General features: G+C 44.8%; 52 protein-coding genes, 6 tRNA genes and 1 riboswitch (1 of these 59 running past the window's edge). Of the genes, 22 read left to right on the plus strand and 36 right to left on the minus strand.

The features are described from left to right. Positions 1-3,516, minus strand: a 3,516-nt coding sequence (locus JQC93_RS18670; RefSeq protein ID WP_205159861.1) for a VCBS domain-containing protein, incomplete at its 3' end; no start/stop codon positions are given. A 265-nt stretch (positions 3,517-3,781) separates the two neighbouring features. Between JQC93_RS18670 and JQC93_RS18675 the strand changes: the two genes are divergently transcribed. Together JQC93_RS18675 and JQC93_RS18680 are read left to right on the plus strand one after the other, a co-directional pair. After that, a complete protein-coding gene (locus JQC93_RS18675; protein WP_236009674.1) occupies positions 3,782-5,083 on the plus strand; it encodes a TolC family outer membrane protein in 1,302 nt (433 codons plus the stop codon). 4 nt (positions 5,084-5,087) lie between these two features. Then, positions 5,088-5,681, plus strand: coding sequence for an OmpA family protein (locus JQC93_RS18680; protein WP_205159862.1), 594 nt, complete (start codon positions 5,088-5,090; stop codon positions 5,679-5,681). 57 nt (positions 5,682-5,738) lie between these two features. On the opposite strand, the gene queC is transcribed toward JQC93_RS18680, so the two are convergent. The 8 genes from queC to JQC93_RS18720 all read right to left on the minus strand — a co-directional run bounded on the left by queC (position 5,739) and on the right by JQC93_RS18720 (position 12,209). Then, a complete protein-coding gene (queC, locus tag JQC93_RS18685) occupies positions 5,739-6,413 on the minus strand; it encodes a 7-cyano-7-deazaguanine synthase QueC (protein WP_205159863.1) in 675 nt (224 codons plus the stop codon). Then, positions 6,406-7,830 carry a bifunctional NUDIX hydrolase/phosphatase PAP2 family protein gene (locus tag JQC93_RS18690; RefSeq protein WP_205159864.1) on the minus strand — a complete coding sequence of 475 codons (1,425 nt, stop codon included), beginning with the start codon at positions 7,828-7,830 and terminating at the stop codon, positions 6,406-6,408. The genes queC and JQC93_RS18690 overlap by 8 nt, the downstream gene beginning before the upstream one ends. Beyond that, positions 7,830-8,258 (minus strand): GNAT family N-acetyltransferase, encoded by a 429-nt coding sequence (locus JQC93_RS18695; RefSeq protein WP_205159940.1) that lies wholly within the window; start codon positions 8,256-8,258, stop codon positions 7,830-7,832. The genes JQC93_RS18690 and JQC93_RS18695 overlap by 1 nt, the downstream gene beginning before the upstream one ends. Before the next feature lie 240 nt (positions 8,259-8,498). After that, positions 8,499-9,230 (minus strand): hypothetical protein, encoded by a 732-nt coding sequence (locus JQC93_RS18700; RefSeq protein WP_205159865.1) that lies wholly within the window; start codon positions 9,228-9,230, stop codon positions 8,499-8,501. A 3-nt stretch (positions 9,231-9,233) separates the two neighbouring features. After that, positions 9,234-9,392: a hypothetical protein gene (locus JQC93_RS18705; RefSeq protein ID WP_205159866.1), complete on the minus strand. Its 159-nt coding sequence runs from the start codon at positions 9,390-9,392 to the stop codon at positions 9,234-9,236. Positions 9,393-9,418: 26 nt separating this feature from the next. Then, a complete protein-coding gene (locus JQC93_RS18710; protein ID WP_205159867.1) occupies positions 9,419-10,198 on the minus strand; it encodes an ABC transporter ATP-binding protein in 780 nt (259 codons plus the stop codon). Then, on the minus strand, positions 10,195-11,259 hold the full coding sequence (locus JQC93_RS18715) for a FecCD family ABC transporter permease (protein ID WP_205159868.1): 1,065 nt from the start codon (positions 11,257-11,259) through the stop codon (positions 10,195-10,197). The genes JQC93_RS18710 and JQC93_RS18715 overlap by 4 nt, the downstream gene beginning before the upstream one ends. Further along, positions 11,256-12,209 (minus strand): ABC transporter substrate-binding protein, encoded by a 954-nt coding sequence (locus JQC93_RS18720; protein WP_205159869.1) that lies wholly within the window; start codon positions 12,207-12,209, stop codon positions 11,256-11,258. The genes JQC93_RS18715 and JQC93_RS18720 overlap by 4 nt, the downstream gene beginning before the upstream one ends. A 15-nt stretch (positions 12,210-12,224) precedes the next feature. Continuing rightward, a riboswitch (cobalamin riboswitch) is annotated at positions 12,225-12,347 on the minus strand. 40 nt (positions 12,348-12,387) lie between these two features. On the opposite strand from JQC93_RS18720, the gene JQC93_RS18725 reads away from it, so the two are divergent. Beyond that, positions 12,388-12,936, plus strand: coding sequence for a cobalamin adenosyltransferase (locus tag JQC93_RS18725; RefSeq protein ID WP_205159870.1), 549 nt, complete (start codon positions 12,388-12,390; stop codon positions 12,934-12,936). Here JQC93_RS18725 and JQC93_RS18730 read toward each other — a convergent pair. Continuing rightward, the gene (locus JQC93_RS18730; RefSeq protein ID WP_205159871.1) at positions 12,914-13,552 is read right to left on the minus strand and encodes a LysE family translocator; all 639 of its coding nucleotides are present in this window, start codon (positions 13,550-13,552) and stop codon (positions 12,914-12,916) included. The genes JQC93_RS18725 and JQC93_RS18730 overlap by 23 nt on opposite strands. 462 nt (positions 13,553-14,014) lie before the next feature. Here JQC93_RS18730 and JQC93_RS18735 point away from each other — a divergent pair, with 462 nt between their 5' ends. Beyond that, positions 14,015-14,764, plus strand: coding sequence for a PEP-CTERM sorting domain-containing protein (locus JQC93_RS18735; protein WP_205159872.1), 750 nt, complete (start codon positions 14,015-14,017; stop codon positions 14,762-14,764). A gap of 117 nt (positions 14,765-14,881) precedes the next feature. After that, positions 14,882-16,366, plus strand: coding sequence for a carboxypeptidase M32 (locus JQC93_RS18740; protein ID WP_205159873.1), 1,485 nt, complete (start codon positions 14,882-14,884; stop codon positions 16,364-16,366). Positions 16,367-16,481: 115 nt separating this feature from the next. Here the strand turns inward: JQC93_RS18740 and serC are convergent, their stop codons facing one another. Together serC and JQC93_RS18750 are read right to left on the minus strand one after the other, a co-directional pair. Beyond that, positions 16,482-17,564 (minus strand): 3-phosphoserine/phosphohydroxythreonine transaminase, encoded by a 1,083-nt coding sequence (gene serC, locus JQC93_RS18745; protein WP_205159874.1) that lies wholly within the window; start codon positions 17,562-17,564, stop codon positions 16,482-16,484. 129 nt (positions 17,565-17,693) lie between these two features. Further along, the gene (locus tag JQC93_RS18750) at positions 17,694-18,947 is read right to left on the minus strand and encodes a DUF945 family protein (RefSeq protein WP_205159875.1); all 1,254 of its coding nucleotides are present in this window, start codon (positions 18,945-18,947) and stop codon (positions 17,694-17,696) included. Between the two features lie 265 nt (positions 18,948-19,212). On the opposite strand from JQC93_RS18750, the gene JQC93_RS18755 reads away from it, so the two are divergent. Further along, the gene (locus tag JQC93_RS18755) at positions 19,213-19,755 is read left to right on the plus strand and encodes a hypothetical protein (protein WP_205159876.1); all 543 of its coding nucleotides are present in this window, start codon (positions 19,213-19,215) and stop codon (positions 19,753-19,755) included. A gap of 14 nt (positions 19,756-19,769) precedes the next feature. Here the strand turns inward: JQC93_RS18755 and JQC93_RS18760 are convergent, their stop codons facing one another. Beyond that, a complete protein-coding gene (locus JQC93_RS18760; protein WP_205159877.1) occupies positions 19,770-20,396 on the minus strand; it encodes a TfoX/Sxy family DNA transformation protein in 627 nt (208 codons plus the stop codon). 265 nt (positions 20,397-20,661) lie between these two features. Here JQC93_RS18760 and JQC93_RS18765 point away from each other — a divergent pair, with 265 nt between their 5' ends. From JQC93_RS18765 to JQC93_RS18785, 5 genes are all read left to right on the plus strand, one after another. Next, a complete protein-coding gene (locus tag JQC93_RS18765) occupies positions 20,662-21,564 on the plus strand; it encodes a lysine exporter LysO family protein (RefSeq protein WP_205159878.1) in 903 nt (300 codons plus the stop codon). A 57-nt stretch (positions 21,565-21,621) separates the two neighbouring features. Beyond that, on the plus strand, positions 21,622-22,140 hold the full coding sequence (locus JQC93_RS18770; RefSeq protein WP_205159879.1) for a hypothetical protein: 519 nt from the start codon (positions 21,622-21,624) through the stop codon (positions 22,138-22,140). An 80-nt stretch (positions 22,141-22,220) separates the two neighbouring features. Beyond that, entirely contained in the window at positions 22,221-23,852 is a 1,632-nt protein-coding gene (gene panP, locus JQC93_RS18775; protein ID WP_205159880.1) for a pyridoxal-dependent aspartate 1-decarboxylase PanP, read from the plus strand. A 302-nt stretch (positions 23,853-24,154) separates the two neighbouring features. Beyond that, entirely contained in the window at positions 24,155-25,009 is an 855-nt protein-coding gene (locus JQC93_RS18780) for a MurR/RpiR family transcriptional regulator (protein ID WP_084885556.1), read from the plus strand. A gap of 99 nt (positions 25,010-25,108) precedes the next feature. Further along, a complete protein-coding gene (locus JQC93_RS18785; RefSeq protein ID WP_205159881.1) occupies positions 25,109-25,267 on the plus strand; it encodes a hypothetical protein in 159 nt (52 codons plus the stop codon). Positions 25,268-25,348: 81 nt separating this feature from the next. Here the strand turns inward: JQC93_RS18785 and JQC93_RS18790 are convergent, their stop codons facing one another. Next, positions 25,349-26,548 carry an iron-containing alcohol dehydrogenase gene (locus JQC93_RS18790; protein ID WP_205159882.1) on the minus strand — a complete coding sequence of 400 codons (1,200 nt, stop codon included), beginning with the start codon at positions 26,546-26,548 and terminating at the stop codon, positions 25,349-25,351. A 346-nt stretch (positions 26,549-26,894) separates the two neighbouring features. On the opposite strand from JQC93_RS18790, the gene JQC93_RS18795 reads away from it, so the two are divergent. Beyond that, positions 26,895-27,158, plus strand: a complete 264-nt coding sequence (locus JQC93_RS18795) for a GrxA family glutaredoxin (protein ID WP_084885559.1) — start codon at positions 26,895-26,897, stop codon at positions 27,156-27,158. Positions 27,159-27,229: 71 nt separating this feature from the next. Here JQC93_RS18795 and fabV read toward each other — a convergent pair whose 3' ends face one another. Beyond that, positions 27,230-28,432, minus strand: a complete 1,203-nt coding sequence (gene fabV / locus JQC93_RS18800) for an enoyl-ACP reductase FabV (protein ID WP_205159883.1) — start codon at positions 28,430-28,432, stop codon at positions 27,230-27,232. Positions 28,433-28,695: 263 nt separating this feature from the next. Here fabV and JQC93_RS18805 point away from each other — a divergent pair, with 263 nt between their 5' ends. Then, on the plus strand, positions 28,696-29,208 hold the full coding sequence (locus JQC93_RS18805; protein ID WP_205159884.1) for a glycine cleavage system protein R: 513 nt from the start codon (positions 28,696-28,698) through the stop codon (positions 29,206-29,208). Positions 29,209-29,294: 86 nt separating this feature from the next. Here JQC93_RS18805 and nspC read toward each other — a convergent pair whose 3' ends face one another. The 3 genes from nspC to JQC93_RS18820 all read right to left on the minus strand — a co-directional run bounded on the left by nspC (position 29,295) and on the right by JQC93_RS18820 (position 34,666). Then, positions 29,295-30,428 (minus strand): carboxynorspermidine decarboxylase, encoded by a 1,134-nt coding sequence (nspC, locus tag JQC93_RS18810; RefSeq protein WP_205159885.1) that lies wholly within the window; start codon positions 30,426-30,428, stop codon positions 29,295-29,297. A gap of 75 nt (positions 30,429-30,503) precedes the next feature. After that, positions 30,504-31,748, minus strand: coding sequence for a carboxynorspermidine synthase (locus tag JQC93_RS18815; protein WP_205159886.1), 1,245 nt, complete (start codon positions 31,746-31,748; stop codon positions 30,504-30,506). A 26-nt stretch (positions 31,749-31,774) separates the two neighbouring features. Continuing rightward, the gene (locus JQC93_RS18820; RefSeq protein WP_205159887.1) at positions 31,775-34,666 is read right to left on the minus strand and encodes a pyridoxal phosphate-dependent class III aminotransferase; all 2,892 of its coding nucleotides are present in this window, start codon (positions 34,664-34,666) and stop codon (positions 31,775-31,777) included. Between the two features lie 526 nt (positions 34,667-35,192). Between JQC93_RS18820 and JQC93_RS18825 the strand changes: the two genes are divergently transcribed. After that, on the plus strand, positions 35,193-36,191 hold the full coding sequence (locus JQC93_RS18825; RefSeq protein WP_205159888.1) for a transporter: 999 nt from the start codon (positions 35,193-35,195) through the stop codon (positions 36,189-36,191). A 97-nt stretch (positions 36,192-36,288) separates the two neighbouring features. Here the strand turns inward: JQC93_RS18825 and JQC93_RS18830 are convergent, their stop codons facing one another. From JQC93_RS18830 to JQC93_RS18850, 5 genes are read right to left on the minus strand one after another with little or no spacing between them, the layout of a single operon-like run. Continuing rightward, on the minus strand, positions 36,289-36,834 hold the full coding sequence (locus tag JQC93_RS18830; protein ID WP_205159889.1) for a hypothetical protein: 546 nt from the start codon (positions 36,832-36,834) through the stop codon (positions 36,289-36,291). A 9-nt stretch (positions 36,835-36,843) separates the two neighbouring features. Continuing rightward, the gene (locus tag JQC93_RS18835; RefSeq protein ID WP_205159890.1) at positions 36,844-37,533 is read right to left on the minus strand and encodes a C39 family peptidase; all 690 of its coding nucleotides are present in this window, start codon (positions 37,531-37,533) and stop codon (positions 36,844-36,846) included. Then, positions 37,533-37,877 (minus strand): carbon storage regulator, encoded by a 345-nt coding sequence (locus JQC93_RS18840; protein WP_205159891.1) that lies wholly within the window; start codon positions 37,875-37,877, stop codon positions 37,533-37,535. Before JQC93_RS18840 ends, JQC93_RS18835 begins: the two co-directional genes overlap by 1 nt. Positions 37,878-37,921: 44 nt before the next feature. Next, positions 37,922-38,884 (minus strand): hypothetical protein, encoded by a 963-nt coding sequence (locus tag JQC93_RS18845; RefSeq protein ID WP_205159892.1) that lies wholly within the window; start codon positions 38,882-38,884, stop codon positions 37,922-37,924. Positions 38,885-38,911: 27 nt separating this feature from the next. Then, positions 38,912-39,871 (minus strand): hypothetical protein, encoded by a 960-nt coding sequence (locus JQC93_RS18850; protein WP_205159893.1) that lies wholly within the window; start codon positions 39,869-39,871, stop codon positions 38,912-38,914. Between the two features lie 612 nt (positions 39,872-40,483). Between JQC93_RS18850 and JQC93_RS18855 the strand changes: the two genes are divergently transcribed. Continuing rightward, positions 40,484-41,125 carry a helix-turn-helix transcriptional regulator gene (locus tag JQC93_RS18855; RefSeq protein WP_205159894.1) on the plus strand — a complete coding sequence of 214 codons (642 nt, stop codon included), beginning with the start codon at positions 40,484-40,486 and terminating at the stop codon, positions 41,123-41,125. A 135-nt stretch (positions 41,126-41,260) separates the two neighbouring features. Here the strand turns inward: JQC93_RS18855 and JQC93_RS18860 are convergent. The 9 genes from JQC93_RS18860 to uvrY form a co-directional block, all read right to left on the minus strand. Then, positions 41,261-41,336: transfer RNA gene (locus JQC93_RS18860), tRNA-Gly, on the minus strand. A 19-nt stretch (positions 41,337-41,355) separates the two neighbouring features. After that, a tRNA-Cys gene (locus tag JQC93_RS18865) sits at positions 41,356-41,429 on the minus strand. Positions 41,430-41,518: 89 nt separating this feature from the next. After that, positions 41,519-41,594, minus strand: a tRNA-Gly gene (locus JQC93_RS18870). Between the two features lie 7 nt (positions 41,595-41,601). Next, positions 41,602-41,688: transfer RNA gene (locus JQC93_RS18875), tRNA-Leu, on the minus strand. Positions 41,689-41,796: 108 nt separating this feature from the next. Beyond that, positions 41,797-41,872: transfer RNA gene (locus tag JQC93_RS18880), tRNA-Gly, on the minus strand. Positions 41,873-41,890: 18 nt separating this feature from the next. Further along, positions 41,891-41,964, minus strand: a tRNA-Cys gene (locus tag JQC93_RS18885). A 244-nt stretch (positions 41,965-42,208) separates the two neighbouring features. Beyond that, the gene (pgsA, locus tag JQC93_RS18890) at positions 42,209-42,760 is read right to left on the minus strand and encodes a CDP-diacylglycerol--glycerol-3-phosphate 3-phosphatidyltransferase (RefSeq protein WP_205159895.1); all 552 of its coding nucleotides are present in this window, start codon (positions 42,758-42,760) and stop codon (positions 42,209-42,211) included. 46 nt (positions 42,761-42,806) lie between these two features. Further along, entirely contained in the window at positions 42,807-44,639 is a 1,833-nt protein-coding gene (gene uvrC, locus JQC93_RS18895; RefSeq protein ID WP_205159896.1) for an excinuclease ABC subunit UvrC, read from the minus strand. Positions 44,640-44,659: 20 nt separating this feature from the next. After that, the gene (uvrY, locus tag JQC93_RS18900; protein WP_084885571.1) at positions 44,660-45,304 is read right to left on the minus strand and encodes a UvrY/SirA/GacA family response regulator transcription factor; all 645 of its coding nucleotides are present in this window, start codon (positions 45,302-45,304) and stop codon (positions 44,660-44,662) included. 274 nt (positions 45,305-45,578) lie between these two features. On the opposite strand from uvrY, the gene JQC93_RS18905 reads away from it, so the two are divergent. Then, positions 45,579-47,930, plus strand: coding sequence for a DNA polymerase II (locus tag JQC93_RS18905; protein WP_205159897.1), 2,352 nt, complete (start codon positions 45,579-45,581; stop codon positions 47,928-47,930). Here the strand turns inward: JQC93_RS18905 and JQC93_RS18910 are convergent. After that, entirely contained in the window at positions 47,927-48,691 is a 765-nt protein-coding gene (locus tag JQC93_RS18910) for a nucleotidyltransferase domain-containing protein (protein ID WP_205159898.1), read from the minus strand. The two genes, JQC93_RS18905 and JQC93_RS18910, sit on opposite strands and share 4 nt — an antisense overlap. Positions 48,692-48,827: 136 nt before the next feature. Here JQC93_RS18910 and JQC93_RS18915 point away from each other — a divergent pair, with 136 nt between their 5' ends. Next, positions 48,828-49,145: an HI1450 family dsDNA-mimic protein gene (locus tag JQC93_RS18915; RefSeq protein ID WP_205159899.1), complete on the plus strand. Its 318-nt coding sequence runs from the start codon at positions 48,828-48,830 to the stop codon at positions 49,143-49,145. A 92-nt stretch (positions 49,146-49,237) separates the two neighbouring features. On the opposite strand, the gene rluB is transcribed toward JQC93_RS18915, so the two are convergent. The 3 genes from rluB to rnm form a co-directional block, all read right to left on the minus strand. Beyond that, a complete protein-coding gene (gene rluB / locus JQC93_RS18920; RefSeq protein ID WP_084885577.1) occupies positions 49,238-50,146 on the minus strand; it encodes a 23S rRNA pseudouridine(2605) synthase RluB in 909 nt (302 codons plus the stop codon). Between the two features lie 126 nt (positions 50,147-50,272). Continuing rightward, positions 50,273-50,893, minus strand: a complete 621-nt coding sequence (locus JQC93_RS18925) for an L-threonylcarbamoyladenylate synthase (protein WP_205159900.1) — start codon at positions 50,891-50,893, stop codon at positions 50,273-50,275. Positions 50,894-51,000: 107 nt separating this feature from the next. Beyond that, on the minus strand, positions 51,001-51,864 hold the full coding sequence (gene rnm / locus JQC93_RS18930; protein WP_205159901.1) for an RNase RNM: 864 nt from the start codon (positions 51,862-51,864) through the stop codon (positions 51,001-51,003). Between the two features lie 328 nt (positions 51,865-52,192). Here rnm and JQC93_RS18935 point away from each other — a divergent pair, with 328 nt between their 5' ends. The 5 genes in view from JQC93_RS18935 to trpB are tightly spaced (at most 10 nt apart) and all read left to right on the plus strand, a layout consistent with a single transcriptional unit that may run on beyond the window. Beyond that, positions 52,193-53,731 carry an anthranilate synthase component 1 gene (locus tag JQC93_RS18935; RefSeq protein WP_205159902.1) on the plus strand — a complete coding sequence of 513 codons (1,539 nt, stop codon included), beginning with the start codon at positions 52,193-52,195 and terminating at the stop codon, positions 53,729-53,731. 10 nt (positions 53,732-53,741) lie between these two features. Further along, on the plus strand, positions 53,742-54,356 hold the full coding sequence (locus tag JQC93_RS18940; protein ID WP_205159903.1) for an aminodeoxychorismate/anthranilate synthase component II: 615 nt from the start codon (positions 53,742-53,744) through the stop codon (positions 54,354-54,356). A gap of 9 nt (positions 54,357-54,365) precedes the next feature. After that, on the plus strand, positions 54,366-55,364 hold the full coding sequence (gene trpD / locus JQC93_RS18945; protein ID WP_205159904.1) for an anthranilate phosphoribosyltransferase: 999 nt from the start codon (positions 54,366-54,368) through the stop codon (positions 55,362-55,364). Between the two features lies 1 nt (position 55,365). Continuing rightward, positions 55,366-56,757, plus strand: a complete 1,392-nt coding sequence (gene trpCF, locus JQC93_RS18950; RefSeq protein WP_205159905.1) for a bifunctional indole-3-glycerol-phosphate synthase TrpC/phosphoribosylanthranilate isomerase TrpF — start codon at positions 55,366-55,368, stop codon at positions 56,755-56,757. Positions 56,758-56,767: 10 nt separating this feature from the next. Next, positions 56,768-57,671, plus strand: the 5' portion of a protein-coding gene (trpB, locus tag JQC93_RS18955) for a tryptophan synthase subunit beta (RefSeq protein ID WP_205159906.1). 287 nt of this gene lie beyond the right edge of the window; 904 of the gene's 1,191 nt are visible here — the first part of the coding sequence; it begins with the start codon at positions 56,768-56,770; the stop codon falls past the right edge of the window.

Raw genomic sequence — 57,671 nt, forward strand, 5'->3', positions numbered from 1 at the left:
GTTTTCCGCCGGCGTGAACACAAAGTTACCGTCACTGTCTGTGCTGATAGAGCCTTGAGTCGCATCCGCTAGCGTTGGCGTGGTCGACACAATGATGCCATCCACATCGCTCGCATCAAACGTTAGGACAACTGCAACGTCTTCGTCGGTGGTCTTATCGTTGGCGGTAATAACCGGTCCGTCGTTTACATCACCCACGGTAATGGTCGAGGTGGTGGTCGCTGTCGCGCCATCGTCGTCTTCGGTGGTCCAGTTAATTACCACATCGCCGTAGAAGTTCTCCGCTGGTGTGAATACGAAGTTGCCATCACTGTCTGTGCTGATCGAGCCTTGAGTCGCATCCGCTAGAGTCGGCGTGGTCGACACAATCGTGCCATCCACGTCACTTGCATCGAACGTCAGAACAACCGCAACGTCTTCGTCAGTGATCTTATCGTCTGCAGTAATAGCCGGACCGTCGTTCACATCGCCGACGGTAATGGTTGAGGTAGTGGTCGCTGTCGCGCCATCGTCGTCTTCGGTGGTCCAGTTAATTACGACCTCGCCGTAGAAGTTCTCGGCAGGTGTAAACACGAAGTTGCCATCGCTGTCTGTGCTGATCGATCCTTGAGTCACATCCGCTAGAGTGGGCGTGGTCGACACTATAGTGCCATCCACATCGCTCGCATCGAACGTCAAGACAACCGCGACATCCTCATTGGTCTGCTTATCGTCGGCAAAAATCGTAGGTATATCATTAGTACCAGTGATGGTTATGGTTACTGTAGTTTCACTACCATCGGACAAAGTTACAGTAAACTCCCGAATCTCTTGCTGCCCTAAAGTTAACCCATCTACCGTAGCGTTATCAGCAAGCGTAAATACCCAATTACCATTAACATCGACGACAAACTCACCATATGTATCAGTAATGGTATCTGGTACGAACTCTAAATCTGGATTGTCTGCGTCAATCGCGGTTAACGTGCCTGAAACAGGGATCACATCCCCCTCGCTAACTGCATCAATATCAGCAGAAATAACCGGTGCATCATCAGTACCAGTTATAGAAATAGTGACTGTAGTAGTACTTCCATCAGAAAGATTTACAGTAAATACTCTGTCGACGGCTTGACCTTCTGCTAGCGCATTGACCGTATCATTGTCTGCCAAAGTAAATGTCCAATTACCATCTACATCAACGTTGAATTCTCCGTAAAGATCAGTGACAGAGTCTGCTTCGAACGCCAAATCTGTATTGTCGGCATCAGTAGCGGTGAGAGTTCCTACAACTGGCGTTGAGTCCCCTTCAGTTGTAGCTCCTGTTCCTATTGAAACAACAGGTAGATCATCTGTACCAGTGATGGTGATGGTTACAGTAGTCGAGCTTCCGTCCGATAAAGTTACAACAAAATCTCTTACGGTGGTTTCACCTTCCGTCAATGCTGCAACGGTCGCACTGTTTGCCAACGTAAACGTCCAGTTTCCGTCAGCGTCCACAGTGAAGTCGCCGTAACTATCTGCAACGGTACTTTCAACAAAGGATAGATCTGGGTTGTCTGCATCGGTACCTATTAATGTTCCAACTACAGGAATCGAATCCCCTTCGGTAACAGCACCCTCTCCTGTTGAAATCACTGGAGCATCATCTGTACCTGTAATGGTAATAGTGACTGTAGTAACCGAGCCATCAGTTAGAGTTACTTCAAACTCGCGCTCTACAACCTCTCCCTCGGCAAGCGCATTGACGGTTGAATTGTCAGATAATACAAATGACCACTGCCCATTTGAGTCTACGGTAAAATCGCCGTATGCGTCATTGATGGCATTTGCTACAAAAAGTAAGTCTGGATTATCAACGTCTGTTGCCGTGAGCTCGCCAGTGACCGGCGTGACGTCACCTTCAATCGTGGAGCCTAAATCATCAGAAATTATCGGCGCATCGTCAACGGGTGCAACCTCAACGACGACTTGCGCTGTATCTGTTCCACCTTGTCCATCTGAAATTGTGTAACTTATTGATGCATCACCATTAAAGTCGGGTGCTGGTGTAAAAATAAGTTGATTATTGACGATCTCGATCGTGCCCTGAGACGCTGGTACAGTGGCATCAACAATTGTAATGTCATCGTTATCAATGTCAGTATCGTTTGCTAATACATCGATAGTTACGGCTGTGTCTTCATCCGTAGTAACAATATCGTCTTCAGCCACGGGCCCAGTATTTACTAACTCTGCGCTATCTTGGCCAGGCTCAGATACGTTGCCAACTTTGTCTTTTATAACGGCTTCAACTGTGACAGTTTCGCCTCTTTGAGGAACCGCAATCTCAAGTTCTATAGTGCCGCGATCTAGCACATCTTGAGTGACCTCATAATCAGTTCCATTTATTGTTACAGTGTCACCAACAGTGGCGCCTGTACCACTGATATCAACGATGACATTAATCTGGCCATCAATCTCATCAGCTGGGATTTGCCCGTCATTATTCAGGTCTTCAACAATAGTAACGACTGGTGCGCTTGGTGCAGTGGTGTCTATTGCTAAATCGGATTCGTCTTCTGCAGTGTTACCCTGGTTATCTTTACCAACAACCAGTATGTCATAATCACCGTCTTCCAAAGCGTCTTCTGGTGGTAACGTAAGCTCCCAATCACCATTGTCGTCGGGAACCACTTCGTATTCTTTGTCGTTAATAATAACGGTGAGCGGGCCGTCAGTGTTTTCTGAGCCACCAGTAAAGGTCGGCGTAGTATCGGAAGTGTCAGAAGGAGGATCGATACTAACAAGTGGTTTATCCATATCTAGGATAAAGGGTGTATCTGCAGTCGCCTCTTTCCCGGTTGGTGACTCTGCTGTTGCTTCTGCAACATACTCACCGTCGGCAAGGTCGAGTGGTGGTAACAATAGCTCCCAACTGCCGTCTGGATTTGGCGTTACAAGATGTTCTTCCCCACCAATGACAACCGTAATCGTCTCAGCATTTTCAGACTGACCAAATACTCTAACTTCTGAGGGATCGTTAAGATCTATAGAAATTGTAACCTGTGGCAAAGGGTCTGCCGTAGATTCGTTGGTTACAATATACTCAAATACACTAAGAACTTCTTTTTGCTGAGCAGGCGTTAATCCATCTGTGTTAAACACTGTTGCAGCTATAACTTCGGCATTATCACGAGTAATCGTTCCAGACGTAGACAATGATGAGCCCGTTGTCGACTCGCCTGCAGCGGTTTCAAACTCTTCACCTAAAAGTGTCGGATCTTGGCCTTCCTCTAAAGCTTCGAAAATGGCGGCAATATCATCGTCAAGCTTAACCTCTTGAGCTACCTCATCATTTTCTAGCTTCAAGAAACTAACACTTAGGTTTTCTAAGGTAAGTTCATCTACAGACATTGGCGAATCACCAACTTGAACAACCACCTCTCCAGGTTGCAGTTCATACTCTGTCGGTACCACTCTAGAGTTACCATTTACATCGATAATTATCTTGTTTCCCGCTCGAAAAACGTCAAGATTAATCGCTTGTTCTTCCATGATTTACATCCACTTGCAGTGTTTAGTCTCAAAGTTGTTACATGTGTAATTGAATTGAGAAAATTAAGTTTTCGCTCAGCGTAAACCTAACATTAAAATGTTGCCAACTCCACATTTTTGGCGTACGTCATACTACAAGTATTATAATTGAGACATAATGGTGTTTTAGTACTATTTAGTGAAAAACACTCTAGTGTATTTACTTAAATGATGACACCATACTGTAAAATTTTATCTGATAGCGGTAAGTTCTGAGGTACCTGTTTTGAAAAGGATTTCCATTTGTACAATAGCGCTGAGTGTATTGGTGGCGCAGCCAGTATTGGCTGAATCACTGGAACAAGCGATCTCTGCGACATTGGCAACAAACCCACAAGTTCGTAGTTCTTATAACGAATATATGTCATTCGTTAAAAGTTACGACTCAAGCCGAGGCGCTTATTTACCTTCGGTGGACCTTGAAGCGGGTATTGGTTACGAGCGAATTCGCGCCGACCAAAGTGGTGATTCGGATTTAACACGTAAAGATGCGGCTATCAGGCTAACACAGTTGCTGTGGGACGGTTCAGGTACCATTAATGATATCGACAGAACGGCAGCAGAAGCTAATTCGATGCGTTATCAATTGTTCGCAGATGCCGAAAACATCGCGCTGGAAGTCAGTAAGCTTTATTTGGATGCATTACGTGCTGAAGAGGTCCTGCTTCTCTCCGAAAGCAACCTTAAAGTGCACCGCAAGATCTATTCGGACATTTTAAAAAGAACAGAGTCTGGTATTGGTTCGACAGCGGACCTTTCACAAGTTGAGGCTCGTCTTGCTAAAGCGCACAGCAATCTATTAGCAGCTCAAAATAATTTGTATGACAGTCATGTGTCGTATCAACGCATCGTAGGTTCCACGCCAATTGGTCTGGTTAAACCCCATGTAGATGAAAATCAGCTACCGTTATCTGTTGAACTCGCGTTCGAAGACGCAAAAAAGAACCACCCTGTTCTGAAAATCGCTCAAGCCGATGTAGACGCTGCGCAATATCAATATAAGCAATCTCAAAGTGTTAACCTGCCAACCTTTACCATAGAAGCTGCGCACTCTTGGGAACAAGACGCCGGTGGCGTTGAAGGCGACGTCAATGAAACCTCTGCAATGCTACGCATGCGATATAACCTGTATAACGGTGGCAGCGACAGTGACAACATCGAACGTACCGCCTATCAATTGAGCAAATCTAAAGATTTTCGCGATCGTGCGTATCGCCAGGTAGAAGAAGGGTTACGTCTGTCGTGGAATGCGCTTGATCTTACCTTGCAGCAGCGAGAGTTTTTGATTGACCATGTCGATGCCGCGTCAAATACCGTAATTGCGTATGAAAAACAATACAAGATAGGTAAACGAACGCTGCTTGATCTTCTCAATACAGAAAACGAATTATTCGAAGCTCGAAAAGAATATGTTACAGCACAATATTCAGAGCTTTACGCAAAATTTAGAGTACTAAACGCATCAGGTGTTTTATTACCTTCACTACTAGTCGATACACCAGAAGCGTGGAACAACGAGGTAAATTAGTCCAATGAAATCCTATTTAGTCGTCTGCTTAATCCCACTATTATTAGTCGGGTGCATTTCTTCAGACGTTGATACCGAGTACCCTATTGCAGAACAAAGAGCGGATCTTCGAGACGAAGATAACGACGGCGTAATAAATGAACGAGATACCTGCACCACAACACCGGGTGGCGCAACGATTAGCAACGATGGTTGTGAATCTTTTTATCAAATTGATGAAAAAAAGCTGCTTAAAGTATTGTTTGAAAATGACTCAACTGACGTACCAGCAATATTCGTTTCACAAATTAATGAAATGGTGACGTTCTTAGCTGAGTACCCTGAAACCGAAATAGAACTACAAGGCTTTGCAAGTAAACCCGGCAATCATGAACATAACATGTGGCTATCGCAAGAAAGGGCAAAAGCGGTTCAAAAGATGATGATTGCGAAAGGTGTCGATGCCAAGCGGCTAACCATCGTTGGCTTCGGTGATTCTCAAGCCGAGCATGATGGTGAAGTTGACCAAGCACTCGACAGAAAAGTCGTAGCGACTGTTATAGGCTTTAAAGGTGACGTAGTTAAAGAGTGGCATATTTTCACTACTCGCGAAAAGTAAAAAGCCAATCCAAGCTTATTAATTTAGCAAAGCACGCTATATAGCGTGCTTTGTTTTTTAATTCGATTGACCGTTTAAATATTGCTGTAAGCCATTTTGCCTCAACTGGCAGGCGGGGCATTCTCCACACCCAGATCCAATTACACCATTATAGCAAGTTAGGGTTTTGTCTCGTATTAATTCTAACGCGCCAAGCTCATCAGCTAATGCCCAAGTCTGTGCTTTGTCTAACCACATGAGCGGAGTTTCAAGCGTAAGTGGCCTATCCATACCTTTTTCTAAAGCACTTTGCATCGCTTGCACAAAATCATTTCGGCAGTCCGGATACCCTGAAAAGTCAGTCTCGCAAACACCCGTGATCACAGTCGATGCTCCAACCTGATACGCGTAAATACCCGCAAGCGTTAAGAAAAGAATGTTCCGTCCTGGCACAAAGGTATTGGGTAACCCGCTACTATCAACCTCATTTGACACCTCAATGTCGTCACGAGTCAGTGCGCTTACCGCGAGTTCGTTAAGAAGCGTAACATCCATAACTTTGTGAGCGGTAACACGCAACTGTTTGGCAAGTTGTTGCGCGGCGTCTATTTCAAGTCTGTGTCGTTGCCCGTAATCGAAAGTAATCGCATGCACGCTGTCATAGCGTTTTAAAGCTTGAATAAGACAAGTAGTTGAATCTTGTCCTCCACTAAATACGACCACCGCGGTGGATTTGGTAGTTTGTTTACTCATAATTATTCTTTTGTTCAGTAAGTCGAGGTCGTTTTGGAAGCATTGCTACCAGTACAACAAAAAGACTAGGATAAAACAGCGAGTCATAGATTAACGAAAATAGGCTTTCACTCGCAATGGTCGCTTTTAGTATGTGTAAACACACAAATACCAAGGCAAGTGCCGTCGACATTTTTATAACTTCACTTAATGACAAGCCACTTACATCATCGGCAACCAGCCTAATACGAACCAACAATGCCATTGTCGTCACCATAACAAAGCTATCGACTAATACCGGTACTTGCCAGAGCCATAATCCACCAGCACATATTATCAACATCGCCAGCCATGATTGCCATGATGATATATAGCGCTGCAAATTGAGACCTTTGCGCTCTTCTAGAGAAACAAACACTGACCCGAACCCGTAACCAATCATCGCACCCACTAAGATATCCACCAAAAATGATTTACCTAGTAGTAATTCAGACCCGGATAGCACTGTAAGTAAAATAAGCAAAGCTGTTTTTCGTTGCCATTGCATTCGGTGTTTAAACAATGCGGCAACGGCAATCAGGCTAGCGACTTGGGCGTTAGGAAAGCTAAACCCATAAAAGTGCGAACTTCCCCAACTTGGTACGTATGCTAGCGGTAATGGTTGCGCAACTAAATATTGTACTATTGTGCAAAAAATGGATGTGGCGGATACCACAAACATAACTTCAAGTGCGAATGGTCTTCCATAACGCCAGTATATCCAAGGCAGTAACAGTAAAAAGGTTAACGGTGAAACAAAAACCTCTATTAAATTAGCTATTGGCAAAACTAGAGGATAAATAGCCGTGTCACTGATGATCGTAGAATAAAGTTTTAAGCTCCAGTGTTGCCAGATTCGACTTTCTTCGATGACTTCATCAACATACAGAGCAGGCGCATTCACGAGCGAAGGAAAGGCTGTTTTGATACTTTTTACGCGTCTCGGGTAACGATATTCGCTCTCAACCAATTTATCTATTGGGAGCAACATTGCTGATTTAGTTTCTACACCATAATGATCAGCAGCATGAATCGGAACAATGTTACCGCCAAATCGGTTTAAGGTATTAAAAGCCACAACGGGCTCTTGGGGAAGGCATTCATAAATAAAAGAATATTTATCACTAAACAACAGTAATCGTGTCACTGTTGCTTTGATTCCAGCTTCTTCATAGAGCTCTCTCAGTGCCGCTTGCTCCGGAAATTCATCTGAATCTAGTCGCCCTCCGGGGAGTGAGAGTTTTCCAGTGATTATTTCTGAGGTGACCAACAGTTTGTCGTCGATTTTAATTACACAAACTGCACCATTTGGTCGGACCCCTTCTAGAGTCGACGAATACGTGTTGAACGACATCAGTAAGACTATTAATGAAACGACTAACTTGGCAAAGTGAGCCATCATAACACCTTACGCAACCAATGAATGTGATGAGAAAAACCATACTCTTGGTACATTTTTACTGCATCTTTATTGGAGTGCCACACTTCAACAAACACCTGAGATGCGCCGTATTGTTTAAATACATGATTGAGGTGATCCATTAGCGCCCTGCCCAACCCTTTATGACGCCAGTCAGGTTTAACATACAGTTCGTCGACGCTACCCATCATTATTGGTTTTGATACTGTAGAGATAAGCTCACAAAAATGTCCACTGATAAATGCAACACAAGTCCGCTTAGACTGTTGTTTGTCAACCACCACATAAACCAAGCAATTCGGATCATCCAAATACGTTGCTATGTCTTTACTTTTTTCGACTTCATCAGGTTCTTTGAACAAATCAGGGTCACGCAGATGATGCTCTTCGTGTAACGCTCTCATCATATCGCGTAACTGCAATAAGTGTTTGCGAGTTGCAGGTTTAATTTCCGTGGAAGAAAGCAATAATTGAGTATCCAAACACTATCCTTGTTTGCTTTTTTAGCGAATCCGAAAGTCTAGTGACTTGCTGCATTCTACGATACGACACTTTGAGCACTTGTGCCACTATGTACACAATAGACACTGTCGCAAGTGAAAGCCCAAGTTTATTTGGACTAGACGACGATACTCGCAGCGACGCAGCTATAAACCAAGCTCTTCTGTAAGAGCTTCAATCTCTTTCAGATCCAACTGATGAATGGCAATCATCTGTTCGTTTTGTCCCATTTGAGCGTTAATTTCATCGTGTCGTTCACACACGTCTGAACGCGTTTCCCAGCTCTTGCCTTCCAAATATAAGTTACACTCTTTATTGAGCTTTTCCGCTTGCGGAGAAAGTTTCATCTGCTGGGCCAAAAGTTCCTCTAGTGACTGCTTAAGTTGCTCTTCTTTTTTAAATAACTCGCGCGCACGATCAAAGAGTGCTGTTTGTAAATCAAGCTTGCGCTGTATGTCTTCTATTTGTTCTTGTTTAGTAACTAACTGTTGGTTAAGACTCGCCAAGTCGCTTTGCAGCCCATCATTCACCTGTTCTAATTGCAGTGATTGTTTAGACAATTCACTAACGTGTTCAGCAGACTCTCTTTCAGCCTGTTCGGCAACTTGCAATTTGTACGCGTCGAGCGAACGCTGAGCTTCTTGTTTCTCCGTTTTTACTGATTCGATAAGCAACTGATACTCATCGTTAAGGTGGGCGGATTGTTCCTGATAGTGATGAATTACTGCTTGCCACTTGTTCTGAGCATAGATTGTTCCTAACAATGCACCTAATAAAAGCCCAGCGATAGCGGCAACACCAATGAATAGCCTTGCTCGAGCATCTTTTTGCTCAATTACCTCAACCACTTCTTCTGAGCTGTCATCGTATTTATTCATGCACTACCTTAAAAGCTCCATTATAAAAACAGAAATCACGTAAAAAAAGCCTACCCCAACCACCGACAGCACAACACCTTTTTGCACTTTTTCGTTGGTGCGGTAACGGATCAAGAGAACCACGAGTGAAACTAACACAGCGATAGCAATGAGTCTGGTCATACTGCATCCTCTAATGAATGACGGAATTAACGGATTTGGGCCTCAATACGTAACAGCCCTAACGAATCAATCTGAACGTCTACCCGATTGCCGTAAATGCGTCGCAAGTTTTCGACTGTAAACACCGAACTAGGTGAACCAAATCCGCAAAGTTTACCTTTTGAAATCAACGCTATCTTATCACACAACCTCGCTGCTGTGTTTAGATCATGGATCGCCAAAAGCGTTGAGTAATCGCGCTTTTTTAGTTGCTTAAGCAAGGTGAATAGGCGACTCTCATGGCTTAGGTCCAGACTCGAAGTGGGTTCATCTAGTAACATTATTGTACAATTTTGCGCGATGGTACGAGCCAAATGAACCAGTTGCTGCTCACCACCAGATAACTCGTTAATATTTCGATTTAACAATCCATCGATCTCGAGCGTCTCCAATGCGTAATTCACTTTTTGTTGCTGTTGGTCTTCAGATAAAGAATGATCGCCATAAAACGCCAACTTCAACACATCTTTCACTTTATATGGAAATGGCACATCACAGTGCTGTGGTAAGTAACTGATGCGTTTCGCTCGTTCTAAGGCACTTAAGCTGCCGACTTTTTCTCCACAAATCTGAATTCGACCCGAGTGAATCGCTTGAATCCCCGCTATCGAATTCAATAGCGTGGTTTTACCCGCACCATTGGGACCAACCACGCCGACAATTTCACCTTTTTGAACACTGAATGAGATTTTTGATAGCACGTTTGCTCGAGTCTGTCTCAATAGGCCTGGGCTTACTGTTAGCTCTTCAATGGACAAAACACTCATAAGCTAACACCTTTGCGCTGTATTCTTACGATTAAGTACAATAAATAGCTACTACCCAGCACAGAAGCGATGATGCCCGCTTTGATTTCGTAAGGTGCAATCGCCCATCGCCCAACTAAGTCTGCAAAGAGCAAAAACAGCGCGCCAATTATAAAGGAATAAATGATAAGTCGGCGATGAGAAGGGCCAATAATCAAGCGCAAAATATGGGGTATCATCAGCCCAATAAACGCTATTGGGCCTGCTATTGAGATAGACAATGCTGTCAGCAACGTAACCAACAGCAATATCCGTGCTTTGGAATGCTGGACATTTAGTCCCACACCATGGGCGGCCAAATCCCCTAAGCCCAAGACATCGAGCGCTTTAGCTTGCCTAATTGATAAGGCTACCAACAATAGAAGTGGTAACGCTGGCCACAAAACTTGCTCCCATACGCGGCCATCGAGGCCGCCCATTGTCCAAAATACAAACTGACTCAGCTGATACTCTTTTGCGAATAACAGCAGCCCCATTGTGAGGCCACCCAGCAAACTGCTCAATGCCAACCCACACAATATCAAATACAAAGAGCCATTTTGTCCCACTGAGCGTGCGATGGTGTAAATCAGCACGCTAACAGACAATGCCCCACCCATAGCAAAAATGGGTGTCATCAACGGATGCACTAACGACAGACCGGTTAAGATACTCACAACCGCGGCAAAACTGCTTCCAGCAGAAACACCCAGTATGTCTGGGCTGGCTAACTCATTTCTAAACAGCCCTTGCGACATCGCCCCAGCAACGGCAAGCGCTCCACCCGCCAAAATTGCGGCAAGTACTCTCGGCAATCTTATATGCAATACAATACTGTGAACCAATGGATAGAGTTCTCTGCTTTCGTCGCCTCCAAGAGTTATGGAAGTCCAGAACGCGCCCAATATCTGCGATGGTGAAATCCAAATGGTCCCTAGGCACAAGCAAGCAGTGACAAATGCCACTGCCGAAACTCCGAGGCATAAAGGAACAATACGATCTTTTAGAACGGCTGCCGTCATAGGGGTGCTATCGGTATTCATTTATCATTATGAGCCGATCCATAAGCGGCATGATTAATATAGAGAATGGTATCTACAATATAGTGACTGTACGTGCCACGAAGGCGCTCTGGCACTGCAACGACTTTATTTCTTTTCACTGCTTCTACATAGGAAAACGCAGGATCATTGCGAACTTGGTTCTCAAACTTTTCTGCCGCTTCAGCATCACCATAGATCCAACCTGGAATAAACATCATTTGCGGGTTTAGTTGGACCACCAACTCCTTAGACATTTTAGCTTGCCCATATTGGTCTGCCTCAAACTCAGCCACTAAGTTCGTTACCTTCGCCTCAGTCAATACGCTATGCCAGGTAGAGTTCTTAGTACTCGAAGCTCCCCAAGAGTTGTAGTCAATGGCTGTCACACGCTTTTCTGGAACAATTAGGTTGTCACGTAATTTGTTATTCATTCTGTCGACCAACGCCCTCGCTTTACTCGAGGCCCCCACAATCTGACCAACAGTGAGTATTTTTTGCTGAATGTCTTGCAGGGTAAACGGCGTTTGAATTAGATAAACTGAAATGCCAGCATCACGGAGTTGCTTTACTTTTCCTGCATCGGTCCAATTTGCAGCAAAAACCAAATCAGGCTGATTAGCAATCACTTGCTCAACATTCATATCCAATAAACTTACGCCGCTAGGCAGTGTGTCAGCTATATTGGAAAACGTTGGATCGCTAGACAACTGAGTCAAGCTAGACAATCGTTCAGTCTCAACAAGTTCAATAAGCAACTCATCCGTAAACAACATTTTAGAGCTGATTTTTGTTGGCGGCGCATCGATTATCAGTGTATTGCCAAGATCATCGTTTACCGTCAATGGGTATAAAGCTTCATCAGCAAAAGTGCTAGAAGAAAATACTAACGTTAACAAAATCAATATAATATTGCGTGTTGCCGACGTTAAATATGAGAATATAGAGTGCATACTGGTCCTTGTAAGTCGCGTACAATTTTAGGGCTTCGTGTCTGGCTCAGGATGTATCCTTTACAGTGGCGCGTCCGCTGCAGAGTTTCACTGCATTCCGAAGTTTGGGCATTGTCCATCAGTAAAACTCAAGCTGTCAATTAAGTTTTTCTTTTCACACAAATTTTAGGAGTTTCAAATGACACTAACGTTCACCAAAGACATTGATGAAATGTGTTATCCCTACATTTTTGAAGACTCACCCTTGTGTGATTTTGAGATTCTAACGGATGAACTGTGCACCTATATTGGCTTGGCTCTTTCGCAAATTGAGCAACAGCAGGTTAACGAAGCCCTTGGTTGGCTACAACCGAAAATCTTTGATCTAAATGGCTCGATTAGAGGGAAGTGCGCTATCGATGAGCAAGATATTGCGCAGTTAAAACATTACTATCATTTCTTTAAATCGAAAGTAACAGACAACAACAAACGCTTCGTTTTGCCCAGGGGAGTCGGGCCAACAGCGCTTCTTCATCAATGCCGAAGTTTAAGTAAAAAAGTCACTCGACAATTAGTGCTCATCGACAAAGCCAATATTGAGGTGCCGCAAACACTGCCAAGATTTACTAACCTGCTCGTAAACTTTTTATTTGCCGTAACACGGTTCTTAAATCAATTGCAGGGAATTGACGAACCTGAATACGTTTCCAATTGTTATCCCACCCCTAAACGCTACCAAAAGGGATAAAAATTGACGCACCAATAAAGACTAAACAAATACCGCAGCCGAACTCGATCCAACGCCCAACAGAACTAATGGGTGATGCAGAAGCACTTTTAACACTTATCCAAGCGATAAAACCTTGCCAAGTAAACGCAATAACAAAGTGCAGCGCTGCAATTGACATTGCTTGTGCCAATACCGGGCCTTGTGCATCAATAAACTGAGGCAAGAAAGCCAGATAAAACGCCAACGTTTTTGGGTTAAGCACGTTGGACAAAAAGCCTTCCCCAATCGCTCGACTCGGATTATAAGAGTGAGGCACAGTATTGTCAGACACATTCTCAGAGTTGTCAGAATACTTTACAGCGGCGTAAATGCTCTTAGCGCCTAAATACACTAAATAGCTCGCACCCGCTATTTTTAAAACCAAAAAAGCAATATCAGATTTCATGATAAGTGCACTAACACCTATACCAACAAGCAGAGCATGTATAAACAAGCCACTACAAATGCCAAGGCTCACGTACAAAGCAGCCCGTAAACCGTGACGAAACGCCTGCTTCAAAACCAACGCTGTATCTGCACCCGGTGCGAGTGTAAGTAGTACCAAGGCAACAAAAAGCCCGAGATCCAGTTCCATAATTACCGCAATTACCCCAATTCCCGTTTAACGCCCTACTATACCGCCACACACCAACAAAAATAACTGTTTGATGCAGTTTTCCTCAGCCAACAAAATCATCGACGCGTCAGCCTAGACAACGTTTAGCCAATTTGCCGCTTGGTAACTTTAGATAAATATGAACTACATCGCCTAGACTGCAAACTACTCTTCTTTGCATCAATTAGTTTGAGAACTCACTAAATAATTAACACCATCGATCTTCATCTTAAACCACCCAGCTTAATGAGTGTCGAAAAACTTTACAGATCGAAAGTTGTAGTTTTCATAAATCTCACAAAAACAAAGAGTTACATAGTGGCACGCAAAGTGCTACACAGAAGATAGCAATTTCGGGTGAGTCCGCTTCAAAGGTGGTCAGTCCCAAATTACTACAAACATAGAGAGAGCATTGTAAATGGATTCTTTAGGAGGAAGAACATGACACAATCGCGATTAAGTAAAACGTTATTGGGACTGACTCTGGCATGTGCCGGGTTTAGCGCGAACGCCTATCTTATCGATTTCACCACCAGTGATTGGTCTTTGGCAAACAATGAACAATCATACACAAAAGAGTTCACAGAGGGTGATATTACCTTTTACGTTCAGCTAGAAGCGTTTAACTCAAGTTATAACGATCTGTACCTGTCGACTTTTGAAGGTTACGACGGTGGCACCAACACCGACTACTGTCGCTCAGGCGGTCCTTTACGGTGTAATATCGACGGCGTCGGAGTTAAGCGTCTAAATAGCACAAGAGATGATGAAGTGAGCAATAATGAATTGCTTAAGGTTTCATTCTTAGATGCTAATAAAGAACTAGCCAGCGTAAACGTTGATTCCATCTTTTTGTTGGACTTGTTCCCAGCAACAGAATGTGGCGTGCAAGATGACTCTGCATACTTCTCCCTTGTTTTCGACGGCAACGAAACTTCTTCTGACTGTATTTATACAGATGAAAGAACCAGGGGCGGGTTTTACACCATCGATGAAAATTGGGGTTTAAGTGGCGTAGCGGATTCACTGCTTTTCTGGGGCGATGACTTTGCCTTGGCCGGTATTAACATTTCGGAAGATGTAGTCACAACGTTCGGTATGCCAATTCCTGTTTCAGAGCCAGAAACTATGGCGATGTTCGGACTTGGACTAATGGGGTTGGGCTTGGCTTCACGTAGGCGCAAAAAGTAATCCTCATTTAAATTACTAACTCTATCAAGGCACTGAATTAGTTCAGTGCTTTTTTTTGTTTGCTAATTAGCGATTTCTACTGTGGAATAGGCAGGTTATTAAGACAAAGGAATAGACATGTCTAGCTACTCGAAACTAAAAGCTCACTTTCAGAAGATTTATCACTTTAAACACCTATCGGCCATTGCCGGTTGGGATCAGGCAACCATGATGCCTAGTGGTGGAAATCAAGCACGTTCACAAGCACTCGCTGAGCTCTCTGTCCATATTCACAACATGACCACCGAGCCACAATTAGAAGAGTGGTTTTCCTCCGCTGAATCTGAGCCACTGTCCAGCCTCGAAAGCGCGTCGCTTCGCGAAATGAAACGTGAATGGCGCCAAGCTTCCGTATTGCCTGCCAAGCTAGTTCAAGCAAAAGCAATCGCTGGTTCTAAATGCGAACATGCGTGGCGTACTCAACGTGGTGAAAACGACTGGGTGGGGTTCGAAAAAAACTGGCAAAGTGTTGTTGCGCTGTCTCAAGAAGAAGCACAAATTCGAGGCCAATCTCAAGGGCTTTCCGCCTATGACGCAATGCTGGATATTTATGAGCCAGGTATAAACAGCGCTCAACTGGATACGCTATTCGGTGATACCAAGCAGTGGTTACCCGAACTCATCAATCAAATCATCGAACATCAACAAGCGCGACCAACGTTGAGAGTGAGTGACAAGCCATTTGCTATCGAGCAGCAAAAAGCGTTGGGTGTGGACGTCATGAAGTTACTGCAGTTCGATTTTGAACGCGGCCGACTCGACGTTAGCATGCACCCCTTTTGTGGTGGAACTGCGGAAGATTTGAGGCTAACAACTCGTTACGATCAAAACGACTTCACCCAATCGCTTATGGGGATCGTACACGAAACCGGTCATGCACGTTACGAGCAGAGTTTACCTCGAGACTTGCTTGGGCTCCCAGTCGCTGAAGCTCGCTCAATGGGCATACATGAATCACAATCGTTGTTCTTTGAAATGCAGCTAGGAAGAAGCGCTGACTTTATCCCACACCTAAGTACTTTGGCGAAAAAACACTTCACAGAGCACCCTAGTAACTTATTTGACGTGGACAACTTACTTAACGTCTATACACAAGTCGAAAAAGGTTACATTCGCGTTGATGCTGACGAAGCAACCTACCCTGCCCATGTCATTTTGCGCTACGAAATAGAAAAAGATCTCATCAACGGTGATATTAAGCACACCGACGTTCCTGAACTTTGGGATCTAAAAATGCAGCAGTACTTAGGTCTGTCTACCAACGGCAACTTTAAAAACGGCTGTATGCAGGATATTCACTGGACAGATGGCGCTTTTGGTTACTTCCCAAGTTACACCTTGGGTGCCATGTACGCGGCGCAATTCATGGCCAGTATGAAGCAAACTGTTAATGTCGATTCTGCCGTTCAAAGCGGTGACTTGTCGCCAGTTTTTGGTTGGTTGAATGACAATATCTGGAGCAAAGGAAGTACGCTAACGACGGACGAACTGGTTAAGCAAGCAACAGGAAGTGCGTTAAACGCGCAGTTCTTCCAAGACCACTTGAAGAGCCGATACCTATAACGTTATTTATTACGGCGAGTATGTTTGTTTATCTGCAGGTTTAGCTAAACTTAGACCGCAGCATAAATCAAAAAAAAGGTGCTCTATGAGCACCTTTTTCACTGTTTATTGCACGTTACGCATGTTGTTGCTCGAATTGGTGCATAAAATCTACCAATGCTTGAACACCTTCAAGGGTCATAGCATTGTAAATAGAAGCGCGCATACCGCCAACGGCACGATGCCCTTTTAGTGACACAAGACCTTTCGCAGTTGCTTGCTCAAGAAACAACCCATCGAGCTCAGGTTTTGCCAACTGGAACGGAACGTTCATTTTAGAACGGTTGTCGCTCGCAACATTGTTTACGTAAAACTCAGACGCATCAATTGCGTCATAAAGAAGCGCCGCTTTTTCAATATTCAACGCTTCCATCACTTCTAGCCCACCCATTTGCTTTAGCCATTTGAACACTAGGCCAGACAAGTACCACGCAAAGGTCGGTGGCGTGTTGAACATCGAGTCCTTTTCAGCAAGGGTTTTATAGCTCAATACAGACGGCGTTTTTACGTCACTTCGGTCTAGTAAGTCATCGCGCACAATCACTAAAGTAAGCCCTGAAGGTCCAATATTTTTCTGCGCACCGGCATAAATAACACCGTACTTCGATACATCTATGCGTCGTGACAAAATAGTCGAAGACATATCGGCGACGATTGGCAGATCTGTGACAGGAAGATCGTTAATTTCTACTCCATCAATTGTTTCATTTGGGCAAAAATGTAAATAGGCAAACTCGTTGGATGATTCCCATTTTTCCGCTGGGGTAATCGAGACTTTTCCATCCACTAGCTCCTTAGCATCCAGTACTACAGGCTCACAATACTTCTTTGCCTCTGCAATAGCACTTTGAGCCCAATACCCAGCGTCCACATAGAGTGCTTTCTTTTTGTCGCCAAGCAGGTTTAGAGGAACCGCTGCAAATTGGGCGCGTGCTCCACCTTGGCAAAATAAAACTTTATAGTTGTCAGGAACCGACAACAGCTCACGTAAGTCACGCTCAGCGTCCTCAGCGACTTTAATGAATTCAGCACTGCGGTGACTGATCTCCATTACTGATGTCCCTAACCCTTGCCAATCAATAAACTCGCTTTGCGCTTGTTGCATAACCGCTTTTGGAAGTGCCGCAGGGCCTGCACTAAAGTTATAAATCTCTTCCATGACCTCTCTACTCATTAAATTGCAAACTTATTCACCATAAATAGCATTTTTCCAAACTATAAAAAAGAAAAAAGTGAGGCGAAAACACCTCACTTTGTTAATCCGTTTGAATTTATCCACTCACGCTATTTAGGCATTACTTAAAACCGCCATCGCAAGCATAAGTAGTGGGATTTGTTGACCGTTTTCAAACATGACATTGCCATCTTTGATTACGCCTTGTAATTGATACCCTTGGCCATCATCGGTCATTATCTCCATGATCATCAGCTCATCAATAACTTGTTCAAGCATAGGAAACGACTCAACCAGTGGTTTGGTGACGTATGCACTAAAGCCACCATCTACCGCGATAAGCATCTCGTAGATATCTGTGCTCGATGCTTGCTCAGGCCAATTTAATTGCCATGTGGAGCTCACACTGCCACCACCAAGTTCAAAACTAAGCTGCTCTTGTTCCAGCGATAGACCGTTTGCAAGTAGCAAGACAAGAGTGTCGAACATTTCAGCGGTTTGTTGATCAGTTAATGCGTTACCGCTAGATAGTTCAGCAAGCCTATTCACGGCGTTCGAATCAAAGCCTCCAGCGTTCATAGCAACAACAATATTGTTTGCTTCAATGTCAATATTCTTCAACTGTTCGACATCGAGTTTGTATGCAGTACCATAAGTATTAGTTTCATCGTCAAAAGAGGTTGAAAAGTCATAATTAATGCCGCTAACCTGGGCATTGAAGCCAGACTCTGGTTCATTGAATGTTACGCTGCCAATCGTAAACTTTTGATTACCAAGCCAAAGTTGATTATCAAACACGCCGTCAGCGGTTACCTCAATGTCAGCAAACTCTAACTCTGCACCGAAATCGTCCTGTACTCTAATTGAAGGCGAGGCAATTTCGTATTGAATGGTCTGATTGGGCTCAACGCTCCCCTTCACCTGCCAAGATGGGATAGTCAGAACTGCACTGTCTTCTAGCATCACACTAAACGCATTTGAATAGGCTAAGTGAATATCGGTCGCACCATTTAATAGCGTCTTGGATTCAATGACGAGCGCATCGCTGTCCCAGTTTTGAATTGTCGAATCAGAAGTAACAGAAATGAGTCCATGCACAATATCGTGAGTGAGTAAAAATTCTGTAGGTAACCCTAAATCTTGAAGTTGCTGTTTCGCCAGCTCGGCTTCTACCACCACTTTTGTGGTCGCCTCTGATGACAAATAGCCTCTTTGATAATCAATTAGTTCTATAGAAACATTACTGTTATCAATGGAAGTCACTAAATCGTCAAAGGCTGTGTGGGCTATTTGCCCAACCGCGAGTGGCCAACAACCTAATAGTGCAATTCCACCGCCAACAGCGCCATAAAACTTAAGAGATTTCATTAACTTTCGCTTACTTCACAGAAAATAGTTGGCATTAGTGTAAGCAAAGCCGGCCCAAATTACACCTTAAAAATCATCTCTTTTAGCCCTATCGAGTCAGTCAGCCTTTAAATACTATGGACAGAAAGTCACCTTTTTACCGTCATTGTGGCGCTAAAAATGGTAGTACCAAAGGCAAGTTTCCTTTATAGTGCAGGGATAAAGCTGGCGAAGGTAAAAAATGGACCATCAGCCAAGGATATAACGAAAACGGGTTATACAAATTATGCGCAAAATTCTTATCGCAACTTTAGCCATTGGCACAGTATTTGGTACTTCTGCCTACGCTGCTGAAATGCCTACCACCATGAGCAACTTCAATTACGACTACTTCGATGCTCGTATCGGTATGGCACCTCTAACATTCGGTGCTGGTATCAGTAAGTCTATCCACCCCAACGCTCACTTTTTGGCTTCAATCGACTCTAAGCTAGACGATGATTTTAACTCTAAAGTTGGTCTTGGCTTTCACGCTCCAATTAATAACTGGGCGGATCTTACTGGCTTAATGGCACTTCGCGTTGCTGCTACTGAAACTCACACCACCGATACCGGTATGGAAATCAACTTAGGTGTGCGTCAATGGCTTGGTCCACAGTTTGAGGTTGGTGGTAACGTTGGTTACCTATCTATCTTCGACAAAGAAGATGTTATTGGTAGCGTGTACGGCCGCTTCCATGCTACTGAGTTATTTTCAATCGGTTTCCAAGGTATGATCAACGATATCTACGATAACCAATTCATGCTTACTACTCGCTTCAACTTTTAAGCATAGATAATGAATTAGTGATCAGCCGCGTTATTAGACGCGGCTTTTTTATGCGTGCGTGACAGCGAGACGCTCAATTCCTCTTTGCATTCATCGGACAACAACTGCCAGTGGACACCTTGAAGCGCACCAGCAAATTTGAACAAAAGAGCGTCATTAACTTGTTGCCCATAAATCGCTTCGACTCTGCGATACACTTCTACTGCACCTAACTCTCTAAAAGATTCAATGTCACTGACACCAGATTTAGTGACCATCCTCTCTAAAGTGAGTCGCATATTGGGCAGGTCACGTATGCGCTTTTCTTTGTGCTTAACGCCTACTTTGTCAACTCGAGATTGATGTTTGGCTAGTGCCTCTAACTGCATAAATAACGCCCGGTCTTTTTGAAAAATCTCCGTTACATCGTAATAATCAACCGCCACTCTCACGGTTTTTTTAACCTGCGTATAACGCACACATTGGTAACGCTCAAAGGATGCATTTAGAGCACCGCCACCTCTTAGATACACTCGATGTTCATCAATCAACACAAACATTGCTCGATGATAAAACAGTCCAATTCCACCAAACATTGCTTTAAATTTTATCGATTGTTGCGCCAAACAATGACATAGGTAATTGTCCAATTGCTTTTGCATACTGTCTCCAACTTGCCAAAAGGTTAAAGCTAACTCAGCGAGAACAATTCACTGGGTTAGAGTGTGAAGTTGGGACCTAATTGCCTATTTTCTTAATCGAGTTGTAAAACGTTGCACACCAAAGTAGCGCCCACTCCCAAATTCCTAAAAAGTTCTGTGAAAACGGGACCCTAACTCCTCTTGCCATCATCAATGTTCAGCGTTAATGTGTCGCTTCAAGCCGCACGCACTCTTTTTGATGGACGTTTTACTACAAGGATTTCACATGTTCTGGAGCATGTTGCTCATATTTTTGCCTCTTTTTATTGGTTTTTTCGTTCCCGTACCAAGAAGTTCGATACCCGTTGTCTCTAAAGCCACTCAGCGCATCATTTATCTTATTTTGGCGTTAATGGGTTTGTCGATTGCACAACTGGATAACCTTGCGCAAAATCTAGCGCAAATCGGTCATTTCTCATTCATATTCTTTGCCGTATTGTCAGTGAGTAACTTGGTTGCATTGCATTTTTTAAATCATCACATTGATATCGTTACACAAGCACAGCTCAAGCAACTGCCATTGGGGAAAATGGCGCTAGAATCACTTAAACTGATCGTTGTGGTTGGCGGTGGGTTCTTGCTTGGGCTTGCCATTCAACAGCCGATAACTTGGCTAGACAGTCTTAATGAAGTCATTTTGATGCTGCTGCTGTTCCTAATTGGAATCGAACTGGGCAACAGTGGAATGAGCTTAAAGCAGATATTTGTTAACCGTAACGGAATCTTAATCGCTGTGACTGTGGCATTAAGTTCATGGTTAGGCGGTATAGCCTGCAGTGTTGTTTTAGACATCCCCGTGCACAAGGCACTCGCATTGTCATCAGGGTTTGGATGGTATTCACTGGCAGGTATTTTAATGACCGACCATTTGGGCCCGGTATACGGTGGCGCATCCTTTATCATCGAGCTTGGCCGAGAGCTGGTTGCGCTGGTACTGATTCCGTTTTTTATGATCCGAAAACCTGCCACTGCAATCGGATACGCTGGTGCAACCGCAATGGACTTTACCTTGCCCGTGATCCAAGCAAGCGGAGGGATTCGTTGTGTCCCTGTCGCAATTGTCAGTGGATTCTTACTCAGCCTAGCAGTGCCCTTTTTTATGCTATTTTTTGTGAGTTTAGGAGGATAGGTTTAGTCTATGAACCAGAAATTTGATATGGTGAGCGCAAAACAAAAGGAACGTTGTATGAAAATTTCGTGGAAGCCCCTACTGCCCTTAATTGTTGCCTTCAGCTCGTCTTCATTTGCAGCTGATACGCAATGCCTAACCGACAAATATCAAGCTTACGTAAACGCCTCGATATCGTGGTACAAACAGCTGTCAGATCTGGCAACGGCACATGACCCTGATCTCGCAGAAGTGAGCCAATGGTATGTCGAAGAGCGTATTCATCACTTCGAATTGAATCAACTCGCCGTTGAATACTACTTGCAAAGCGGTTCAAGTAAAGTCAACACCGCGTTACCCGTTGAGTCATGGTTACAGTTATCACAACAAGATATTAAAGCACTCACAGAGCGCACCGATGCGCTCGGCGACGCTGCAAAATTAAGCTTTGAAGAGCGACAACGCACGCCTCATACGCAAAATTATGAGTTGCGCAGCGCATTCGCCGATATCCTCAGCGACCCTGCTGCTATCGCTGCGCCTTTGGATGCGTATAACAGTCAAGTCACTGCCGCAGCTGAAATTTCCTGCGACTAGGCAAAAAATGGCGAGACAAACTAGCACTTTTCCGCTAAATTGTTTCGCCTTGTTTCACTTCCAGCAAGTCTAAACGCTCTATGAATGCCACCCATCGTTCTGCTCTCGTTAACTTTGATAGTCTACTTAGGATATTCACTATTCCTGAGGGGCCAGATTCGACCCTAACTCAGATCGAAGAGAAACTCTCGGGCAACCTTAATGAGTTTCTAAAAGAGGCCATCGTTGCTGAAGAAAAACCGCTCAGTGAAATAGAACATCGATTCGCCAACGCGCACATTCCAGAAATGCCAGAGTTTGTTTCCGAACATACCGAGCACTTGATGGATAACCTGGTGGCGCATTCGGTTCATACAGCGGCGCCAAGCTTTATTGGGCACATGACATCGGCACTGCCTTATTACCTGATGCCTCTGTCAAAAATCATGATTGCACTCAATCAAAATCTGGTAAAGATCGAAACCAGTAAGGCATTCACTCCGTTAGAGCGTCAAGTGTTAGGTATGATGCACAATCTTGTTTATCAGCAAGACGAACCATTTTATCAGCGCTGGATGCACAGTGCTCAACACTCGTTAGGCGCATTTTGCTCCGGTGGCACCATTGCCAATATTACTGCTCTGTGGGTTGCGAGAAACAAACTGTTTGCCCCTTGTGAAGGATTCGGCGGTGTGACACAAGATGGGATGGTTGCAGCACTTCGACACTACGGTTTTGATGATACTGCGATATTGGTGTCTAGCCGTGGTCACTACTCTTTAAGTAAATCAGCTGACGTGCTTGGCATAGGTCGAAAAAATGTCATCGCAATAGACACCGACGAGCACAACAAACTCTCTATCCCAGCACTTAAACTGCAGCTTGAGGAGTTAAAACAAAATAACATTCGACCGCTGGCGGTTGTAGGTATCGCAGGTACCACAGAAACAGGTAATGTCGATCCTTTGGACGAAATTGCCGCCGTATGCCAGCAGCATCAGATCCATTTCCACGTCGATGCAGCATGGGGTGGCGCAACACTGATGTCTAATCAATACCGTCACCTACTAAAAGGGATTGAGCAAGCTGACTCCGTGACAATTGATGCTCACAAACAGCTGTACATCCCAATGGGTGCGGGTCTCGTGGTGTTTAAAAACCCCAACGATATGACCAGTGTCGAGCACCACGCTGCATATATTCTTCGTAAAGGCTCCAAAGATTTGGGCGCTCACACATTAGAGGGCTCTCGCTCCGGTATGGCTATGCTGCTTTATTCAAGCATGCACATCATCAGTCGACCAGGCTACGAGCTTTTGATCAATCAAAGTATCGAAAAAGCCCACTACTTTGCGAAACTCATCAAAGATCATCCAGATTTCGAATTGGTGACTGAGCCTGAATTGTGCCTGCTTACCTATCGCTTTGTCCCTGCATTCGTACAACAAAAATTGCGTGTAGCAAATTTACAAGAAAAGCAGCGCATAAACAGTTTGCTGAACGACTTCACCATTGCGCTTCAAAAGCGCCAGCGTGAGAATGGCCGCTCTTTTGTATCAAGAACGACGTTAAACCCGCATCAGTATCATCAACAATCTATTAATGTATTCAGGGTCGTACTGGCAAACCCACTTACAACAGAAGCGATTTTAGACAGCATCATTACTGAGCAACAAGAATTGGGTCAGGAGTTCGGCTATTTTATGGATAAGTTACGATGCCTCTGTAAATAATGCTGCTAAATGAAAAAAACAAACAGCTTACATTCAATACCTGAAATTTAATTTCCTTTATCGGTAAGTAACACGTCAAAACTGGGCAAGTTAAGCCGCTAAATGCTGAAAATTTAATCGAAGAATTTCCAAAACTGAAAGTTTTGTTTGAACTTAGTCATATTATAGGGAAATAGCCCCTTCATTATTTAGGTTTTATTACACCTCGCTGTGCTATTGGGTTTATACTCGAAAGATACACGTCAGCTTTATACGCCCTACCGTATTTGGTTGATATGCCCGAGACCAAGACCGATAGAGCTATGAATACATTAGAAAAAGTTCAAAAGAATCTCGAGAATTTCAGTAAGAGTGAACGTAAAGTTGCTGAAGTCATATTGGCTTCTCCGCAAACCGCAATCCACTCTAGTATTGCCACACTTGCAAAACTTGCTGATGTTAGTGAACCTACAGTAAACCGATTTTGTCGTCGCTTAGACACCAAAGGGTTTCCAGACTTTAAATTGCATCTGGCACAAAGTCTTGCAAACGGGACCCCTTATGTGAATCGAAATGTCGAAGAAGACGATGGCCCAGATGCCTATACACATAAGATCTTTGAATCAACTATGGCGTGCTTGGATGTGGCAAAAAACAGCCTTGATCCAATGCAAGTAAATCGCGCCGTTGATCTATTGACTCAGGCGAAGCGCATCTCCTTTTTTGGTCAAGGAGCATCATCATCGGTTGCTAAAGACGCTCAGAATAAGTTTATTCGTTTTAATATCCCGATTGCACGCTTCGACGATGTAGTTATGCAACGTATGAGCTGCATAAATTGCACCGATAATGATGTGGTTGTCTTGATTTCTCATACTGGCCGCACCAAGAGTACGGTAGAAATCGCCAATCTCGCGCGCGACAATGGCGCTACAGTTATCGCTATTACAGCGAAAGACTCACCACTCGATAAAGCCAGTTCACTATCAATCACATTGGAAATTCCAGAAGATACTGACGTTTACATGCCAATGGCAAGCCGCATCGTACAGATGACGGTCATTGACGTCCTAGCAACTGGGTTTACCCTGCGACGTGGTACTGGCTTTAGAGAAAATTTGAGACGCGTAAAAGACGCCTTGAAAGACTCGCGTTACGACAAAGACTCGCATTACTAGACAACAACTTAAAAAGGCGCAGCAGCGCCTTTTTTTATCTTTGCCCATTTATCCCTATACTGAACCATTCACAATGATTACAAGGAGCGTAATAAAGTGATGAAAATAGTATTAACTGTATTGGTGATAGTCGCCGTACTCGTTTTGATCGTTTTGAATAACGATAACGCGCTCGCGATGGTGTGTAGCACATTTGATGTAGTACAAGAGCAATATCCAGTAGAGTGCAGTAAAGCGAGAGTAATTTCCGCGTTCTAAACTCTCTTGTCGTAATATACAAAAAAGGAGCACTTCGCTCCTTTTTGATTTATCGCCTAGTCTAATTCTGTCCTGAATAACCTATTCTGACACTGCATCTTCAACATCACCTTTTACGGGTGACGTTTGATGACACTGGCACACCTGACTCAATATATATTCCAAGCGTTCTTGGGTGAGCGGGAGTGGATTCCCTTTAATCGCCACAGTTTTCATTGCGTCTTGGCTAACGGAGTTAAACGACGTATCACACAAGCCAAATTCGGTGAGCTCTGGGATATCGAGCTTGGCTAACATGGCTTTAACCCACTCGACCCCATCACTATGACTGGCATCTTCCCGACCCGTCAGTAATTTTGCGATAGTGCGGTAGCGAGTCAACAGATCGTTTCGTCCCGCAGACTTAGCCGCCTTGATGTTCTCTTGCATAACATATGGAGCAAGCCTTGAAGAGATCACACTATGTGGTGCAGCGATTTTCCCTCCTAAAGCGGACGCAAGTCCATGCGCGGCCCCCAACTTAGCATTGGTTATGGCCATTCCTCCAAGCATTGCTGCAAAGGAGAGATCCGAGCGAGCTCGTGGGTTGTCTTGTCGACACCCCGCCACAATGGATGCGGAAATCCGTCTTAAACCCTCTTCACATATCATATCGGTTAAAGGATTGGGCTCGCCACATACATAGGCTTCCATCAAGTGTGTAAATGCATCCAAGGCACCTCGAGCTGAGGTGTAAGCATCGGTTCCATAGGTCAACATTGGGTCGACAATTGCAACGTCCGCTAACATGTCTGGACTTCGCAGGCTCACTTTAACTTGATCTTGATTGGATTTGAGCACTGCGTTTTTCGTGACTTCCGACCCCGTACTAGCGGTGGTAGGAATAGCAATAAATGGCAGTGGTTTGGTTTTTAGAGGGACATTACGGCCAACGACTTCAACATAGTCGTATAAACTGCCACTGTTTGGTATAAGTGCTGCAAGCGCTTTACCCATATCGATAGCGCTACCGCCACCAATCGCTACCACCATGTCAGGTCTAAATTTACGCGCCAGTGTGGCTGTCTCTTCCACCATTGTAATTTGCGGTTCAGCAGAGATCGATATGTGCTGATAACGCATATTTTGAGAATGGATATAGTTGATGAGTGGCTGGGCTCGGTTCAGGTCTTTACCTGTGATCAGCAGCACCGAGTAACCAAACTGATTGAGAGTAGAAAGAGAGTTTTGGTACGCTCCTTCCCCAAAGATGATCCGTGTGGACGTCATGAACTGAAACATAGTACTCCCTTTTGTGCGAATGACACCAATATAGAGTGACGAGCTTTAGTTGATTAGGTATTGATCTAGTTCAATTATTGCACACTATTAGTGCCATGAAATTATAAACCAGTTAAGTAATACCCAGCAGCTGTAAAATGAGTTGATGACATACAATTTTTTTTATATATACCGTTGTAAACCAACTCACTTGCCCACATCATTAGAATAATCTCTTATATCGTGTGTAAGTACAGCCTGATTATAGATTGGTTTTGCCTATCACATCGATAGATTTAACAAGTTTTGCTATTGAATCGAGCATCGGTACAATGGGAATTAACACTCCACATAGGAAGGAAATTTAATGTTTGTTGTTATTTTTGGTCGCCCTGGTTGCCCATTTTGTGTTCGTGCTAAAGAGCACGCAGAAACGCTTAAAGAAAAGCGTGACGATTTTAACTTCCGCTATGTGGACATACATGCTGAAGGCATTTCTAAAGCTGACCTAGAAAAAACCGTTGGTAAGCCTGTTGAAACTGTACCGCAAATCTTCATCGACCAAGACCACATTGGTGGATGCACTGAATTTGAAGCCTACGCAAAAGACAATTTAGGTCTTTTCGACTAATCTTCTGATTTATAGGCAATAAAAAGCGGGTCTTGATATTTCAAGACCCGCTTTTTTTATAGCTAATGTGGCTAGATTTGAATAAAGCTGTGAGCGACTTGAGTATCAACATCCGCTTCGTAATCAACGCCATCGACACCAAAACCAAACAAGCTTAAAAACTCTTCTTTATACTCAACGTAATCAGTAAGTTCTTTAAGATTGTCAGTAGTCACTTGAGGCCATAGTTCACGACAGTGTTTCTGGATATCTTCGCGAAGCTCCCAATCGTCGAGACGTAGGCGATTTTTATCGTCCACTTCTGCTGCACTACCGTCTTCTTTATAAAGACGTTGACTAAACATACGATAGATTTGCTCCATGCATCCCTCGTGAACACCTTCTTCGCGCATTTTCTTAAACACCATCGCGATATATAAAGGCATGACTGGGATCGCAGAGCTTGCTTGTGTCACAACTGATTTAAGAACGGCAACGTTAGCACTACCACCGGTTGCTGATAACTTCTCGTTAAGAGCGGCGGCTGCTCGATCAAGGTCCATTTTCGCACGGCCAAGAGCACCATCCCAGTAGATTGGCCAGGTAAGCTCAGTACCTATATAGCTATAGGCTACGGTTTTGCATGCAGGTGCTAACACATCCGCTTTCGCTAATGCGTCTAACCACAGTTCCCAATCTTCTCCACCCATAACGGTAACAGTGTCGGCAATCTCTTGTTCCGTCGCTGGTTCAACGCTCGCTTCGATGATTGCGTCTTTGTTGGTATCTACCGCTGTTGCAGTATACGTTTCGCCGATAGGCTTAAGGGCCGAGCGAATCAACTCGCCGCTATCAGGCAGTTTACGAACCGGAGAAGCTAATGAATAGACGACCATATCAATCTGACCTAGGTCTTGTTTGATAAGATCGATGGTTTTTTGCTTAGCGTCATGCGAGAACGCATCACCATTTAAGCTTTTAGAATACAAACCAGCTTCTGTTGCAAGTTTGTCGAACGCTGCGGCGTTGTAAAAACCTGCGGTACCTGGCTTACGCTCAGTGCCTTCTTTTTCAAAAAAGACGCCAATAGTAGATGCATCACCGCCAAAAGCTGCTGCGATTCGAGAAGAAAGGCCGTAACCGCTTGACGAGCCAATTACCAGCACTCGTTTCGGTGCGTTTTTGATCTTACCCTGCGCTTTTGTGTAGGCGATTTGTTGTTTTACGTTTGCTTCACACCCTACTGGATGAGTAGTGGTACAAATAAATCCACGAATTCGAGGTTTAATAATCATTGTTCGGTTCCTTAAAATTTCTGCCTTAGGATAATGATTCCTATGCAGTTTCGCACCCTAAATCTTCTCAATATAGGCGAAATGTGAAGTGGTTGGAGCACTCAATAGTGGAATCTTAAGCCCAAAAACCGGTATTGATGTCTCAAATGCCCGAAATTAGTCTCTAAAATTGATGCATATCACGCGAATGCCGTTTTTAGCCTCTACACTAAAAATAGACCCAAAATTAAAACATTCACTCGGGCTGTATGGAGGAATTCACCATGGACACTACATTCATTGTCAATTTTATTGGTAAGGCGACCCCAGCCACCATTAAAGAACTTACCGCAATTACTCATGAAAATGGCGGCAAGTGGCTAATAAGTAAAGTGAATTTTATTGAAGATCAAGTCGCAGCAGTGGTGAAAATTAATCTACCGAAACAAAATGAAGAAACGGTAAAAAACGCCTTCTGTGACTATAAAGATCTCATTGTTCAATTCGTAGATTCAAACGCTTCTATGCATGCGAAAAGCGAGATATTTAGCTTACGTATCGATGCGAATGATCGAGCGGGTATCGTCAATGAAATCACTCAGGTTCTGGACGATCAGGGAATACACATTGTCGATATGGATTGTCACCGAGTCTTTGTTGCCGGCGGCGGCGGCGTGAGTTCGAGCTTATTTAGCGCTCAAGTCGCAATACAAATACCGAGCCAGATCAGCATCGACGATATTACCAATGAATTGGAGTCACTGAGCGAAGATACTCGTGTGATCATCACAACTTAACTCACTACGAAGCCTCACCGCTAATAGCTGTGCAATTACGCCATATCTGAAGTTGTCCTCAGATATGGCGTGTTTTATTTGAAGAGCTAGCTCACGCTCCATTGAGATAGTGAGCGTTTAAAGTCGTTATAATCAAATTCGTTCAGTTTCTCAATGTCGCCATTGCCACGTTTGCAGTACACCGACGGCATCCGTAGACCATTAAACCAGTTAAGTTTTACCATGGTATAACCCGCACTGTCTAATATGTGCAGACGCTGACCGATATTTAGTGGCTCATTAAAGCGAGTTTCACAAAATTGGTCACCCGCTAAACAAGAACATGAGCCGATCACATATTCGTGCTCGCCCTGTTCGTCAGCTTCTAATATCGACGCAGGCTCATCGTAAATCAGCGTATCAAGTCTGTGCGCTTCAGTAGCAGAATCAACAATCGCCGTCTTTTTATGGTTATCTACGATATCAACTACGGTGACTACGAGATCGGTGGTTTTAGTAATGATTGCCTCACCTGGCTCCAAATACAGTTGCACACCGTGTTTGTCAGAAAACGCCTTTAACGCAGCAGCCAATTTTGGGATGTCATAACCAGGCCAAGTAAAGAAGACACCTCCACCTAGACTCACCCAGCTCATTGCGTCTAAGTATTGGCCGAATTGCTCTGAGATAGAATCAAGCAATGTGATAAATGCATCCACATCCTTATTTTCACAGTTCATGTGAAACATCACACCCTCAACGCTCGCCAATGCGTCTGCTTGAATATGGTTTGCCTGCACCCCTAGGCGGGAAAATGCTCTAGCGGGATCCGCCAAATCCTGTCCGGCGTAGCTCACACCAGGGTTAAGACGAAGGCCAATGGATGCCTTACCTTCAACCAGATGACGATAAGCCGCCAACTGCGATTGCGAGTTAAAGATCATTTTGTCACAAACATCGGCAACGTCTAATACATCTTGTTCGCTGTACCCCACGCTGTACGCATGTGTCTCTCCACCAAAGGTTTCGTGACCTAGCTTAACCTCATAGGGACCACTACTAGTGGTGCCATCTAAATAGGGTTTTATGATGTCAAACACGCCCCAAGTCGAAAAACACTTAAGCGCTAATACAAGCTTCACACCAGAGAGCTCTTTTAGTTGCTTTGCTTTATCAAGGTTGGCGACAAGCTTCTGCTCATCAATCATAAAATAGGGCGTTTTTATGGTGGTATCGTTCATAGGAATATGTCTAGGAGTCGTTGTAAGGAAAAAGCCGATGCACTGCATCGGCTTTAGTTTGAGTCTTGGGTTTTATTATTTCAAGATTTTGATGTCTGGCTGCGCAACATCGAGTTCTTGTACGTGCCAATCCAAACCAATTTCTGGCATGGTTTCTAGGAACGGATCCGGGTCGAGTTGCTCCATGTTGAACACACCCTTGTCTGCCCACTTGCCACGGAAAAATTGTAATGCCGCAGTAATAGCAGGAACACCGGTTGTGTATGAAATGGCTTGATGCTCTACATCTTCATAAGCAACTTCGTGATCGGCATTATTGTAAATAAATACGCTACGCGGCTTACCGTCTTTTTGCCCTTGAACCCAAGTACCGATACAGGTTTTACCTGTATACCCAGGAGCCAACGAAGTAGGATCAGGCAGCAGCGCCTTAAGTACGTGCAGCGGCTGAACGACAGTGCCATCGTGCAGCGTAAGAGGATCCGGGCTCAATAGGCCAATATCACGCATGCAGTTAAAGTAATTGAGGTATTGATCACCAAAACCCATCCAAAATTCAATGCGCTTAGCAGGGATGAACTCTTGCATTGAGCGAACTTCATCGTGTGCCATAGAGTACACTTTGTGCTTTCCAACGAGCGGAAAATCAAACTCCAACATACGTGAGTGACAAGGTACCTGTTTCCACTCTTCGTTTTCCCAGTAGAAAGAGTCACCTTGGATCTCTAACATATTGGTTTCAGGATCGAAGTTGGTTGCAAACTTTTTACCGTGGTCGCCAGCATTAACGTCCATCACATCGATGGTGTCTATCTCATCAAACAAATGCTTAACGGCATAAGCAGCAAAGACCGACACCACACCTGGATCAAATCCCGCACCAAGAATTCCAGTGATACCCGCTTGTTCAAACTTTTCACGGTATCCCCACTGCCAATCGTACGCTTGAGGAACCTGCTGGCCTTCCGAGCATAAATCCACCGCTACAGACGTATCCAAGTAGTTTACTTTCGCTTGATAGCACGCTTCCATGATCGTCATGTTGACCCAAGGAGGCCCTGCATTGATCACGAGATCAGGCTTAACTTCTTTGATCAGCGCAACCAACGCTTCTACATCGTCTGCGTTTACTGCGCGAGCGTCTAGTTTTTTAGTTGAATCTTTTAAGTTGTTCTTTTTATTAATTGATTCAATGATTTTTTCACACTTCGACACTGTGCGAGATGCGATTGTAATATCACCCAGTACGTCGTTGTTTTGCGCCGCTTTATGCGCCACAACCCAACCAACGCCGCCCGCACCAATTTGAAGAATTGCCATGTTTTTTATTTCCTATACTTGTTCACTCAAGAAGCGTTCAGTTCAAGAGCTAACGCATCGATGTCGTTTAATAATTGTTCAAAGTCTGACAGAGTCAAACAGGGGTTAAGAATCGTTAACTTAAGGGCTGTTTTACCCGCTATGACGGTTTCACCCAGCACTGCTACGCCGCGCACCAATGCTTGGATGCGAACGTTTTGATTCAGTGCATCCAACGAATCCATGGATCCATGTGTCGCTCTAAAGAGCACTGTCGACAAGCTTGGTTTTGCCAACAGCTCAAAGTGTTCGTTTTGATTAACGAGCTCTGCAACTTGCAGGGTCTGATCTAATAGGTGGTCATACATGCGACCCAACTCGTGTGCGCCTACATTTTGCATCGTCATAAACACTTTGAGAGCATCAAATCGCTTAGTTGTAGCAATAGACTTATCCACTAAGTTTGGCAACTCATCGTGTTCACGATTCAGATAATCCGCATGGTGCAATAAGAACTTAAAGTTCGACTTGTCATTGACCAATAGAGCGCCACAACTGATTGTTTGGTAGAACAGTTTGTGAAAATCAACACTAATCGACGACGCTTTTTCAATGCCTTTTAAACGAGGCTTAGCTTGGCTAAATATCAACGCGCCGCCGTAAGCACCGTCAACATGCATCCATAAATTATGCAAAGAAGCGACTTGAGCGATTGTGTCGAGATCATCAATAGCACCGTGGTCGGTTGTACCCGCTGTACCTACTACCGCAAATGGAATCAAACCTTCTGCTTTTGCGTTAGCAACGACTGACTCAAGCAGTTCTGCCTTCATCGTGCCGTCTTGGTTAGCTGGAACGGTTAATACCGCCTTTTCCCCGAGCCCCATCCACGACGCAGATTTTTGCACGGTGAAGTGTGCGTTTTCAGAGCATACAATGCGTAACTTACTCGCATAATCAGGTAGCCCCAGTTTTTGAATTGAGTGCCCATCGGTATAATCAGCAATCCAGTCACGGGCTAACATCAATCCCATCTGATTAGATTGTGTCCCGCCACTGGTAATGATGCCGTCCGATGCCGTGCTCATCTCGTATTTCTCACACAACCAATCAACCACTTTTTGCTCGACATACGTAGCCGCAGAAGCTTGATCCCAAGAGTCCATGGATTGATTTAGCACTGCAATGATCGACTCGGCCACAATAGAAGGCATTAACGGTGGCGTATGCAAATGCGCGATGCAATTTGGGTGTTGGGTAAAGATAGAGTGATTAACCACCAATTCAGCCGTTTCATTCACTACGTCTTGCAGATCGAAATTATGCGAATCTAAATCTACTTGATTAATCGCCGCTTCCAACGCTTTAGGCTCTAAGCCTGAGTATGGCTTATCGACGGCTTCAAACACCTGCTTCAGTTTCTGAGTCGTATGACGCATCACTTTAGCAAATTCGTCTGCGCCTCTTTCACCAGTCTGGATAAAGTGCTTTTTCCACTCTTCGTGTGCCGCTGAAGGTGCAACTAACTCGCCACCAGCAGCAAGAATCGCTTGCTCAATCACACGTAGAGCAAAGTCTATTTGCTCAAAGCTAATAATAAGTGGTGGCAAAAATCGCAATACCGAACCATTGCGTCCACCTTTTTCAACCATTAGGCCACGCTCAAGTGCGGCGCGTTGAATGGCAAGAGTAAGCTCGCCATCGGCGATTGGCTCACCAAATTTATTGAGTTTGCCTTGCGTGTTTTTAATCTCAACACCTAGCATCAAACCTTTACCACGCACATCGGCGATGCAGTTCACGCGGCTTTGAATACTTTCAAGACCCATGCGTAGATAATTACCCGCAATGTTGGCGTGCTCAACCAAACTATCACGCTCAATGATCTCAAGCGCTTTTGCACCAGACACCATCGCTAATTGGTTACCGCGAAATGTGCCCGTATGCTCGCCTGCATTCCAAGTATCAATCTCTTTTTTGAACACCAACAAAGACATCGGCAGTCCACCGCCAATGGCTTTGGACAAACACAAAATGTCAGGCGCAATACCGGCTTCTTCAAACGCAAAGCGATAGCCAGTTTTACCAACACCACATTGAATTTCATCTAGAATAAGTAGGATTTCGTGCTCGTCGCAGATTCGACGAAGCTCTTTCATCCATTGTACAGGTGCAGGGATCACGCCCCCTTCTCCCTGCACAGGCTCTACAATGATCGCAGCAGGCTTCATAATCCCAGCTTCATCGTCATTGAGTAAGCGTTCGATATAGCGAATGCCTGCGTTAGCACCCTCTTCACCGCCTAAACCAAATGGACAGCGTAGGTCATACGGGAACGGCATAAAGTGTACGTCCGACATCAAACCGGTGCGACGTGCCTTGGTACCAAGGTTACCCATCATTCCCATCGTGCCGTTTGTCATGCCATGATAAGCACCACGGAACGCAAACATAGTGTTGCGGCCTGTTGTTTGTTTCGCCAACTTGATCGCAGCTTCAACCGCGTCAGCACCTGATGGGCCACAAAATTGTATCGCAGAGTTATTGGAAAACTCTTTAGGCAAAAACGCTTTAACTCGCTTAATAAACGTATCTTTCGCTTCCGTGGTAATATCTAAGGTCTGATACGGTAAACCAGAATCTAACTGCGCCTTAAGAGCTTGGTTGATCTCTGGGTGGTTATAGCCTAGCGCTAACGTTCCTGCCCCAGCCAGACAGTCTAAAAAGACTTGCCCACGAGTATCTTCAACGAGCGCACCATAAGCGCGTTTAATCGCGATGGGAATGCGACGTGGATAAGACCGCACTTCAGATTCATGCTGCTGTTGATCCAGCAAAATTTGGTCAGGAGAAAGATCGTACAAACCGTCGGTTTGCGGCACCGCAAATGGGAAGGCCTTCTCTAAAGAAGACATTTCGAATTCGAAAGCAGAGCTCATTTAATTACCTATAGGATAAACAGCAGCGCATACAGCTGAAGCACTGATAAAACAGGGGGATCAACACTAACGCTAACAGTCGCGTTAGAATCAAATAGATTTGCTAGGGGATCGAACGATCAAGGTTCGGTGATAACACTGCAGTTTGGTACGACACAGCTGACAGAAGATTGATTATTTTTCATGTTGGGTGCCTTTGAGTGATGTCAGCCTCACTAGTGTGAGTATCCATGACATTTACTATCCCATCTACTAAATAGCGACTCTATTTAGTACCTACTATACGCAAGACATCATCAGCGGGATGCGCTTGCGCGTCACTTTTGGCTACAGGCCAAGATTGCGGCCAATATTACCAAAATTTAACGTAGTGGCAAGCGTAATTTTCGTATAATTAATGAGCAACCCAAATCTGTCTGGCAAAGCTTGTTCAACCCTAAAACACCCCAAAATCAACTTTGTACCTATAGAGAAAAAGCCTTTTGTTCACTATTACTAGTTGATGGAAATATAGACAGAGTCGATTATGCATAATCCTATCATTTTAGGTTTCGCCAGCGCGACTCTCTTGTCACTTAGTATGACACCGGCACTCGCGCAGGAAGAAGAGCAAGAACAAAAACCCATACAAACTGTTGGCGACATTGTTGACCAACCAGGGGTGCTCACACCAAAAGGCAGACTCATTGTAGATTCTACATTGAGTTATGCACAAAGTGCCTCCAATCGAGTTTCGGTCGTTGGTTACTCAGTATTGCCAACACTAGTAGTTGGATTCATAGAGGTTGAAGAGGCCGACAGAACAACGCTCTCCTATGGGCTTGCACTGAGGTACGGTATTACTAACCGCCTTGAAGCTGAGGTTCGCGTACCATTTATTTATCGTAACGAAACCTACGAGAGACGGGAGCTTGCTTCAGCACAAAACGACACTACAATTTACCGCATTGAAGGCCACGGTGTAGGAGATGCAGAAATTGGACTTCGCTATCAGTTTAACATGGACTCTGCCCCCTTTTTTGTTGGTGGAGTCAGGGCCAAATCGACTACAGGGCGTTCCCCTTACGAGTCGGATTACAATCAGGATAGTAATTCGTTTGAAGAGACGCCTACAGGATCTGGCTTTTGGAGCATCGAGCCACACATCACGCTCATCTACCCTACAGCGCCCGTTGTACTATACGCAAGCCTTGGCTACGTATATAACTTTGAAGATGAGGTCACGCTGTTTGATGACTCTGTAGCCGATGTGAAATTAGGAGACTCTATCTCTATCAGCGCTGGGATGGGATTTGCGGTTAACCCCAAATTTTCATTTTCGTTGGGGCTCAATCATAGAACCTTATTTGAAAGCGAGACTAATGGCTCTAGTTCTGGCTCACAACTCATCCAAATCGATCAAATTAGCTTTGGTACTCAGCTGTCGCTCACTCCGAACACCAGTCTCAATATCTCGGCAAGTGCAGGGCTCACTGAAGATTCCCCAGACTTTCAGCTTAACCTTTCTGTCCCGGTAGCATTCTAATAATAAAAAGGCCTAGCACAGAGGCTAGGCCAGATAGCTTAAATTTTACCCTACTCCTGAAACTCTAACCTCACAGCATTACTGACTAGAAAAGTGTTTATTGCCCTAAGTTGATCCTAATAGAATCACGTATTTGGGCTCTCAAAGCTTCTCTGTCTATAAGGGTTGAAACATTCGCTTCAATGTCTACCATTGTTGTGAGTTCAATGTGACGCCCATCTGCAGTATTTTGTATTATGTTCCCGATGACTGGGTGGGGTTTGACTATGCTGGTCAGTTGGTTAGCATTTGCTTGCGGTAAGTTTTCGTCCTCACCTTGTGTCCCTTCTATTGACGAACTGATAGTAGCAAAATTACCATCACCCACTTGCAATAACTGAATGGTATTGGACAGTTCTTTGCTACCTAATAGCTTCCCATTAGCGATCGTTAGGTTAGCAATATGCGAGTTTAGTAATCGAGTACCATCCACTGAACCAGTCACACTAATACCGATATTAATCTGACCGATATCTAGCGCAAAACCGCCACGTACATTTGACATTGTCTGATCGCTAAGCGCAGCAACCTCTTGCCAAAACCACTCGCTTGCAGTAGCGGGGCTAGAACATAAAAGGAGACTTATCATCCATTTCATTTTCACTATGCCCTCCTAATAGTAAGAGCTAGACACATGCAGATACATATCACCCATATTATGGCGGGGTATTGCATGTTCCGTTGGAGATTGTGTATAGACCGAAAAGTGCGGATCTCGCAGAAACGTTTCCCTAGCGGCATCAACATCTGATTTGATCAGTAAAGTAATCCCTTGATACGATTTCATGAACGCTTGTTTATCTAAAACGATCGTTCCTCTTGAGGGATCACCCAATATGATCTGTGAATGGTTAATGCCTTTAATGACCACAAAATGCATATATCCATCAAAGTTGACTAACGTAACACCAGGAACACCCAACTTTTCTAGCTTGTCTAACCCAACTTTATAACCGTCAGATTCATAACCAAGCTGATTGAGGTAGTTCTTCATATCCAAAAGAGAAAAGCCCTGCTCTTTAATCAAAGCCTTATCTCCATTTCGGTACATTGCGGTAAAAATTGCTTCTTCCGCTACTGGATGTTGATAGTGATAATGCAGTAATGTCGCCAACGCAGCCGAGCCGCAGCTGAAGTCGTACTGCTGACGCCAGACATCGCCAAACAGGATTTCCTGATAGCTCTGTACCGGAACCGATAAAGCATGCTTATTCCAACTTAAATCGACTGCATGTGCAGGAGGTGCGATAGTCAATGCACCTCCCACCGTTACCACTAACACTTTGGCCCAGATATTATTCATCACTCTAAACTCAGATTGATCACGGTCGCATTTTGAATGAGAACGTTGTGACCGGAATTTTGAATGACATTGGTAACACCTTGACTGGATCCAAAGGCACCAGCGTGAATATGGTTATCACCACTACTAACTCCCATAGCAACGTTACCGACCGACTCACCATCGAGCTCGGTATTTGCAAGAGTTTGGTTAATATCCACTACGTGCTCTCCACCACGAAGGGCCTGTAAATTCGACTCAGACACTACGGAAACATCATCAATCAGCAACCACTCATCGGCTGCAACTTCGCTTGCAATAACCCATGAAGCAACGCACAAAAGCATTGTGCTAAGCTTATTCATTGCTCCTCCTTAGCTCACTAAGAGCGAGTTAGGTACTCCGATTATTAATCAGTGAATACCGAAGCATTGGTGGTCACTGATTGTTGCACCATCGAGTTTGCTCCCGAGTTTTGTCCAATCGTTGTGATCCCCGATACATTACCAAAAGAGTTGTCAATGTTATTGCTATGCGTAACATTAAAATCACCTTTGTTTTCATCAGACATTCCATAAGTGACTGTCGTCCTAGCTACGCTACCCATCAATACTGACGACGCGACAACCTGGTCCATATCAAAGATGTGGGACGAATCTGTAGTATTGCCACTATCTTCCATCGTTGAGCTATTATTGCTCGCATTGGTCATACTGTTATTGCTATCGTCGTTGTAGCTGTTTTTGGTGCTGTTATCGTCCTTACTGTTGCCATCCATAGTATTGTTACTGGCCAGTGTTTTATCACTGGTACTGTTGTCGCTACTGTCGTTATAACTTCCATCAAGGCTAGCGTCAGACGTCTCGTTGTAACTGTAATGAGTACTATTATTATCGTTGGTATTATTGTCCTGTGTATTATTGCTACCACCGGTGTACTCTGACGTGCTGTTATCACTGTAATCGCTATAACTACCGTTGATACTATTATCATTGGTGGAGTTATTGTCGGCCGAATTGCCACTTCCTTTGTTGTAGGTGTTGTCGCTGTTGTTGCTGTTATCGTTGTTACTTCCGTTGGTACTAAAATCATCCATGGTGTTGTTGTCATGGGTATTATTACTAGCAACCGCGTGGTCATTTTGGCTATTGTCACTACCATCGTTATAACTGCCATTGGTGCTGTTATTATCGGCGGTGTTATTGTCCGTCGAATTATTGTTGCCAGCCTCCAATGTGTTGTAGCTCATCACGTCATTACCATCATTACCGCTGTTATTCTCGCCATTATTTAGCACATCGTCAGCTTGTGCTAAACCGCTAAGCAATAGACCACTTATTATCAGTGCAATCGGGGTTTTATAACTATTCATATCCATTCTCCTTAGACCTTATTAGATCTACTCCGTCATCACCGATGCATTTGTGGTTACAGATTGTTGAACCAAAGAGTTACTGCCCGCGTTTTGGCCCAATGTTGTAATACCTGCAGTGCTATTGAAACTCGAATCAATGGCGTTGCTATGAGTAACATTGAATGTCCCTTTATTGTCATCTCTCATCTGATACTCAACACCTGTACCCGTAATCGATCCAGATAAGTCTGCCTGAGCAACAATAGAATCAACATCCATTTCATAAAAATGACTTTCACTGTTGTTGCTGTTATACCAATTACTAGAGTTGTCACTTCTATCAAGCGTACTGTTGTCGCTTTCATTGTTATAACTGTCTTTTATACTGTTATCGTCTTCTGAGTTATTGTCGGCACTATTACCGCTCCAAGACGTGTAGCTATCGTCACTGTTGTCACTTTCATCGTTGTAACTATCGTTGGTACTAGCGTTGGTATCAGTGTTGTTGCTGTCATTAATGCTGTTATCGTCTTTTGAATTGCCATCTTGAGAATTACCACTATAAAGGTGCTCACTCATTTGGCTGTTGTCGCTATCATCGTTATGACTGTCATAAGTACTGTTGTCGTCAGCGCTATTACCGTCCATCGAATTACCGCTTAGGTAGTTCTCATTGGTGGTACTATTGTCACTACGATTATTGTTACTTTGATTGGTACTGTTGTTATCACTCGAATTGCCGTCTATCGAATTACCACTCCACCATTGATCGTTATTTGCACTGTTATTACTGGTATCGTTATTACTATCGTTAGTGCTGTTATTGTCCGCAGAGTTACCATCTACTGAGTTTCCATTTAATAGCGAGGCCTCGTTGTAACTCGAAACGTCATTACCATCATTGCCATTATTATCACCGCTATTGTTTAACTCATCGGCCAATACACCGCCACTCGTTAACAAACCAGCAATCATCAAAGCAGTCGTTGTTTTTCTTAGATTCATAGTCCTGTCTCTCCAAATCATCCTAAATAGGTTCCATGGGATCCCTATCCTTTTGTTGAGTCCCATACCCAACAATGGCGAGTGTAGTGGTGCTCTAAAAATTAGCACAGTCTCACTAATGAGACATCTGGCGTGGGGCCTATAATTGGCAGAGAACGACCTATTTCCCATCCTTAACTGACTGTTAATTAAGCAGTTAAGTGAAAGGTTGTTACGAAGTAGTGCTGCGAATCAAAAGGAGGTTGATTATCGTTACTACTTCATTGCTCTGGTGCAACTCTAATAGATGATTTTTTAATACACTTCTGTGTGACTGATTAAGGCGGACATATTTAAACTCTACAAGGTCTAAATTGATCACCTTTAGAGTGAGATAATGACTTTGCAGCCCATTTTCTTCGTGCTCAATAGTTAAGCCTACATTTAGTATGGTTATCATGCCCTTTGCTATACGACCTTAAATGCGGCTCTAAACAAGAGGGTGTAGCCTGATAGTTTAAAAATATAAATAGTTCGCAAAGCCTGATGAGTTGTGGATATTCAAGAAATTGCCTAATCAACGTTTTCTAATATAGTTGTGTTTAATCAAAATCATTTAGAGGTTGGTCAGGCATGAGTGAATGGCAAGTCATCATTGCAAATCACATTGGGTTGGAATCGCAACTTATTCAGAAAGAATTGGCGAGCATCCCTGATGTCCACTGCCTTATCCTCGAGCCAGAAGTGTTGCCTCACTTAGAGTTTAAACCTGGCACCTGCTTAATTATTGATCACGCAGCCCTAACAGATGCTGAAACTGTATTATGGCTGGCACTGCAATCCGGTAATCTACATGTCGTCCTACATAACCTAGACGACAACCACCTTTCATTAGAGTATTACCAATGGCAATGCCTAAAAGGCACACTAAGCAAAGACGCACCTGTAGAACATCTACGAAGCTGTGTTACCACCATACTAAATGGTGGCATGTGGCTTCCAAGACTTGGATTGGAATCCATTTTGTATCATTACCGCCAGCCATCTAATGCTCATGGTGCCTGGAAATTGAATCTTACTAAACGAGAAAAACAGATACTGGATCGCATCACCGCCGGTGAGTCTAACAAAGAAATTGCAGATGACCTTTTTCTTGCCGTTTCAACAGTCAAAACCCATGTCTATAAGCTGTACAAAAAAATGGAGGTCAATAATAGGCATCAGGCGATATCCAAGGTTCGCTCAGCTGCACGAGCAAACATTAAGATGCTGTAGCATACCTTGGCAATGGTGCAAACACTGAATCCATCTAACACCACAAACGTAGAAAAGAAAAAAGCCAGCTACTAGAACTGGCTTTAATTGAATTTGGAACGACGCGACCGGCTAGGGCACGAGGTTCTTTGAATTTGGAGCGACACACGAGGTTCGAACTCGTGACCTCAACCTTGGCAAGGTTGCGCTCTACCAACTGAGCTAGTGTCGCAAATTCATGTTTGAAATAATGGAGGCGCGTCCCGGAGTCGAACCGAGGTCCACGGATTTGCAATCCGCTGCATAGCCACTCTGCCAACGCGCCATATTTCTGTAGCAGGGGCTACTGAGTTTTCTACTGAGAGTAGGAAACTGGAACAACACTACCCGTTAAGGTGCGAGGTTCGTTTTTAATGGAGCGACACACGAGGTTCGAACTCGTGACCTCAACCTTGGCAAGGTTGCGCTCTACCAACTGAGCTAGTGTCGCAAATAAATGGTGCCCCGGGCCGGACTTGAACCGGCACGAATCGAAATTCGAGGGATTTTAAATCCCTTGTGTCTACCAATTCCACCACCAGGGCACACAAAATTTGTTGTGTTTGGTAACACCATTTAGTGATATCGATGTTAATCAATACCTAAATTTTTTGGAACGACGCGACCGGCTAGGGCACGAGGTTCTTTGAATTTGGAGCGACACACGAGGTTCGAACTCGTGACCTCAACCTTGGCAAGGTTGCGCTCTACCAACTGAGCTAGTGTCGCAATCATTCTACTTGAGAATGGAGGCGCGTCCCGGAGTCGAACCGAGGTCCACGGATTTGCAATCCGCTGCATAGCCACTCTGCCAACGCGCCTTTGTTTCCTAGCGGTTATTCTCGCTGGGTACGGGGTGGCATTTTACTGAAACGAGTGAGTGAGTCAACACTAATTTGCGATTTTTGTTTTGTTTGGCTACTTTACCGACAGAATTCTCAAAACGGATAGAAAAAGCACAAAACTTGGCTAAAATTCATCAACTTAAAGTCTATTTTTTAGCTAGCGAAAGTATAAAAAAAGCAAGCTCACGCTTGCTTAAGTAGTTTATTCGATAGACTAAGCCTAATCGCTGTTCAACAAGTCATCTTTAGCAGCTGCCAAATACTGGAACATCGACCAATAAGTCAAGATTGTGGCTATATAGAGCGCACCAAAGCCAACCCAGACCATCCACTCATCGTAACGCCAAATCAGCACCCAGAGTGCAAACATCTGGCTCACCGTCTTTACTTTTCCGACCCAAGAGACAGCAACGGCAGAACGTTTACCCAACTCGGCCATCCATTCACGCAGCGCAGAAATAATAATTTCGCGACCAATCATAGTCATCGCGGGAATCGTTATCCAAATTGAGGCGTAGTGCTCGGTAATCAATAATAATGCTGCAGCGACCATGACTTTGTCGGCCACCGGATCTAAAAAAGCGCCAAATCGAGACGTTTGATTCAGTTTACGAGCGAGATAGCCATCTAGCCAATCTGTTGCACCAGCAAAAAGGAAAATCATAGCGGCAAGAAGATCCGCCCACGGATAAGGAAGATAAAACGCGACAACAAAAACGGGGATTAATACGAGACGTAATAGCGTTAAGATATTTGGGATGGTAAGTTTCATTCGACAGCACTCTGCTTCAGCGTGCTCTAATGGTGCGGTAAAAACGTTACTGTTTCAACGTTTCATGAATAATTTGTGCTAAAGAGCGACTTATACCAGGTACCTTGGCGATTTCTTCAGCAGATGCTCGCTTAACTTCTTGAATTCCACCCATATATTTAAGTAGAGCTTGACGCCTTTTGGGCCCTACCCCTTCAATGCCCTCTAAAGCACTGGTTTTACGAGTTTTACCACGCTTAGCTCTATGTCCCGCAATGGCGTGATTGTGGCTTTCATCTCGTATGTGTTGCATCAGGTGCAGCGCTGGAGAGTCGGAAGGTAAATTAAACTCATCTCCATCTGGCGTGATCATGGTTTCTAACCCTGGCTTACGGGTTACCCCTTTTGCTATACCGATAAGGCTCGGCCTTTTTGGCCAGTCGTTCCAATATTTAGATACGATCTCTACCGCTCGCCCCAGTTGTCCTTTACCACCATCAATAAAAATCACATCAGGTATCTTATCGACATCTAACTGTTTTGAATATCGACGCTCTAACACTTGCCCCATTGCTGCGTAATCGTCTCCACCAGTGATACCAGTGATGTTGTAGCGACGATACTCCTGCTTAACCGGCCCTTCATGATTGAAAACCACACAAGATGCAATCGTACTCTCACCCATCGTGTGACTGATATCGAAACATTCCATACGACGAATCGAATCCAGTGACAATGTCTCTTCTAACGCTTTAAAGCGCTGAGATATCGTCATCTTGTGATTGATTTTAGTGGTGATCGCATTGAGCGCATTGGTATTGGCCAGCCTTAAATACTGTCCGCGGCTGCCCGTTGGGTTTTCGTGGAAGCGAATAGAACGTCCTGCAAGCTCTGTTAGCGCTGTTTTAATAGCCTCGCTATCATCGAGCAAGCCTTCACCAAACAATAGTCGAGAAGGCAGCGTGCGCCCCTCACTGCTATTAAAGTAATACTGGCTAACAAAACTAGTAAACACTTCATTCGCTGGGGTGTTATTCGGTGTTTTAGGGAAATAACTGCGACTGCCTAGTATTTTACCGTGGCGCACCATCAGCATATGAACGCAAGTAATGCCGTTTTCTTGTGCGTAGCCCAACACGTCGATGTCATCGAGCGAATCCTCTGACACAAACTGCTGCTCTTGGACTCGACGTATCGCTTGGATCTGGTCGCGAAACTGCGCCGCTTTCTCGAACGCTAACTCTCGACTCGCGGCTTCCATGCGAGTTACCAGCGTTTCGATCACTTGACGATCTTTGCCCTTTAGAAACAGTCGAACCATTTCCACAAGGTCCGCATACTCTTCAGTAGATATCACCGACTGAACACAAGGTGCTGCACATCGTCCAATTTGGTACATCAAGCAGGGTCGAGAGCGGTTCGCATAAACCGTATCCTCACATTGACGCATCGGCAGTATCTTTTGCAGTAAGTGCAAGGTTTGGCGTACCGAGCCAGAATCGGGGAAAGGACCAAAGTATTCGCCCTTACGCTTTTTAGCACCGCGATATATGCTTAGTCGAGGATGCTTGTGATTTGAAATGAAAATATAGGGATAAGATTTATCGTCACGCAACAACACGTTGTACTTGGGTAAGTACTGTTTTATATAGTTGTGCTCGAGGATCAGGGCTTCGGTTTCACTGTGTGTGACCGTCACATCAATATGAGCAATATTGCTCACCAACGCTCTGGTTTTTTCGCTGTCTACTTTTGCTCTAAAATAGCTCGAAAGTCGCTTTTTGAGATCTTTGGCCTTTCCTACATAAATAACGTCAGATTGCTCGTTATACATGCGGTAAACCCCAGGGTGCTGGGGTACCGTTTTTAGAAAGTCTTTTGAATCAAAAAGCGAGCTCACTGAGAGTACTGGTCTACTGGCTACAGTGTTTCGGTATCGAGGATGCCGTGTCGGATCGCAAGGTGCGTCAACTCTACATCTCCGCTAATGTCCAATTTACTAAAGAGTCGATAGCGATAGCTATTAACGGTTTTTGGACTGAGATTCAATTGCTCTGAAATATCAGTGACTTTTTCACCTTTGGTGATCATCATCATGATTTGCAACTCGCGTTCAGACAGGTCCTTAAATGGATTATCTGAGTTTGAGGACACTTGGCTCAGTGCCATTTGCTGAGCAATTTCAGGCGAAATGTAACGCTGACCACTGTTGACCAGTCGAATAGCATTTACCATTTCATCTGGGCCGGCACCTTTGGTTAAGTAACCCGCAGCACCTGCTTGCATCACCTTCGTTGGAAATGGGTTTTCAGTATGTACTGTTAGTACAATTATTTTTACATCTGGGTTAAATCGCAATATTTTTTTGGTTGCTTCTAAACCACCAATGCCGGGCATATTCATATCCATCAACACCACGTCGGCGTGATTGGCTCGGCACCATTTTACTGCTTGTTCACCGCTGTCAGCTTCCCCTGCTACGTTCATACCACGGACGTCTTCAATTATACGTCTAATCCCTGTGCGCACCAGCTCGTGATCATCTACAAGGCATACGTTTATCAAACTTGTATCTCCACACTGTTATTGGCCGCATAGCTCTAATTGAGCATAGCAAGTTGGACGGCAATCATACCGTACTTAGGTAAAAACTTTGAGCTAGAATATGCTCTGATTTCGCAAAAATGGCAATATAATCTCTTGCTAAATATGAACTATGCGTCATATTTTTAGTTAAATGGTTGGTATTTAACCGAAAATACCAAAAGCTCAATCTGTTTTAACCTAACGATAACTGTGATAATTTGACCCACAATTAACACAAGGCGACCCACTATTTATGCAGATCACTCAACGCGGTTTCATTTTGTCTCGCCAAGTGATTACGTTAAACCACCGTCCTCACCTAAGTTTCTGGGTTTCAACGGACGAGGGACCCCAGCACATCATTACAGGGCCTCAACAATCGGTCCTATTTGTCGATGCGAGTTACCATACAACTATAGTTGATCATTTCGGCTCGCGCGTCGAAACCAAACCGGTGTCGCTTAAGCAGTTTAACGATACACCGGTCATTGCCGTGTATAGCAACACCTATAACCAGTTTAACGAACTTAAGCAGTGGTTAGAAAGTCAACAAATAGAAGCCTTCGAAGACGACATCTCACTCATTGACCGATTTTTAATGGAGCGCTTCATACAAGGTGCAATTGAGTATCAAGGGGAATGCAGTGATGGCGTAACGGTCAGAAATGCTCAGTGTAAACGCTGTGATTTTCAGCCGTCTTTAGTGATGGTGTCGCTGGACATCGAATGTTCACAACATGGTGTGCTTTACTCTATCGGGTTAGATTCGCCTAATGACAAACGAGTGATCATGGTTGGCGAAGCCGAAGAACTAAAACCTGAATCCCCTGTTATCGAATGGGTAAATGATGAGAAGCAGCTATTGCTTAACCTGTTTGCGTGGTTTGAACGCTTTGACCCTGACATCATCATTGGTTGGAGTGTCGTCAACTTTGATTTGCGACTGCTGATCAAACGAGCCGACTACCATGGCCTTAAACTGGCTCTTGGCCGTCAAAAGAGTTACGTGACCTTTCGTCAATCGGCACAAGGACAACAAGGCTTTGCCACTATTCCAGGAAGATGCATTATTGATGGTATTGACGGTTTAAAATCAGCCGCGCACCATTTTCCATCTTGGTCGTTAGAGAATGTATCCCAACAGATGCTCGGCAAAGGTAAAATCATCCATAACCCCCATGACAGGATGGATGAAATTAATCGCATGTTCTATCACGACAAACAAGCGTTAGCGACATACAACCTACAAGATTGCGTCTTAGTAACGCAGATATTTAAGCATACCCAACTGCTAGAGTATCTCATTGAGCGGGCTAAGCTCACCGGCCTTTCGCTAGACAAATCTGGTGGCTCAGTGGCTGCATTTACTAACCTGTATTTGCCCCGCTTACATAGAGCGGGATACGTCGCACCTAACTTAGATCGTGACGGCTGGGAAGCAAGTCCTGGCGGTTATGTTATGGACTCGCAACCGGGTCTGTACGATTCGGTACTGGTACTAGATTTTAAGAGCCTATACCCTTCTATCATTCGCACTTTTTTAATCGACCCGCTGGGCCTTATTGAAGGGTTAAAGCAAGAGATTGGAACCCAGCAGGATCAAGCTATAGAAGGATTTAAGGGGGCGCGTTTTCATCGCAGCCGTCACTTTCTTCCCGAGTTAATCGAAACGCTATGGAAAGAGCGCGACAAAGCCAAACGTAATAACAATGCTGCATTTTCTCAGGCGATTAAGATCATCATGAACTCTTTCTATGGGGTACTAGGAGCTAGAGGGTGTCGATTTTTTGATGCTAGGCTCGCCTCCTCTATCACCATGCGCGGTCATCAAATTATGAAAGAGACACGCCTTGAAATAGAAGCCATGGGATATAAAGTCATTTACGGTGATACCGATTCAATTTTTGTCGCTTTAGGAAAAAAAACGCCAGAAGATGAGGCTGATGCCATTGGTCAATCGATGATGCACCACATTAATGGTTGGTGTAAAGAGCGTATTCAAAGTGAGCACGCACTAGACAGCTGTATTGAACTGGAGTTTGAAACCCACTTTAAAAAATTCTTTATGCCAACCATACGCGATTCAGAAATGGGCTCAAAAAAACGTTACGCGGGACTTTTAGGCAAAAACAACACCATAGTTTTTAAAGGGCTTGAAAGCGTACGAACCGATTGGACTGAATTGGCACACGAGTTTCAGCACACGCTTTACACTATGGTTTTTGACGATGTTAATCCAAGCCAATATGTGCGGGACATTACCGAGCAAGTGACGCAGGGACAGTGGGACAGCAAATTAGTGTATGCGAAACGGCTTAGACGCAAACTGTCGGACTATCAAAAAAACATCCCACCACAAGTACGCGCTGCGCGCCTAGCGGATGAAAAAAACCATCTGCTTGGTCGAGCATTGCAATACCAAAATCGTGGGCAAATTCGATATGTTATGACGCTTAATGGGCCAGAGCCGCTGGAATATCTGGAATCGCCAATCGACTACCAGCACTATATCGATAAGCAGCTTTTACCTATTGCAGATGCGATTTTACCGCACATAGGGTTGTCGTTTGAGCAGCTTAACGATCAGCAACTTGGTTTGTTCTAGCCAATTCTAAACTCTGTTTTTTTATACGATTTGACTAGCCAGTCACCGTGAGAGTCGAGCAGTCCTACCACCGAACGCCTAGGAATTAAGTGTGGACGTAACAGCAAGGTGAGACGCTTGATTTCGACTTGTTTACTTGGGTAATAGTGTTGTGCGACATCGGCACATTGTAGCGGATCGTCTAACCACACCCGATGTTTATGCAGGACTAAACCATAGTGAGCCCGAAGTAGTTTTTTGCCTATCTCACGCTGCTGCAAAAACTGAGCTTTTTGATCCGTCACTTGAACATAGTGTTTGCGTAGCGAGGGCAACTTCTCTTCCAAGTCCATATTCCAAAATTTGGAGATTTCCCAATTCGGTTCAAACTGACCAAAGCAGTGCGTAAGGTCATCGCCAAGTAGGCACACGCAACACTGTTTAAGTAAAAATCCCCACTTAAAAATATTGTCTAGAGACAACACTTCCGAGAGGGTTACCGTCCTAATATTGATGCCAGTGACTTCTGGAAAGGATTGGCTAAATCGCCACTCAATATTTCGCTTTATCGTATTAAGTTGACCCGATTGCTCGCGATGAAGGACAACCAGTAGATCGAGGTTAGAAAGGTGTGGTTTCGCTCTGCCTGTGGCAAAGCTGCCAAACAGATACAAGCTGTGAACATTGGTGGAAAGAGACGCTCGGATCCATTTGGTAGCATCCTCAATGATCATTTCACTTCGGCCTTGCCAAGCACTGATTGAAGACATTGTCTGAGCCACGTTGCTCTCTCCCCTTTGTAACCTAACTCCATTATTTACTGCCAATAGATTGGTTGCAATAACGAAGCATGGATATTACTTCAAAAGACTCAAAAAATGGTACACTCTCAGCATTATAAATCGCTTGGTATTCCCAATGACTGAATTAATCGATCTCGACACTACTATAGATACGGCTTACGACATCTTCTTAGAGATGGCCCCTGATAACTTAGAGGCTGCGGACGTCATCCTTTTTACCGCGCAGTTCGAAGATCGCGGTGCTGCAGAGCTTGTTGAAACAGCGAGTGATTGGGCGCAACACGTAGGATTTGAAGTAGACGATACATTTGCTGAAGTCCGCATTGGACTGGTCAATGAAGCTGATGACCAGTTGGATGACGTGTTTGCTCGACTTTTAGTGAGTCGTGATGCTGACAATAAGTTTTGTCACATTCTTTGGAAACGAGATTAACCTCACTTCCAACTAATCGGTATTGGTTACCGAACGCAAAAACTAAAAAGGCGTCTTACTAGACGCCTTTTTTCATTTCGAGTATTGCTCAGTTACGCTTTACGCTTTTTTTGCGGTGCGCGTTTTTTAGCGCTTCGGTTACCACTTCGAGTTGTTGTAACACGCTCTTCATGGCGTTTTACTGCGCGACGGATCTTTTGCTTACGAGAGCGATCGCGAGAACGTGAACTTCCCTTCGGATCAACAAAAGTATTCTTCTCGTGACCCAGTTCAACAAGTTCACGTAAGTAGTTAACCTGCTTAAGGTCAAGCTCCATCCAACCGCCACGTGGCAAGGTTTTTTCTAAGAAAATGTCACCGTAACGAACACGCTTTAGGCGAGATACTGTCGTCTCTTGAGATTCCCATAAACGTCTTACTTCACGGTTACGACCTTCGTTAATCACAACGTAAAACGTGTGATTCATGCCTTCTCCGCCGGTGTACACCACGTCTTCAAAACGTGCCATACCATCTTCAAGCTCTACACCTTGGGTTAGGTTGCGAACTTTGTGTTCGTTCACTTCACCAAATACACGTACTAGGTATTCACGTTCAACTTGACGGCTAGGGTGCATAAGGCGGTTGGCGAGTTCACCGTCGGTGGTAAATAACAGCAATCCAGAGGTGTTGGCATCGAGTCGACCTACCGAAATCCAGCGAGCACCACGAATTTTTGGCAAGCGATCAAATACTGTTCTACGACCTTCTGGGTCGTTACGCGTACAGAGTTCACCTTCAGGTTTGTAATAAGCGAGAACACGACAAACTACTTCTTCTTCGACCTTAATAGACACATTGTGTCCATCAATACGCACAATGGCGCTGTCGTCTTCTAGTCGTTCGCCCAGTTTAGCCACTTGACCATTAACACTCACTCGACCCTGACGGATCAAAGATTCCAGTTCACGGCGTGAGCCATGTCCAGCACGTGCCAATACTTTTTGCAGTTTTTCGCTCATTGTTTTCCTCGGTGTCGTCTTCACAGACGTCAAAATTTAGGTGTAATTGCCGCACAGTGTCTTATTGACCTCAAAAATGCGGCTCGCGATTATGCCAAAAATCTTCGTCAATAGCACTCTTTTTCGCTACTCAAAAGGTGCTGGGTCACCGGCACCTATACGGGCAACTTTTACTTCATCATCACTAAAGTCGATGACCGTTGTAGGCTGTTCACCCAAATAGCCACCGTTCAGTATGAGGTCAACAGCGTGCTCAAGGCGGTCACGAATGTCTTCTGGATCCGACTCCGCAACATCACTTCCTGGCAAAATCAGACTGGTCGACATCATTGGTTCACCCAGCGCTTCTAGCAAATCCAAAGCGATGCGATTATCAGGAACACGAATACCGATGGTTTTACGTTTGGCATTCATGAGCCTGCGTGGAACCTCTTTTGTCCCCTTAAAAATAAAGGTGAATGGCCCAGGAGTGTTGTTTTTAAGCAGACGAAACGCAGTGTTATCGACTCGCGCATACAATGACAACTCAGAAAGGTCGCGACACAGGAGTGTAAAGTTGTGTTTGTCATCGAGTTTACGAATGCGGCAAATGCGCTCTAATGCAGATTTGTTTTCTAATTGGCAACCTAATGCGTAACCAGAATCTGTTGGATAGACAACCACACCACCATTTCGAATGATCGCAACCGCTTGAGTAATTAAACGGGCTTGAGGATTATCTGGGTGTACATAAAAAAACTGACTCATGAAAATTCCTTTAAACGCGCTTTGCCGCGTATTACGCAGCAAAGAATCTTATTGTTACCCCCGCGGCATCATTGTGGGGGGCTAAGTATATAGCACCATGATAACGGTTATCCGTCTGTAGGCCACAGTGCAACGGCTTCCCACACAGGTGTTACACCTGAAGGCAGCCATAAATTTCGTCCTAACTCAGTCCAAGGCGACGGGTAGTGAAAGTCTGAGCCTTGAGAGGCTAATAGATTGTATTGTATAGCATAATCAGCAAGATTGCGTCGCTCTTGCTGACTTTGTTGCGGCAAAGCGATTTCCATGGCATCTCCGCCCGCCTCACTGAATGCTAACAGCAAGCGCTTTATCCACTTAGCCGTCAATTTATAACGACCTGGATGGGCCAATACTGCCACCCCACCCGATGCGTGAATTGCATCTATTGCAGTTTTCATGTCGCACCACATTGGTGGTACATAACCAGGGTTATTGCGAGTCAGAAACTTCTTAAACACTTGCTGCATCGTTTTTGCGTATCCGTTATCCACCAGCCATTTCGCAAAGTGAGAGCGAGTCACTGGCGCTCTACCAGCAATGGCTTGTACTTCAGATAGCAACTGTACTTCGCACATAGGCTCGGCGAACGACTTAGCTAATCGCTGCGCCATAATCTCTGCACGGGTTGAACGGGTGTTCGCTTGTAACTGTATTAATGCACTCATTTCTGGGTGATGAGTATCTATGCCGAGACCCACGATATGAATATCTTTGTTCTGCCACAGTGTAGACACTTCAATACCACTGACTAAGGTCAAATCAAGGTTATTGCTCTCAATAAACGCTTGGGCTTCAATTGACCCGGCTACAGTATCGTGATCAGTGATCGCCAATACACTGATGTCAAAATCCAAAGCGCGCTGAACCAACTCGGCCGGTGTGGATCGGCCGTCGGATGCGGTGGTATGACTGTGGAGATCGATTTTCATAATAATGCTTGACTTTACCTGCTCGTACTAGTTAACTAGTACACATAAATTGACAGTGGAAATTGAGATGCTATTAGACAAGCTAATCCCGCAACACGCAAGCAACAATGATGCTATGAGCACTATTGCAACTGCTAGTGTTGTCTCAATTTCTTGGTGGCGCGCAACTTGACCTTGCGAGCTTCTGTAGACTAATTGTCCAATTTCATTGAAAGCTCGCAGTTTGCGAGCTTTTTTGTTTTGTTTCGCCTCAAATGTTTAGATACTGACGGCAAAGATTGAAAGGTCCAGCGTGGTAACGCTGGCTAAAGACCCAATAGGATGTGTTATGAGTTCAGCACCTTACTTCGATGTAATAAAGCAAGACCTGCCCTATTTCGAAGACCCGACGCAACTGTTTAACAGTTTGTGTCACGACAAAAGCTGCAGTTTATTATTGGAATCGGCTGAGATCGACTCAAAGCAAAACTTAAAAAGCTTATTGCTCGTCGACGCTGCGCTACGCATTGAATGTTTTGGGCACCAAGTTCGCTTTGAAATTCTGACCCCAAATGGGCAAGCCGCGATCAAAGCCGTTTTGCCGCTGTTTGAGCAGTCGATCATTGAATATACAGAGTACCATTTACTGGTTGAACTGCCTCACACTCAAAATCACCTAGATGAAGACAGTCGCTTAAAGCAGCAGTCGATTTTTGATGCGTTGCGTAGCTTTCAAACCGTTTATGGTGAAAAGGCAACACAAGAATTGGATCTGTTTGTAGGCGGTCTATTTGCTTACGATGTCGTGGCCAACTTTGAGCCACTCGGCGATGCGAAACAAGTCAACCAGTGCCCAGACTATGTGTTCTACTTAGCAGAGAAACTGGTGGTGATTGATCATCAAAAGCAGCAATGCGTGATCCAAGGGAGTGTATTTGCTTCTAGCTATGCCGATACCCTCAAGCAGGACATTGTTGCACTCACCGAGGTGTGTAAGCAGCTTGAACCGCTGCCTAAACCCATCGAAGTTAAAGGCGCTCAAGTCTCGACAAACATTAGCGACCAAGCGTTTTGCGACATCGTCACTGATTTGAAGCGTTATGTGGTAAGCGGTGACATATTCCAAGTAGTGCCGTCTCGTAAATTTACCCTGCCCTGCCCGTCGCCACTGGCAGCGTACAAAGAACTTAAGCGCAGCAACCCAAGCCCTTACATGTTCTACATGCAAGACAAGGAGTTCACGTTATTTGGTGCGTCGCCAGAAAGTGCTCTGAAGTACTGCCGCGACTCTAACCAAATCGAAATCTATCCGATTGCTGGTACACGCCGCAGAGGAAAAAATAGCGACGGAACCATCAATTTTGATTTGGACAGTCGTATTGAGTTAGAACTGCGCAGTGACAAAAAAGAGAATGCCGAGCATATGATGCTGGTTGATCTCGCGCGCAATGACGTTGCACGCATCGCTGAGCCAGGCAGCCGCTATGTTGCCGATCTTTTACAAGTCGACCGTTACAGCCATGTAATGCACCTAGTATCGAGAGTTGTGGGTCAACTTAGACATGATCTTGATGCGCTGCACGCCTATCAAGCCTGCATGAACATGGGCACACTAACAGGCGCCCCAAAAATTCGTGCTATGCAGTTAATTCGTCAAGTGGAAAAAGAGCGTCGTGGCAGTTACGGCGGAGCAGTCGGCTACTTAACGGGTCGTGGTGACTTAGACACCTGTATCGTCATTCGTTCCGCCTATGTCGAAGACGGTGTCGCGCAAGTTCAAGCCGGTGCTGGAGTTGTTTTTGACTCTGACCCTCAATCGGAAGCTGAAGAAACAACAGGCAAGGCTCAAGCTGTCGTATCAGCCATTGCCGCTGCCCATAATTATTAAGGAGTCCATTGTGGCGAACATTCTATTTATCGACAATTTCGACTCTTTTACCTACAACCTAGTGGATGAGTTTAGAAACTTAGGCCATCGGGTAACTATTTATCGCAACAATGTCTCTGCTAGCGATATTGTTAAACAGCTCGATGCACTAGACGATGCGGTGTTGGTGCTTTCGCCTGGCCCTGGCGCGCCTTCAGACGCAGGCTGTATGCCCGAGCTCATTCAACAAGTCAAAGGCCGAACTCCGATCATTGGTATATGCCTAGGACATCAAGCGATTGTCGAAGCGTATGGCGGCACCGTGGCCGGCGCCGGAGATATTGTTCATGGCAAGGTCGCGATGATGACCCACAACGACCACCCAGTGTACCAAGGCCTGCCTTCTCCATTTGCCATTGCGCGTTATCACTCGCTGGTCGCCACTCATGTCAGCGACGAGCTGGTGGTTAACGCAGAAGTGGACGGTTTGGTGATGTCAGTGGTGCACGAAAATCACAAAGTTTGTGGATTTCAATTTCACCCTGAGTCTATTATGACAACCTATGGACAAACTCTATTGGCTAACGCTATCGAATGGGCGCTTCAACCTATTGACAATGCCGACGTTAGCACATCAAAGATTTAAGGATACTCAATGCACAAGATCATCGACAAATTATATCAACAGCAATCCCTAAGCCAAAAAGAGAGCGAGTCTTTGTTTGATACCATCATCAAAGGGGACTTAGACCCTATTTTGATGTCGGCTGCACTCACTGCGTTAAAAATTAAAGGTGAAACGCCCGACGAAATCGCCGGAGCAGCAAAAGCGCTGTTAGCGAATGCTGCGCCCTTCCCTCGCCCAGACTATGATTTCGCCGACATTGTGGGCACAGGTGGCGACGGTGCCAACACCATCAACATTTCTACCACAGCGGCATTTGTCGCAGCGGCGTGCGGGTTAAAAGTAGCAAAACACGGCAATCGAGGCGTTTCCAGCAAATCAGGCTCGTCGGATCTTCTAGACTCGTTTGGCATTAACTTAGCAATGAGCGCAGAAGATACGCGCAAAGCGGTGGATGACATCGGCGTGGCCTTCTTGTTTGCCCCTCAGTATCACGGTGGTGTGAAACACGCGATGCCTGTTCGTCAAACTATGAAAACCCGTACTATTTTCAACATTTTAGGCCCGCTGATTAACCCAGCACGTCCTAACATTGAATTGATGGGTGTGTACAGTGAAGAGCTCGTTGCCCCTATTGCTGAAACCATGCTTCAAATGGACATGAAACGCGCAGCCGTTGTTCACGGCAGTGGATTGGATGAAGTCGCCATACACGGCAGCACGACGGTGGCCGAAATCAACGACGGCAAAATCACTCATTACACGCTCACCCCAGCCGACTTTGGCCTAGAGAGCTATCCACTTGAAGCAATCAAAGGCGGCACTCCAGAAGAAAACCGCACCATCATCACCGACATGCTAACGGGCAAAGGCACGCCAGCTCAACTTGGCGCTGTTGCGGTCAATGTCGCATTGCTTATGAAATTATTTGGCCATGAAGATTTAAAAGCCAATGCCGCATTGGCAATTGAAGCGATGAACTCAGGAAAAGCGTACCAGCTTGTCCAAGCACTGGCGGAGCGAGGCTAACATGAGCGCAGTATCTCAATCGCAACGCGATATGGCGAAAGTCTTAGCGACCATCGTCGACGACAAGTACCTTTGGGTCGCAGACCGCAAAAAGCAGCAGCCTGTTGAAAGCTTTAAAGATGAACTGACGCCATCTGATCGTTCGTTCTACGACGCCCTTTCGGGTAGCAGCACAAAATTCATTCTAGAGTGTAAAAAGGCCTCACCATCGAAAGGGCTGATCCGCGACGATTTTAATTTGGACTACATTGCATCCGTATACGCTGACCATGCAACAGCAATATCGGTGCTAACCGATGAAAAATACTTCCAAGGCAGTTTCGACTTTTTACCTCAAGTTAAGGCGAAAACGACCCAGCCCATTCTATGTAAAGACTTCATGGTCGACAGCTATCAGGTTTACTTAGCCAGACACTATCAGGCCGATGCAATATTGCTGATGCTGTCAGTAGTGACAGATCAAGAATATCGCGATATCGCTGAGGTTGCGCATAGCTTGAATATGGGCGTTCTCACCGAAGTGAGCAATGAAGAAGAGTTAGAGCGGGCCATTGCACTGGAGGCAAAAGTCATCGGTATTAATAACCGAAACTTGCGCGATCTATCCATCGATCTTAATAGAACCAAAGCCCTTGCACCAAGTATTCCCGATGACCGAATCGTTATTTCAGAGTCCGGTATCTACAACAATCAGCAAGTGCGCGACCTGGCAAGTGTTGCCAACGGGTTCCTTATTGGTAGCTCTTTAATGGCCGAAGACGACTTGGACCGAGCGGTACGAAAAGTCACTCAAGGCGAGCACAAAGTGTGCGGCTTGACCTCACCTGAGGATGCGAGCAAGGCTCATACGAGTGGCGCGGTATTTGGCGGGCTTATTTTCGTAGAAAAGTCCCCGCGCTACGTCTCTTTTGAGCAAGCACGCATCGTTATGAGTGGTGCACCGCTACACTTTGTGGGTGTATTCCAAAATCACGACGCGAGCAGCGTCGTTCAGTATGCAACAGAGTTAGGCCTTCATGCCGCACAATTGCATGGCAACGAAAGCCAGCAATACATCACGGAACTTAGACAAGCATTGCCAGAGCACTGTGAAATTTGGAAAGCCTATGGGGTAAGTGATGCCCTACCAACGCTGATCCCAAGCGACGTCGACAGGCATTTACTCGACGCAAAAGTTGGCGAGCAATCTGGTGGCACAGGACAACAATTTGACTGGTCAATGTTAACCAATAAGAGCGTTATGCTGGCCGGTGGAATCAATCCAGATAACGCAAAACAAGCAGCATCACTCGGCTGTATTGGACTTGATCTCAACTCTGGTGTCGAAAGCGCACCAGGTAAAAAAGATTTGCAAAAATTAACCGCTGCATTTGCAGCCATCAAAGATTTTTAAGGAAGTAAACATGGCTAAATTAGACGCCTATTTTGGGGAATACGGTGGACAGTTTGTCCCACAGCTCCTCGTTCCTGCTTTGGAGCAGCTCGAGCAAGCGTTTATTGATGCACAAGCGGATCCTGAGTTTCAAAAAGAGTTTATCGAGCTCTTAGAAGAATACGCAGGTCGCCCAACGGCGCTTACCCTAACACGCAATATCACCAAAGGCACAAAAACCAAGCTTTACCTTAAACGTGAAGATTTGCTTCACGGTGGGGCGCACAAAACCAATCAGGTTTTGGGTCAAGCATTGCTTGCTAAGCGCATGGGTAAACACGAGATCATCGCAGAGACTGGCGCAGGACAACACGGTGTGGCTACGGCATTAGCTTGTGCGCTATTAGGGCTAAAATGTCGCGTCTACATGGGCGCTAAAGATGTAGAACGTCAAAGCCCTAACGTATTTCGCATGCGTTTGATGGGTGCAGAAGTGATCCCTGTGCATTCTGGCGCCTCTACGTTAAAAGACGCCTGTAATGAGGCAATGCGTGATTGGTCTGGCAGCTACGAAACCGCACATTACCTATTAGGCACCGCAGCCGGCCCACACCCATTCCCAACCATCGTACGTGAATTTCAAAAAATGATTGGTGAAGAAACCAAAGCTCAGATCCTAGAGCGAGAAGGCCGACTTCCTGATGCGGTGATCGCGTGTGTTGGTGGTGGTTCTAATGCCATTGGTATGTTTGCTGACTTTATTGATGAGAAAGAAGTAAAACTGATTGGTGTTGAACCTGCTGGACTTGGCATCGATACCGATCAACATGGTGCGCCACTGAAACACGGCAAGACCGGTATTTTCTTTGGTATGAAAGCCCCGTTGATGCAAGATCCACATGGTCAAGTTGAAGAGTCGTATTCTGTATCTGCGG

The organism is Vibrio ulleungensis, assembly GCF_016900875.1.
Taxonomy (GTDB): Bacteria; Pseudomonadota; Gammaproteobacteria; order Enterobacterales; family Vibrionaceae; genus Vibrio; species Vibrio ulleungensis.

Excerpts from the sequence above, each read along its gene's own strand:
- JQC93_RS18680 (WP_205159862.1), top strand. The coding sequence starts at position 5,088 with ATGAAATCCTATTTAGTCGTCTGCTTAATCCCACTATTATTAGTCGGG.
- queC (WP_205159863.1), bottom strand. The coding sequence starts at position 6,413 with ATGAGTAAACAAACTACCAAATCCACCGCGGTGGTCGTATTTAGTGGA.
- JQC93_RS18690 (WP_205159864.1), bottom strand. The coding sequence starts at position 7,830 with ATGGCTCACTTTGCCAAGTTAGTCGTTTCATTAATAGTCTTACTGATG.
- JQC93_RS18695 (WP_205159940.1), bottom strand. The coding sequence starts at position 8,258 with ATGATGAGAGCGTTACACGAAGAGCATCATCTGCGTGACCCTGATTTG.
- JQC93_RS18700 (WP_205159865.1), bottom strand. The coding sequence starts at position 9,230 with ATGAATAAATACGATGACAGCTCAGAAGAAGTGGTTGAGGTAATTGAG.
- JQC93_RS18705 (WP_205159866.1), bottom strand. The coding sequence starts at position 9,392 with ATGACCAGACTCATTGCTATCGCTGTGTTAGTTTCACTCGTGGTTCTC.
- JQC93_RS18710 (WP_205159867.1), bottom strand. The coding sequence starts at position 10,198 with ATGAGTGTTTTGTCCATTGAAGAGCTAACAGTAAGCCCAGGCCTATTG.
- JQC93_RS18715 (WP_205159868.1), bottom strand. The coding sequence starts at position 11,259 with ATGAATACCGATAGCACCCCTATGACGGCAGCCGTTCTAAAAGATCGT.
- JQC93_RS18720 (WP_205159869.1), bottom strand. The coding sequence starts at position 12,209 with ATGCACTCTATATTCTCATATTTAACGTCGGCAACACGCAATATTATA.
- JQC93_RS18725 (WP_205159870.1), top strand. The coding sequence starts at position 12,388 with ATGACACTAACGTTCACCAAAGACATTGATGAAATGTGTTATCCCTAC.
- JQC93_RS18730 (WP_205159871.1), bottom strand. The coding sequence starts at position 13,552 with ATGGAACTGGATCTCGGGCTTTTTGTTGCCTTGGTACTACTTACACTC.
- JQC93_RS18735 (WP_205159872.1), top strand. The coding sequence starts at position 14,015 with ATGACACAATCGCGATTAAGTAAAACGTTATTGGGACTGACTCTGGCA.
- JQC93_RS18740 (WP_205159873.1), top strand. The coding sequence starts at position 14,882 with ATGTCTAGCTACTCGAAACTAAAAGCTCACTTTCAGAAGATTTATCAC.
- serC (WP_205159874.1), bottom strand. The coding sequence starts at position 17,564 with ATGGAAGAGATTTATAACTTTAGTGCAGGCCCTGCGGCACTTCCAAAA.
- JQC93_RS18750 (WP_205159875.1), bottom strand. The coding sequence starts at position 18,947 with ATGAAATCTCTTAAGTTTTATGGCGCTGTTGGCGGTGGAATTGCACTA.
- JQC93_RS18755 (WP_205159876.1), top strand. The coding sequence starts at position 19,213 with ATGCGCAAAATTCTTATCGCAACTTTAGCCATTGGCACAGTATTTGGT.
- JQC93_RS18760 (WP_205159877.1), bottom strand. The coding sequence starts at position 20,396 with ATGCAAAAGCAATTGGACAATTACCTATGTCATTGTTTGGCGCAACAA.
- JQC93_RS18765 (WP_205159878.1), top strand. The coding sequence starts at position 20,662 with ATGTTCTGGAGCATGTTGCTCATATTTTTGCCTCTTTTTATTGGTTTT.
- JQC93_RS18770 (WP_205159879.1), top strand. The coding sequence starts at position 21,622 with ATGAAAATTTCGTGGAAGCCCCTACTGCCCTTAATTGTTGCCTTCAGC.
- panP (WP_205159880.1), top strand. The coding sequence starts at position 22,221 with ATGAATGCCACCCATCGTTCTGCTCTCGTTAACTTTGATAGTCTACTT.
- JQC93_RS18780 (WP_084885556.1), top strand. The coding sequence starts at position 24,155 with ATGAATACATTAGAAAAAGTTCAAAAGAATCTCGAGAATTTCAGTAAG.
- JQC93_RS18785 (WP_205159881.1), top strand. The coding sequence starts at position 25,109 with ATGAAAATAGTATTAACTGTATTGGTGATAGTCGCCGTACTCGTTTTG.
- JQC93_RS18790 (WP_205159882.1), bottom strand. The coding sequence starts at position 26,548 with ATGTTTCAGTTCATGACGTCCACACGGATCATCTTTGGGGAAGGAGCG.
- JQC93_RS18795 (WP_084885559.1), top strand. The coding sequence starts at position 26,895 with ATGTTTGTTGTTATTTTTGGTCGCCCTGGTTGCCCATTTTGTGTTCGT.
- fabV (WP_205159883.1), bottom strand. The coding sequence starts at position 28,432 with ATGATTATTAAACCTCGAATTCGTGGATTTATTTGTACCACTACTCAT.
- JQC93_RS18805 (WP_205159884.1), top strand. The coding sequence starts at position 28,696 with ATGGACACTACATTCATTGTCAATTTTATTGGTAAGGCGACCCCAGCC.
- nspC (WP_205159885.1), bottom strand. The coding sequence starts at position 30,428 with ATGAACGATACCACCATAAAAACGCCCTATTTTATGATTGATGAGCAG.
- JQC93_RS18815 (WP_205159886.1), bottom strand. The coding sequence starts at position 31,748 with ATGGCAATTCTTCAAATTGGTGCGGGCGGCGTTGGTTGGGTTGTGGCG.
- JQC93_RS18820 (WP_205159887.1), bottom strand. The coding sequence starts at position 34,666 with ATGAGCTCTGCTTTCGAATTCGAAATGTCTTCTTTAGAGAAGGCCTTC.
- JQC93_RS18825 (WP_205159888.1), top strand. The coding sequence starts at position 35,193 with ATGCATAATCCTATCATTTTAGGTTTCGCCAGCGCGACTCTCTTGTCA.
- JQC93_RS18835 (WP_205159890.1), bottom strand. The coding sequence starts at position 37,533 with ATGAATAATATCTGGGCCAAAGTGTTAGTGGTAACGGTGGGAGGTGCA.
- JQC93_RS18840 (WP_205159891.1), bottom strand. The coding sequence starts at position 37,877 with ATGAATAAGCTTAGCACAATGCTTTTGTGCGTTGCTTCATGGGTTATT.
- JQC93_RS18845 (WP_205159892.1), bottom strand. The coding sequence starts at position 38,884 with ATGAATAGTTATAAAACCCCGATTGCACTGATAATAAGTGGTCTATTG.
- JQC93_RS18850 (WP_205159893.1), bottom strand. The coding sequence starts at position 39,871 with ATGAATCTAAGAAAAACAACGACTGCTTTGATGATTGCTGGTTTGTTA.
- JQC93_RS18855 (WP_205159894.1), top strand. The coding sequence starts at position 40,484 with ATGAGTGAATGGCAAGTCATCATTGCAAATCACATTGGGTTGGAATCG.
- pgsA (WP_205159895.1), bottom strand. The coding sequence starts at position 42,760 with ATGAAACTTACCATCCCAAATATCTTAACGCTATTACGTCTCGTATTA.
- JQC93_RS18905 (WP_205159897.1), top strand. The coding sequence starts at position 45,579 with ATGCAGATCACTCAACGCGGTTTCATTTTGTCTCGCCAAGTGATTACG.
- JQC93_RS18915 (WP_205159899.1), top strand. The coding sequence starts at position 48,828 with ATGACTGAATTAATCGATCTCGACACTACTATAGATACGGCTTACGAC.
- rluB (WP_084885577.1), bottom strand. The coding sequence starts at position 50,146 with ATGAGCGAAAAACTGCAAAAAGTATTGGCACGTGCTGGACATGGCTCA.
- JQC93_RS18925 (WP_205159900.1), bottom strand. The coding sequence starts at position 50,893 with ATGAGTCAGTTTTTTTATGTACACCCAGATAATCCTCAAGCCCGTTTA.
- rnm (WP_205159901.1), bottom strand. The coding sequence starts at position 51,864 with ATGAAAATCGATCTCCACAGTCATACCACCGCATCCGACGGCCGATCC.
- JQC93_RS18935 (WP_205159902.1), top strand. The coding sequence starts at position 52,193 with ATGAGTTCAGCACCTTACTTCGATGTAATAAAGCAAGACCTGCCCTAT.
- trpD (WP_205159904.1), top strand. The coding sequence starts at position 54,366 with ATGCACAAGATCATCGACAAATTATATCAACAGCAATCCCTAAGCCAA.
- trpCF (WP_205159905.1), top strand. The coding sequence starts at position 55,366 with ATGAGCGCAGTATCTCAATCGCAACGCGATATGGCGAAAGTCTTAGCG.